The following is a 57,203-nucleotide window of genomic DNA, read 5'->3' as shown; positions in this document are numbered from 1 at the left end:
CCAGTTCGGGCGTCAGGTGGTTCTCGCGCAGGATCTCGAGCAGCGGCGCCGGCATGCTCTCGTGCGCGTTCTCGGCCGGGGCCAGCCCGATCTGCAGCGCGTTCGAGCGGATGCCCTGCTTGCCGTACTGCGCCGCCACCGAGCGCGCCAGCATCGCCAGCGCCGCCTTCGACGCCGCGTAGGCCGTCAGCGACAGGTCGCCCTGCGCGCCCAAGCCCGAGGTGACGAAGATCACCGAGCCGCGCCCATGCTTGAGCATTTCGCGGATCGCGTACTTGCTGCACAACATGGCGCCGCGCAGGTTGACCGCCATGGCGCGGTCCCAGGCGTCGACATCCATGTTGACGACGTCGCGGTCGCGCCGGCGCTGTTCCACGTTCAGCACGGCCGCGTTGTTGTGCAGGACGTCCACGCGCCCGAAGCGCGCCACCACCGCCTCGACCATCGCGCCGACCTCGGCCTCGCTCGCGATGTCGCACTGCAGCGCCAGCGCCTGTCCGCCCTGCGCGTCGATGCCGGCCGCGACCCGGCGCGCGCCCTCGCCGTCGATGTCGACGATGGCCACCCGCGCCCCGTGCGCCGCCAGCACGCGCGCCGCCTCGGCGCCCAGGCCGCCGGCGGCGCCGGTCACGATCGCGACCCGTCCGTCCAGCTTCCCTTTGTTTTCTTGTTCGTTCATACCCGGTCTCCGTCAGGTTGGGCCGCGTTCAGCGGCCGATGAAATTCGGCGGCCGCTTCTCGCTGAAGGCCAGCGCGGCTTCTCGTGCATCTTCGCTCGGCTTGAGCATGGCGAACAGGTCGAGTTCGAGGTCCAGTCCCTGCTTCAGCTCCAGGTCGAGGGCGCTGCGGGCCGCGCGCTTGACGAGCAAGGTGGCTGCCGGCGCACGCGCCGCAATGCGCGTGGCGAACGCGCGCACCTCGTCGACCAGTGCGTCCGACGCGCTCGCGACGCGCGTGACCAGCCCGATGTCCTTCGCCGCGGCCGCGTCGAGGCGCTCGCCGGTCAGCAACAGGTCCATCGCCCGGCCGGGGCCCACCACGCGCGCCAGGCGCTGCGTGCCGCCGCCGCCGGGAATAAGGCCGAGCGCCGTTTCCGGCAGGCTGAAGACGGCATCCGGCGTGGCGTAGCGGATGTCGCAGGCCAGCGCCAGTTCCAGGCCGCCGCCCATGCAATAGCCGTGCACCGCGGCGATCACCGGCTTCTGGACGGTGTCGACCGCTTCGATCCAGCGCGCGCCCTGCATCCGGCTGCGCACCTCGATTGCGGTTTCCGGGCCGCGCTTTTCCTTGATGTCGGCGCCGGCGCAGAAGCCGCGCAGGCCAGCGCCGCGGATCGCGATCACGCGGATCGCCGGGTCGGCGTCGAGTTCGCGCAGCGCATGCGGCACGCCGTTGCGGACGTCGTCGTTGATCGCGTTGATCTGGCCTGGGCGCGTCAGCACCACCCAACCCAGGCTGCCTTCGCGCTCGATGGTGACGGCCTCGTTGACGGCGCGCGCTGCCACGCCGCCGTTGTGCTTCAGGTCGGTGTCGCCCATGTCACGCTTCCTCGAACTCGATGACCTGGCCGCGCAGTTCCGACGGCTCGATGCGGATCAGCGGGCGCCCGCCGGCGGACTCCGATTCCTCGACCCAGGTAAAGCGCGTGCCGCGTGCACGCAGGTCGTCGGCCTTGGCCTCTAGCCCGTTCACGGCAATGCGGATGTAGTACAGGCCCGGTCCCCAGTTGTTGAGGTAGTGCGCGGCCGGGGTGTTCCACGCGGTCGGCTGGATCACGTGCAAGGCCGCGCTGTTGGCGACCGTGAACGGCATCACGGCGCGGCGCTGGCCTTCGCGGGCCAGCAGTTCGACGCCGCCGCGCGGTTCCCAGTCGAGGTTCGTCGAGCAGCAGCGCAGCGTGTGGTCGAGATCGCGCACGATGAAGGCGCGCGCGCTGATCCGCACCATGTCGCCCGGCTTCGGGTCGCGCGGCTGGGCCGGCGGGCTGGCGAAGGTTTCCGGCGGCATCTGCAGCGGCTCGGTCGGCATCACTTCGATGCACAGGCCGCCGTCGACGGCGGGCGTGTAGCGCGGGCGTTCCGGCGTCGCGCCCAGCCACAGGCGGTCGAACGGCATCTCGGGCGTGCGCTGGGCCATGCGGAAGGCGAGACCGCGGCGCATCAGCTTGTCCACGAAGACGTCGAACTTCGGGCCCTGCAGCGCCAGCACCACCGAGTGCGTGAGCATCGGGCGGTGGCGGCCCTGGTAGTCCTTCAGGCTCTCGAGAAACTCGTGGAACATCGGGTCGCCCGGGTTGTCGTAGTCCAGGTGCCACTGCGGCTCAAGGCGCGTCGGCGCGACGGCCAGCGATTTATGCACGCGCAGGAAATGGGCGATGTACGGATGGTTGTCGAAGGCCTGGCGCCAGTTCGGGTGGCTGTGCACCCCCAGTTTGCTCACGAGCAGGTCGGTCATGCCGTCCGGGTCGGGCAGCATCATGTCGGCTGACAGCAGCAGGTCAAACATAGTTTTTCTCCAAGGTAGGGCTGACGCACGCATCGTCCTGTGCGCGGCGGGGATTGAGCAGGAAATACGACAGTGCCGGCGTGAGCACGAGTGCGCCGAGCATATTCCAGAGGAACATGAAGGTCAGCAGGATGCCCATGTCGGCCTGAAACTTGATGGGCGACCAGGCCCACGTGACGACGCCGGCGGCCATCGTCATGCCGACCAGGGCCACGACCTTGCCGGTGAAGTCGAGCGAACGGCGGTAGGCGGCGCGCAGGCTGTCGCCGCGCCGCTGGCAGGCCAGCTGCACCGACAGCAGGTACAGCGCGTAGTCGACCCCGACCCCCACCCCGACCGCGATCACCGGCAGGGTCGCCACTTTCAGCCCGATGCCCAGCCAGACCATCAGCGCCTTGCACAGGACGGTCGTGATCACCAGCGGGATCAGCGCGACGATGGTGGCACGCACGCTGCGGAACGTGATCAGGCACAGCAGGGCGGTCGAGCCGTAGACGGCCAGATACATCATGACGATGCTCTTGCCAACCTCGATGTTGGTGGCGGCCTCAATGCCGGCGTTGCCGGCCGCCAGCAGGAAGGTCACGGGCTCCTTGGCGCCGGCCGGGGTGTTGTTGGCCTGGGCGTACTGGCTCGACGTCTTGAGGATGCGCGCCACGGTGTCGGCCTTGTGGTCGCGCAGGTAGACCACGAGCGGCGACACCGAGCAGCTCTGGTTGGTGATGTCGGGCGTGGCGATCGCCGCCGCCGTCATGGCGCCGTCGGTGATCGCCTGGTTGCGGCTGATCGTCATCCACTTGCCGCTCCCTTCCGACATCGCGGCGGTGGTGAAGCGCACGGCCTCGGCGAGCGACGTCGTGGTCTGCACAGCCGGGTCCGCGCGCAGCAGCTGCGCCAGGCCGTCCATTTTCGTCAGCGCCGAATACAGGCGGCAGCCTTCGTCCGCGGTCTTCATGATCACCACGAACTGGTCGCTCGACAGGCCGTAGTTGCGCGTGATGTAGGCGTTGTCGCGGTTGTAGCGCGAATCGGGCCGCAGTTCCGGCGCGCCGGCGTCGAGGTCGCCGATGCGCAGGCCCTGCATCACGAGCGCCGACGCCACGGTGACGAGCAGCGCCAGGATGCTCACGCCGAACGCCCAGCGGCGCCCGGTCAGCGCGTCGAGCCGCCCCCACACCCGGCCCAGCAGCGACTGTCCCTGGGCCATGTCGCGGTCGGCTTCCAGTGCGCGCTGCGCCGCCTTCTTGCCGATGCCGATGTAGGACAGCGCCACCGGGATCAGGAACAGCTTCGTGAAGACCAGTACCGACACGCCGATGCTGGTGGTGATAGCGAGGTCGCGGATGACCGGGATGTCGATGATGATCAGCACGGCGAAGCCGACGATGTTGGCCAGCAGCGCCGTCACGCCGGCCACGAACAGGCGCCGGAAGGTATAGCGCGCGGCCACGTACTTGTGGGTGCCGCGCCCGATGTCCTGGATGATGCCGTTCATTTTCTGGGCGCCGTGCGAGAGGCCGATCGCGAAGATCAGGAACGGGACCAGGATCGAGTACGGGTCGAGCTCGTAGCCCAGCAGCTGCATCAGGCCGAGCAGCCACACCACGCCGATCACCGCGGCCGACACCAGCAGCACGGTGCTGCGCACGCAGCGCGTGTACAGGTAGACGAACACGGTGGCGACGGCCACCGAGACGGCGAAGAACATCATCACTGCCTTCAGGCCGTCGATCAGGTCGCCGACGATCTTGGCGAAGCCGACGATGTGGATGCCGACCTTCGCGCTCTCGTAGGTGCGGATCTTGTCTTCCAGCTTGCGCGAGAACGCGCCGTAGTCGAGCGGCTCGCCGGTCTTGGGGTCGCGGTCGAGCAGCGGCGCGACGATCATGCTCGATTTCATGTCGAGCGCGACGAGGCGTCCGACGATGCCGGCCTTGGCCACGTTGGCGCGCAGCCTGGCCAGTTCGGCGGGGCTGCCGTCGAACTGGGGCGGCATCACGGGGCCGCCCGTGATGCCGTCCTCCGTTACCTCGCGCCAGCGCACGATCGGCATCCAGATCGACTTCATCCACGAGCGGTCGACGCCGTCGATCATGTACAGGTCGTCGTTCACCTTACGCATGACGTCGAGGTAGGCCGGGTCGTAGATGTCGCCGGTCTTGTTCTCGACGACGATCCGCACCGTGTTGCCGAGGCCCGGCAGCTGCGCCTTGTTCGCGAGGTAGTTCTGGATATACGGACTGCCGAGCGGGATCATGCGCTCGAAGTTGGCATTGACCTTGATCCGGGTGGCCGAATAGCCGAGGAACAGCGTGGCCAGCAGGCATGCCAGCAGCACGACCAGGCGATGGTTGAAGATCACGCGTTCGAGCAGGTTACCCGAAGCGCGATCGAAGTCTTGCACGTCCCGTACCACGGGCATGCGGGGTTGATTGCCGTGCGCTGCCATGTCAGTTCTTCCCGATTCTTGCGTTATCCGTGCCGCAGCCTTGGATGCGGACCTGTCTTGTGCCGGCGCTGCCGGCCAGCACCAGCAGGCCCGACCCGGTCTGGGCCGCGCCGGCCACCTCGCCACCGCGCGCCGCGCCGGCGTCGGTCGCCCTGGCGCCATGGCCGAGCAGGACCCGCCCGTCCTGCGTCACGAACGCCATTTCGCCCGGCGCGCAGGCCACGGCGTCGACCACGGTGGCCTCGGTGCCGAGCGCAAGCTGCTTCCAGCTGTTCCCGCCGTCGGCGCTGACGAAGGCGCTGCCGCGCAGGCCGAACGCGGCCAGCCCCGCCTCGCCGGCTTTCAGCCCGAAAAACGTGCCCGCATAAGGCGACTCGAGCTTCGTGAAACGGCCCGCCGCCCGGTCGTAGCGGCGCAGCAGGCCCTGCTCGCCCGCCAGGTAAAACACGCCGTCCGACGCCCGTTCGAGCGCATACAGGTGCATGCGGCGGTCGTTGTCGGCGCGTTCGAGCCACGGTTCCCAGCTCTTGCCCCCGTCGCCGGTGTGCAGCAGCAGGCCGAACGCGCCCGCCAGGAACCCTTCGCCGCCCGCGTCGATGCTGATGTCGAGGAAGGGATAGGACAGCACATCCGGCGTGGCCGATTGCGCGGCGGCGCGCTTGACCTCGTCCAGCACCGCCACCGCGCCGGCATCGCCGCGCGCGGCCAGGTCGCGGTAATGGTTGTTCAGGAGGGCCAGCAGGGCGCGCCCGTCGAGCACCCTGCTCCAGGTCGCGCCGCGGTCGGCGCTGCGCAGCGCCACGCCGTCATGGCCGAGCGCCCAGGCGATGCCCGGCCCGGTGAAGCGCACCGTGGTCAGGTCGGCGGCCACGGGAACCGCGGCCTGCTTCCAGGTCGCGCCGGCGTCTTCCGACCGCAGGATCGTGCCGTGCGCGCCGACGGCGACGACGGTACTGCCCTGCGCGGCGATGCCGGACAGCGGACGCTTGAGCGCCACCGCCGACTGGGCCGCCGCCGCGTCGATCGGATCCGGGCTGCCCGCCGCGGCCGCGGCCAGGGTGGCGATGGCGAGCACCGCCGCCGCCATATGTCGCACGACGCCGGCCAGCCGGCCGGGTCGGGCGTTAAGCGTATTCAAATTGTTCACAACTGACTCCATCGCGATGCACGAATCCGTGCGCGCGGGTACCGCTCCACGGGAACGCCCGCCACAGGGCCGGACAGGCCGCACGGGTCCTGTCCGGCAAGAACCGGATTAGCGTGCGGTTTCCTTGGCCACGATGGATTCCGGATTCAGTTCGCGGTTCGGACGCGGCTTGGTGACCACGCCGTAGCCACCGACCAGGCCATCGTTGACGAGCGCGTACATGCCCTTGTTGAAGTCGAAGACCACGTTCTTGACCATGTATGGCGCATTGACGTCGTAAAGCTGGACCATCGAATTGAAGATCGAGCGATACAGCTGGCCGCTGCGGTCATACGCGTCGTACAGCATGGCGCCGTAGGTATCCTCGTCGATGTAGTAGGTCCGCTTCGCGTAGACATGGCGGAAGCCCGGCTTGAGCGTCGCCTCGACGACCCACATGCGATGCAGTTCCCAGCGCCAGCACGCCGGATTCGGGTACTTTTCCTTGAACTGCTCCTCGACGCCGCAGCTGAAGTAGAGCTTGTACTCGTTGTAGGGCACGTACATTTCCTTCTTGCCCACCAGCTTGAAGTCGAAACGGTCCATCTGTCCCGAGAACACGAACAGTTCGTCGAACAGGGTCACGCCGCCCATGCTGGCGACCGGCGTGTCGTACGAGAATTCGGGCGCGAGCTTGATGCGGCGCTGCCCCGGCGCATAGCTCCAGGCGCGGCGCGGCTTCTCGGTCGGGTCGAGGAAGTCCATCAGGCCGGTCACTTCGCCCGCCTTGCGGATCGGCGCGCTGGTGACGGAATAGGTGCGCCAGTACATCTCGGGGTCGCGGCCGTCGAGTTCATCGTGGTAGTACGGCGTTTCCTCGAACGTCTGCTGCTGCGCCGTCATCACTGCCTTGCCACTGGAATCGACGACCCACGAGCGCGACTGCTTGGTCGTCGTGTCGGCCTTGTAGCGCAACTGGTGGTTCCACATCATCTCGTAGCCGGTCTTGGCGATCGGGAACGGGATGCCGCCGCGGCATTCCGGCTCGACCGCCAGGCCGTTCTTGATGGTCTTGCAGCTCGTGGCATTGCGCACGGTCCTGGCGAGCACCCCTTCCGGCTGCGCGGCGGTACGGTGGCTCGGGTAGACATCCATGTAGAAGCCCGGATTCTTCTTGAACAATTCCTTCTGCCCGTCCGACAGCTTGTCTGCGTACTGCTGCCAGTTCTTGGCGTCGATGCGGAAGCTCGGCGCCTCGTCCTTGAAGGGGTCGGCCCAGAACCCGCTGCCGGCCTTGAACCCGGCCGGCGCCTTGGTCAGCCCGCCGGTGTAGGCCGGGATCGTGCCTTCCTTGTTACCGGCCTTGATGGCGCCCACCTGGGTCAGCGTGCTGCCCAGCTGCTTGGCTTCCTCGGCCGTTACCGCGCCCTGGGCGACGCCGGCGAAGCCGGCCAGCAATGCCAGTGCAAGTCGATGCTTGTTCATGATTTGTCTCCTGTGTGCGGCGCTTTAGAATGCCGTCTTGAAGGTGAATGACAGCCAGCCGCGGTCGATGACCCCGACCGACGAGTTGCTATGTGCCGCGCCGCCGGTGATTTTTCCGTTCAGCTCACGGACCGGCAGGTTGCGGTCGGCGTAGCTGAGTGCGAATTCGTACCTGGACGCATAGGTCATGGTCGCGCCCACGGACCAGCGCACTTCGCCCTGCGTGCCGCCGCCGGCCGTCGGCGCATTGCCCGACAGGCCGTAGGTGACGCTGACCGGGATCGTCAGGTCCCAGGACGGCAGCACGTTCAGGTACTGGGGCGAGAATTTCAGCGCCATGATCCAGGCATCCCGGGTGGAGCAGCCGTCGTCCCTGGTGCCCGAGCCGGCCTTGCCGGTACGCGAGTCGACGCACGCCGCCGAACCCACCGAGCGGTACAACGCCGGGTTGGCGGTGACCTTGTCCAGCCGGTTGTACGCCAGTTCGGCGACCAGGGTGCCGGTCTGCCAGACCGGCGTCGCCGGCAGCATGTAGATACCGTTCAGGACGGCGTGCCAGGTGTCGCCGCGCGCGCCCGTGTCGGTGACCACGGACGACGGCGTGTTCAACGCGCCGTTCTTGCGGTACGACAGTTCGGCGCCGACGGCGACGCTATGGATCACCCGCCCGAAGCTCAGGCTGATCTGCTCGACGTCCTGCGGGTACAGGAAACGCGCGCGGGTCGGCAGCGGCCCCTTGAAATCGAGCAGCTGGACACCGAGTTCTGGCGAATAATCGTCGAAGCGGCGGTAGTAGGCGCCGAACGTCGATTCGATCGCCTCGACGTTCAGGCGCGCTCCGACGCCCCAGTTCCCGTGCTGGCCCGGCTTGCGCGCCTCGATGATCTGGGCCGCGACGCCCGGGATCGGGAACGCGAGGAAGTCGGACGACGGTGCCGTGTCCGCGCCCATCAGGTAGGTGCCGGCATGCGGGATGCGGGTCGGCTTCCATTCGTAGTAATACTGGCCGACCAGGGTCAGGTTGTCGGTGACCTGGGCGCTAGCGTGGATCTGCCCGACCGGCAAGAAGACTTCCTTGGTCTCGACGCCCGGGTTGATCGCCGCCTTGACGCCGTCGACGGGCGACTGGCCGTACGAGATCGCGTGGGCGCCGAGCAGCAGCCCCTCGCCCCAGACGTTGGTCTGGCGGCCCACCTTCACGTTGACCGGCACCTGGCCCAGGTCGACGTTGGCCCACACGAAGGCGTCGAGGATCTCGCCCGACGGCCCGTTCACGTAGCGCGCCACCTCGTTGTTGTACCGGTTGTTGCGGTAGGCGGTGACGAAACCCGCCGGCGACTTGACCGTGTGATCGTCGTAGGCCTGGTCGTACCAGGCCGCGCCCGAGACCCGCGCGCCGATCTTGTTCTTGTAGCTGACGTCGAATTCGGTCAGCAGGTCGACACGGTTGGTGACCATGTCGCCGCGGTCGAACTTCGAATCGCCCTCGTCGTAGATGTAGTTGTTCAGCAGCCGGCTGTCCGGCTTTTCGGTGCGCACGCCGCCGGTGTAGCGCACCGTCGCGTCGAGACGCATCTTGACGTCGGGATTGCTCACCTCGATTTCGCCGGCCAGCGCGTGGCTGGCGCAAACGACGGCTGCCGCCGCCGCGATGCCGCGCAGCGCGTGGCTGGCGAGAATGGAATTACCGCTTGCCTGGTACATGGGCCTGTCTCCTGTCGTTATCGTTATGGCTGATTTTTGAAAAATCGCTCAGTACTGCTCAGTCCTTTCCATGAACCGTGCTGCTCGACTGTCTTCGGCCCACCGGAAACGAGACTCTTGACGCATCCTGATTGTAGCAAGATTATTCGCGTTATTCTACTGTTCGATTCGTATTCTATATTCAGAATATCCAAGTCGATGCGGCGGCGTCAGGCGGCGCCGCCGCCGGCGTTGCGTTCACGGACCATCTCGGTGAATTCGCGCTTCAGCGTCGGGTAATACGCGATCTGTCCCTGCAGCCCGCCGGCGATGTCGATCGACGCCGCGCTGATGAAACCCGCATAGTCGCTGGCCAGGAACAGCGCCATGCCGACCACGTCCTCGGGCTTGCCGAAGCGTCCCAGCGGCACGACTTTCAGCACCATCCGGTCGAACTCCTCGCGGCTGACGCCGGGGCCCACTTCGCGGAAATGGCGGTCCCACTGGCCGGTATCGATCCATCCCATGTTGAGCGAATTGACGAGGATGTTGTCCTTGGCGAGCGACATGCCGAGCGACTTGGACAGTGCCAGGCAGGCGGCGCGGTTGATCACCGAGGGAATGCCGTCGGGCGTCGGGATCGCGCCGGCCAGCGCGTTGATCTCGACGATGCGTCCCCAGCGCTGCCGGCGCATGTGCGGCACCACCGCCTGCACGAAGCGGAAATGCCCCATCTGCAGGATGTTGGCGTGCTCGAGGATCTGTTCGGGCGTGAGGGTGTCGAGGTTGCCGCCGCGGCCCTGGCCCGCATTGTTGACGAGGACGTCGACGCCGCCCCAGCTTGCGGCGACCTCCTCGACGAAGGCCTTGACGCCGGGGCTGTCGGTCACGTCCACTGCGCGCGCGATCACCGCCTGCGCCTGGCCCGCCAGTTCCCGGCCCGTCGCCTCCACCGCCTCCGCCGTGCGCGCGCAGATGGCGACGCGGGCGCCCTCCGCCGCGAAGGCCCGCGCGATGGCCAGGCCGATGCCGCGCGAGGCACCGGTCACGATGACGCGCTTGCCGCTCAAGTCGATATGCATTGCTGTCTCCTGTTGTTGGTCTAGAGTCGCTCGATCAGGGTCGCGGTGCCCATGCCGCCGGCGCAGCAGATCGCCTGCAGGCCATAGCGCGCATCGCGCCGCTCCAGTTCATGCAGCAGCGACGTCATGATCCGGGCGCCGCTGGCGCCGAGCGGATGGCCCAGTGCGATCGCACCGCCGTTGACGTTCAGCCGTTCGAGAGGCACGTCGAGTTCGCGCGCCCACATCAACGGCACCGGCGCGAAGGCCTCGTTCACCTCGAACAGATCGACGTCGCCGGCCGCCAGCCCGGCCATGTCCAGCACCTTGCGCGTCGCGGTCACCGGCCCGGTCAGCATCAGGGTCGGGTCGGAGCCGACCGTGGTGAACGCGCGGATGCGGGCGCGCGGCTTGAGGCCCAGGCGATCGACCGCGTCGCCCGACATCAGGAGCAGCACCGCAGCGCCGTCCGAGATCTGCGAGGAGTTACCGGCACTGAGCTTGCCGTCGGGGCGGAAGCTCGACTTCAGCGTGGCCAGCTTGTCGGCGTTGGTGCCGGGACGGATGGTCTCGTCCGCATCGAGGCTGTCCGGCGCGGGTTCGGCCCAGTCGCGTTCCTTCAGCACCGCCACCGGCACCGCGGCGATCTCGCGTTCGAAATACCCGGCCTGCGCGGCGGCGGCGGCGCGCCGGTGGCTTTCGACGGCATAGGCGTCCAGCTCGGCGCGGCTCAGGTTCCATTTGTCGGCGATGCGTTCCGCGGCCTCGCCCTGGCTGGTCAGCTCGTAGCGGTCGGCCGCCATCCAGCCGAAGGCTTCGCCGTAGATCTCGCGGTTGCCGCCCATGCGCACGCGGCTCATGTTCTCCGCGCCGCCCGCCACGACCACCTGGGCGGAACCGGCGGCGATCAGGCCGGCCGCCAGGTGCACGGCGACCTCGCCGGAGCCGCACTTGCGGTCGATCGTGAGGCCGGGAATCGCGTTTGGCCAGCCTGCGCCGAGCAGCGCCGTGCGCGCGATGTTGGCCGACTGTTCGCCGACCTGGGTCACGCAGCCGAAAATGACGTCGTCGACGGCGCCGGCGTCGATCCCGGCGCGATCCATGAGGACGTTCAGCAGGTGCGCCGCCAGATGGTCGGCGCGCACGCCGGCCAGGCTGCCCTTGTACTTGCCGACCGGCGTGCGCACCGCCTCGACGATGTAGACGTCCTTCATAGCGCGCTCGCCTTCAGGCCCGAACCCGGCACGCGCTGCCCGGCCTCGTCGTAGCGGTACACGCCGTGGCCCGTCTTGCGCCCGTGGCGGCCGGCCGCGACCATCTTGATGATCAGCGGGCACGGGCGGAACTTCTCGCCCAGCGTCGCGTGCAGGTAGCGCAGCACCGACAGGCGCGTGTCCCAGCCGGTCAGGTCGCCCAGCTCCAGCGGGCCCATCGGGTGGTTGAAACCCATGCGCAGCGCGGTGTCGATGTCCTCGGCGCTGGCGGTACCCTCCTGCAGCATCCACATCGCCTCGTTGCCCAGCATGGCCGACATGCGGCTGGTCGTCAGCCCCGGCGACTCGTTGACGAGGATCGAGGTCTTGCCGATCGCGTCGCACCAGGCGCGGCTGCGCGCGACGGTGGCTTCGTCGGTGGCGATGCCGAGCACCAGCTCCACCAGCTTCATCTTGTGCACCGGATTAAAGAAATGCATGCCGATCACGCGTTCCGGCTGCGGCACCGCGGTGGCGATCTCGGTCACCGACAGCGCCGACGTGTTGGTCGCCACGACCGCGCCCGCGGCCAGCAGCGGCACGGCCTCGGCCAGGACCGCCTTCTTCACGGCCAGGTTCTCGGATACCGTCTCGACCAGCAGGCTGGCGCCGGCGGCGCCGGTGGCCAGGCCGGTGTGAACGCTCAGGCGTTCCTTGGCCGCGGCCGCCGCTTCCGGCGCCAGCTTGCCGAGCTTGACGCCCGCGTCGACGATGGCGTGGATGTTCTGGAGCGCCTTGTCGAGCGCCTGGCCATTGCTGTCGACCAGCCGCGTCACGAAGCCGCTGCTGGCGAATGCGTGCGCGATGCCGGTGCCCATCAATCCGGCGCCGACCACGACGACGATCTCGTTCTTGTCGATCATTATTCCTGTCTCCTCATGCGCCGGGCCGGGGCCCGACGATATTCCTGATGGCGCCGATACCTTCGACGCTCGCTTCGACCACGTCCCCAGGCTGCAGGAACAGGCCCGTTCCCTGGCCAACGCCCGCGGGCGAGCCGGTGAACATGATGTCGCCGGGCGCGAAGCTGGAACGCGCCTCGACGAAGTTCAGCAACTGCCCGACGTCCCACGTCATCTCGCCGGTATTGCTGTCCTGCCGTACCTGGCCGTTGACGGTCAATGTCAAGCCGAGGCGCGGGCTGCCGGCCGGGAACTCGTCGCGCGTCACGATCCAGGGTCCGACACCGGTGCTGCGGTCCTGGCTCTTGGCCGCAAACAGGTCCATGCCGATGCCGGCCGGGCCGCTGCGCTGCAGGTCGCGCGCCGACACGTCGTTGCCGACCGTGTAGCCGAGCACGCTGGCGAGCGGCTGCGCGGGATCGACCGGCGCGTCGCCGACCACCACCACCAGTTCGACCTCGTGGTCCAGTTCGCTGGTCAGCGGCGGATAGCGGATCGGGTCGCTGGCCCCGATCAGCGCGCCGTACGCCTTCAGGAAGGCGATCGGCTGTTGCGGCGACGTCAGGCCGAAGTCGGCGGCAAGGTGCTTGGCATAGTTGGCGCCGGCCACGACCACGCGGTTAACCGGCTCGATAGGGGGCAGCAGGCGGACGTCCGCCAGCGGCAGGGCCGGTCCGAACACGGGCAAGGCTTCCCTGCCCTCGTCCGCGCGGCCGGCGGCGATCGCGCGGGTCAGTGCCGGCGCCCAGTCGGCGAACGCGCCGGCGAGCGGACGCAAGGTCTGCGCGGCGGCATCCACCAGTGCCCAGAACGGCGTCCCGCCATCGGTGCAGCGGGCGATCTTCATGCCACCAGCGCCGCCGGCTTGGCCACCTCGACCAGCGTGGACGGATCGATGTGCAGCAGCTCGCAGGCGTTCTTCCAGCGGATCTTCTGCAGGTCCTCGTCGGACAGGCGCAGTCCGTCGGTGAGGTCGTGGCGGACGGCGTCGCTGCCGCCGAAGTTCGAGCCGTACAGCACGCGGTCGGCGCCGATGACGTCGATCATCGCCTGGCGCATCGGCAGCTCGTGCAGTTCGACGTCGAAATAGAAGTTCTTCAGGTACTCGAGCACGGGCTTCTTGTTGTGCGCCACGTCGAGGTTCGGATTGGTCTGCGCCAGGCGGCCCAGCTGGTACGGCACGAAGCCACCGCCGTGGGTGATGTAGACCTTCAGTTTCGGGAAGCGGTCGAACACGCCGCCGTTGATCATGTTCCAGAAACACTTCGTCTCGTCGTAGTTCATGCCGACGATGGCGGTGGTCTCGTAGTTGTCGCTGTTGGCGTTCTCGCCCCACGTCACCGACTGGTTGTAGCCGTGCACGAACATCGGCAGGTCGAGGTCGCACAGCGCTTCCCACACCGGGTCCATCTCGGGCGAATCGAATTCCAGGCCGCCGAAGTTGGCGCCGCCCGCCACCAGGCCCTTGGCGCCCAGCGTGGTGCAGGCGCGGCGGATTTCCTTGGCGGCTTCGACCGGCACGTTCAGCGGCGCGTGGGCCCAGGCCATCAGGCGGTTCGGCGCTGCCGAGCAGTACTCGGCCAGCACGTCGTTGACCTTGCGGGCGAACGGCACGCCGAACTCCGGTTCGGCCCAGTACATGTAGCAGTGCGACGGCACCGACACGACCTGGGCACTCTGCCCCGCCGCGTCCATGCCGGCCAGGCGCGTCTTCGGGTCGGCCCAGCGGTCCAGGTACTGGTTGATGTCGAGCGTCTTGCCCTCGGCCCGCGCCTTCTGCAGGGCTGCGCGGCGTTCCGGCGAACCGAGCGACAGGATCCAGTGGCCCACGCGCAGTTTGATGTCGCCGTCCGGACGTTGTTCGAAGAAGGGACCCCAGTGCGGGTGCTGGTTGTAGTAACCCGGATGCGGGGCGTGGGCGTGAAGGTCGATGAGCATGTGGTGTCTCCCTGTGACGATTGATTTTCCGACCACGGGCGCAATCGTCCGGACACAGCGCGGCCGCGACAGGGCCCGCCCGCAAGCGCTACGTTGTCTCCATCAGGCTGCACTCGGTCGGTGCTTTGCATCAGGACCCATCATGCCAAAAATAGACAGAAATGGCAAATGTGTTTAATTTTATTTTTTCAGCGTTGCGCGCGCCTCGCATTCGACGAGCGAATACAGGAACGCGACGATGCGGCGGATGCCGTCCTCCGGCTGCTTGTTCGGCACCACGAGTTCGCTCAGCACGCAGCGGATCAGCAGTTCGCAGATCAGTTCGCGGTCGGTCCGGATGCCCAGGCGCTGGTCCCAGGAATCGAACACCGCGCGCATCAGTTCCTCGATGCGCACCAGCGACTCGTGGAACAGGCGCCCGAACAGGCGCAGCGTGTATTCCGGCGCGGCGCGCAGCAGCAGGCGCGCCTGGCCGTGTGCCGCATAGTTGTCCAGGTAGCGCACCAGCGCGTGGAAGCGCGCGTCAGGCTCCACGTGAGGCCCCACCGCGTCCGCCATGGCCTTCTGGAACGACGACCGTTTATGGCGTGCGAACGCGTCCAGCAGCTCGTCCTGCGACGAGAAGTAGCGGTAGAACGTGCCGCGCGACACCTGGGCGAGCGCGCATACGTCGAGTACGGAAATGCGATCCGACCCTTCGCGCAGGACGATCGCCTCGGTTGCCGCGAGGATGGCCTCGATGGTCGCCTCGGCGCGCCGGTTGCGCTTGTCGGTCGCGGGTTGCTCGGCTCTTGCGGCGGGTGGGGTGTACATCGTTGCGGCATCCAGTCAAAAAAGATAGATCAGTATTCCCTGACCGGCACGTGCGCCGGCCTCGAGTTGTAGCCAGGGAGGTGCAGCCCGCCGTCTACGTGGAACGATTCGCCTGTGACGTAGCGCGACATGTCGCTGGCCAGGAACACGGCCACGGGGCCAATGTCATCCTCCGGGTCGCCGCAGCGCCCCAGCGGGCGCATGGCCGCCGAACGCTCCGCGAATCCGGGGTTCTCGGCCGCCAGCTTGTGGAACGTGGCGCCCATCGCCGTCGGCGCGATCGCGTTCACGGTGATGTTGAAGCGGCCCCACTCGGCCGCCGCGCTGCGCGTCAGGCCGACGATGCCGGCCTTGGCGGTGTTGTAGTCGGCATGTAGCCAGGCGCCGATGTCGACGTCGATCGAATAGAAGTTCACGACCTTGCCGCCGCCCCGGGCGCGCATGTGGGGCAGCGCCGCGCGCATCGCCCACCAGCAGGCCTTCACGGTCGACGTCAGCGTCTGTTCCAGCATCTCGTCGGTCTTGTCCTCCAGCAAGACGTTTGGCGTCGGCACGAACGCGTTGTTCACCAGGATGTCGAGCCCGCCGAACCGCTCGGCCGCCGCCGCCACCGCGGCCTCCACCGATGCCTTCTGCAGGACATCGGTATGCACGAACAGCGCCCTGCCGCCGAGTTCCTCGACCTCGCGCGCCACCCGGGCGCCGCTCGCGCGGTCGATCTCGGCGATCACCACCGCCGCGCCCTCGCGCGCGAAACGGCGCGCCACGCCACGGCCGATGCCGCCGCCAGCGCCCGTCACCAGCGCCACCTTGTCCTTCAGAAGATCCATGTCACCCCTCCTCACTTTTAAACAGATTTTCTGTTATTGTACACATTCATCTCAACAACTCATATCAGGAAATACTCCATGCAACGCTTTCGCAGACGCATCGAGCTGGCCGGGCACGGGGACGACCAGGGTGGACAGGTGCGTGCCGTGCTCGAGGATGACTTTCATCATTTCCGCGTCGCGCTCGAGCATTGCGCCGGCGTCGTGACCGCGGTGCGCGGGGAAACGCCGCGCCATCCGTTCAGCGCCTGCCCGGGCGCGGCGCCCGAGCTGAACCGCCTGGCCGGGATGCGCCTGGACGGCATTGCCAACTCGGTCACGCTGTACACCGACGCGACCCAGCAGTGCACCCACATGTTCGACCTGGCCGGCCTGGCGATCGCCCTCGCCGCGCGCGGCAACGCCTATCGGCGCTACGACATCGAGGTGCCGCGCCACGTCGACGGCCGCTCGCACGCACGCCTGTGGCGCGACGGCGCTCCGCTCCTCGATTGGGAGGTCGACGGCAGTACGATCGTGGGCCCGGCGCCGTATGCCGGCGTCGACATGCGCAAGGGCATGGCGCGCTGGGCGCTGGGCACCTTGCCGGCCGAGGAAGCGGAAGCGGCCCTCGTGCTGCGCCGCTGCGCCCTGATCTCGCTCGGCCGCCTGAAGGACATCGACCGGGAGCCGCACGCCCACCTCACCGGCCGCTGCTACGCCCAGCAGCCCGAGCGCGCGCCGCAGGCCATCCGGATCGTCGGCTCGACCTGGGACTTCAGCGCCCGCCCGCAGGCGCTCTGCCTGGACGACCAGGCCTGGCTGCGCGACTTCAGCGATTCGCCGCTTCCCACGCCTTGAGGTCGAAGCCGGGCGCCGCCGCCACCGCAGGCGTCAGCGCCGGCGGACGCGCGAGGATCTTGCGCGCCGCCATGTGGTCGCCGACCCGCCCGCACGACTCCACCGCCAGCAGCTGTTCGCCGCGGAAGCACAGCACCGACACCTGCTGCGCCGCCGGATCGCCGAGCACGACGTGGTTGTCGGCGCCGCTGGACAGTCCCGCGATCTGCAGCTTGAGGTTGCCCTGGTCGGTCCAGAACCAGGGCAGCGCCGTGTACGGGGCCGGCTTGCCGGTCAGGCGCGCGGCGATCAGCCGGCCCTGGTCGACGGCGTTCTGGACCGATTCCAGGCGCGTCAACCGTTCGCCGTTCTGTAGGCACGGGAACGAGGCGACGTCGCCCAGCGCGGAAATGTGCGGGTCGGACGTCAGCAGGTTGGCGTCCACGCGGATGCCGTTGTCGATCGACAGGCCGGCTTCGAGCGCGAGCGCGACGTTGGGGATGACGCCGATCCCGTACACGACCAGGTCGGCCGCGAGGCGTGCGCCATCGGCCGCCAGCACGGCTACGGCCTTGCCGTTGTCGCCTTCGAGCGCCGACACTGCAGTGCGGAAGCGGAAGTTCACGCCCCAGGACGCGTGCGCCGCCCGGAACAGCTCGGACATCTGCGGCGACACCGCGCGCGCCATCGGACGCTCGCCCAGCTCCAGCACCTCGACCGCGGCACCGGCTGCCGCCGCGACCGCCGCGAATTCCAGGCCGATGAAACCGGCGCCGATGACGACCACGCGCCGGGCCGCGGCGAGCAGCGGCGCCAGCGCCTCGGCATCGGCACGGGTCTTGACGCCGTACACGCCCGCCAGTGCGGCGCCGGGTACGTTCAGGGGCCGGTTATGGGCGCCGGTGGCGAGCACCAGGTGGTCGTAGTCGAGCGCCGCGCCGGAGGCCAGCAGCAGCCTGCGATTCTGGCGGTCGATGGCGGCGCCGCGGTCCGCCACGAGGTCGATGCGCTGCTCGGCATAGAATTCCGCCGGGCGGAACTGCATCGCCGTGGCGTCGATCTTCCCCAGCAGATAGGCTTTCGACAACGGCGGGCGCTGGTACGGCAGCCAGGGTTCGTCGTTGACCAGGGAAATACGGCCGGCAAAGCCGTCCTGGCGCAGGGACAAGGCCACCTGCACGCCGGCATGTCCGGCGCCGGCGATCACTACGGAATTGAGCGACATGTTTATGTTCCTCGGTAAATAAAAATCTCAGGCCGCGGCCCGTGCCTGCACGGCCGCCTGCGGGACGCGTCCCAGCGTCAGCAGCAGCAGCGATCCGGCCAGCGTGCTGGCCGCGCAATACACCAGCATCGTCGTGTAGCTGCCGGTTGCGCTGAACATGGCTGCGAACATCAGGGGCGCGCCGGCCGAAGCCACGGTGATCAGGCCTTGGTGCAGCCCGAAGATGCGGCCGTAGTCCTTCAGGCCGAAATAGCGCGCCATGAGGAAGGCGGCGATGTCAAATTCGGCGCCGGCGCCGAGGCCCGCCAGCGCGGCCGCGAGACTGAGCAGCGCCAGGTCGGCGCTGCCCGACAGGAAGATGGCCGCCCCGGCGGCCGGCAACGCCAGGCTGAAGGCGGCGACGCCCGGCGGCCATAGCCTGTCGAGCAGGTAGCCGACCACCAGGCGCCCGCCGATCAGCGCGACGCCGAACCAGGCGAACACCTGGGTGGCGCTGGCCAGCGCCAGGCCGCGGTCGCGCAGCATCGGCACGGTACTCGTGACCATGCCCATGACCGCCGACACCACCAGGCACAGCGCCATGTTGCAGATCCAGTACTTGGGCGAGGCCAGGCTGGCGCGGAAGCTCATGCCGGACAGCGCCGGCGCCGGCTGCGCAGCTTCCGCCGCTGCGTGCGCCTGCGGCAGGCGGAACCAGGCCAGCGTCAGCGGCATGCCGACGAGCACATTGACCAGCGCCAGGATCACGAACGGCGCCTGCCAGCCCCAGTGCGCCACGCCCCAGGCGAACAGCGGCGGCGTGACCGCGGCCGTGATCCCGGTGCCCGACAGGCCCAGCGCCAGCGCCAGGCCGCGGTTGCGCACGTACCAGAGGTTCAGCAACTGGGTCCAGGTGACGGCCAGCGCGCCCATGCCGACGATGGGCAGCAGGAAGAAGGCGGCGTACAGCGACCAGACCGGACCCCGGATCTGCGTGGTGGCCAGGTAGCCCAGCGCCATCGTGAACAGCGATGCCAGCGTGACACGCTTGATGCCGAAGCGCAGGTTGAGCCAGCCGACCAGCTGCAGCCCGATCACGGCGCCGCCGAACAGGAAACTGATCGCCGCCTGCAGGGCCGGGCGCGGCCAGCCGAACTCCTGCTGCAGCGGGATCACGAGTACCCCGAAGCCGTACAGCAGGGTGGCGTTAATGCTGATCATGACGCCGGCGATCGCCAGCAGCAGGACACGCCAGCCCTGCCTGAATTCGGCGAAGTCGATCGCCGCGCCGTTCTTGGTTCCGACCATGGTTGTCTCCTGTAAGGTCGTGGAATCGGCGCCCCGGACTCTGCGGCCGGTGGCGCCGGGAAGCGTTGCGTGACGCTGCTCAGGGCTGCACGATGCGGCTGCGCAGGATGCCGATGCCCTCGACCTCGAGCTCGATCACGTCGTCCGGCTTCAGGTAGCGCAGCTGCTCGAGTCCGCAGCCGTTGCCGACCGTGCCCGAGCCCAGCACCTCGCCCGGGTACAAGGTCTCGGAGCGCGAAATGTGCTCGATCACGTCCTCGAAGCGCCAGCGCATGTCGCGCGTGCTGCCCCTGCCCCACTCCTCGCCGTTGACCCGCGCGACCATGGTGAGATCGTAGGGGTCGGGAAGCTCGTCGGCGGTGACCAGGCACGGGCCCATCACGTTGCCGGTGTCGAAGTCCTTGCTCTTGGCGGGGCCCAGCATGCCGCCCATCTCCACCGACTGCATGTCGCGCGCGCTCATGTCGTTGAAGATCGTGTAGCCGACGATGTGCCCGCGCGCCTTCTCGCGCGGGATGTCCTTGCCCTTGCGCCCGATGTAGCAGGCGAATTCGAGTTCGAAGTCCATCGCCTTGCTGTACGCGGGCCAGATCACGTCGTCGTCCGGCCCGACCACGGCGAACCGGTTGCACTTGTAGTAGATCGGCTGGCGGTTGAAGGTGGCGATGACCCGCTCGTCGGCGCGCGTGTTCATCTGCGCCAGCGCTTCCTCGGGATTTGGCAGGTGGGCCACGCGCGCGCGGCGCGCCGCCGCAAAGCTCTGTTTCAGGTGCAGTTCGAAGCAGGAACAGTCGCGCATCTGCGGCGGCGGCTGGATCGGCGCGCACAGCTTGACCGCGGCGCGCTCGACGACCGCGCCCTCCGGTGCGCGGGCGACCAGGCGCCGCGCCTCGGCCAGGGCCTCGTCGCCCGCCTCGACCAGCGCCAGGATGCTGCCGAACGCGGGCCAGCCGCCCAGCCCCGTCGCGCTGGCGGCTTGGCTCAGGTCGACGATCGCGGTGTCGGATTCGATCAACGCCCCCGGGCGCATGGCGCCGGACGCGTCGCGGTAAGTAACCAGTCTCATTTTGTGTCTCCCGTTCTTGTTGTGGTTGCCAGCGCCGACGGCGCAGGATGCTAGACGCGGCCGTTGACCGGGATACACGCGCCGGTCAGCGCCGACGCCTCGTCCGAGAGCAGAAAGGCGATGACCGCCGCCAGCTTGTCGGGCGCGACCCAGCGGGTGGCATCGGCACCCGGCATGTCGGCGCGGTTGGCCGGCGTGTCGATGATGCTCGGCAGGACCGCGTTGACCGTGACGCCGCGGTCCTTCAGTTCTTCCGCCAGCGCTTCGGTCAGCCGCGCCACGCCGGCCTTCGAAGCGGCATAGGCGCCCATGCCCATGCCGGCTTTCTGCGCCGCGGCGGCGCCGACGTTGACGATGCTCCCGCCGCTCGCCAGCAGGTACGGCAGCGCCGCGCGGCAGCTGACGACGGCGGTACGCACATTGGTCTCGTACATGCGGTCCCAGGATGCCAGGGTGCCACCCTCGACCGTTTCCCAGGTAAAGCCGCCGGCCACGTTGACGACGCCATGCACCGCGCCGAGGGTCGCGCCGACCTGCGCGTACGCCGCCTGGCAACCGGCTTCCTGGCCCAGATCGACACTGCCGAGCGCCAGCGCCACGTCCGGCAAGTCGGCCTGCGCCACCGGCGCGCGGTCGAGCAGCGCGACGCGCGCGCCCGCGGCAACGAGCCGTGCGGCGACCGCGCGGCCCAGCGCGCCGAAGCCTCCGGTGATGACGATGACGCGGGAATCGAGTCGAGGGGACATCGTGTGACCTTTCTATGTTGTTCGGATAAAAAATGACGCTTTACGGAAAACTTTAAACATATTTTCAATTTGTGTCTACAAAGTTGTAGAATCTTCCCCGGAATAGTCCGCAATCGCTAGTCAAAGGCCAAGTCATGACAAGAAAACTTCCGGCACTCACTGCCGACAACCGGGCGTTCTGGCAAGGCGGCGCCACCGGCCAGCTGCAGATGCACCACTGCGCCGCATGCGCACGCTTTTTCCAGCCGCCGTCACCGATCTGCCCACGCTGCCTCAGCCTGGACGTCGGGCCGCGGCCGGTCTCCGGGCACGGAAAAGTCGTCACCTATACGGTCAACCACCAGCCGTGGCGCCCCGACCTCAAGGAACCCTATGTCATCGCCATCGTCGAGCTGGCCGAGCAGGAGGGATTGCAGTTCGTGACCAATGTCGTCGGGATCGACCCGGACCAGGTGGCCATCGACATGCCGGTACGCGTCCGCTTCGAGCAGGTCGAGGACGTCTGGATTCCCCTGTTCGAGAGGGCGGCATGATGATCGACCGGATCCATGAGAAGAACGTGGCGATCACCGGCATCGGCCAGTCGGAAGTGCGCCGGCCGTCCGACAAGTCGGCGATGCGGCTCACGCTCGATGCTTGCCTGGAAGCGATCGCCGACGCCGGTCTGACCCGCGACGACATTGACGGCATTTCCTGCTGGCCGGGGGACAACAACAATGGTGACGCATTTTCCCCGGTCGGGCCGAATGCGCTGATCGGCACGCTCGGACTGAAGGTCAACTGGTACGGCGGCGGGTATGAAGGCCCCGGGCCGCTGGCCGGCGTCATCAACGGCGCGATGGCGATCGCGGCCGGGTTGTGCCGCCACGTGCTGGTCTTCCGCACCATCACCGAAGCGACCCGGCGCCAGACCGACAAGGGCGCCAGTGCGCTGACCAACAAGACGGTCGGACGCGACAGCAGCGCCTCCTGGCAGTGGTACACGCCGTTCAACGTCCTGTCCGGGGTCAACCTGATGGCGATGTACGCGCAGCGCCATTTCCACGAGTACGGCACCACGTCCGAGCAGCTGGCGCAGATCGCCCTGACCTGCCGCGCCAACGCGGCGCTCAATCCGAAGGCGATCTACCGCACGCCGCTGACCATGGACGACTACATGGCCTCGCGCATGATCTCGACGCCGCTGCGCATGCTCGACTGCGACGTCCACTGCGACGCCTCGACCGCGATCATCCTGTCGCGCGCCGACGCCGCCAGGGACCTGCCCAACCCGCCGGTGCGGATCGAGGCGATCGGCGCGGCCCTGCACCAGCCCTGGTCCTGGGACCAGATCGACCTCACCGCGATGGCCACGCGCGATGCCGCCGACATGATGTGGTCGCGCACCGACGTCAAGCCGTCCGAGGTCGGGACCGCCCAGCTGTACGACGGCTTCTCGATCCTGACGATGATGTGGATGGAGGCGCTGCGCCTGTGTCCGCGCGGCGAGAGCGGCCGCTTCGTCGAAGGGGGACGCCGCATTGCCCTCGACGGCACCCTGCCGGTGAACACGAACGGCGGCCAGTTGTCGGGCGGCCGCACCCATGGACTCGGATATGTGCACGAAGCCTGCACCCAGCTGTGGCAGCGCGGCGGCGCGCGCCAGGTGGCGCCGCACCAGGTCTCGGTGGTCGCCTCGGGCGGCGGTCCGCTGGCCGGCAGCCTGCTGCTGGTACGCGACTAGGGATCAGGCGTTCCGCGCCCCGGCCTTGCTCCGCGACGATTCTAACCTTAGAATCAAATTTTAGACATGGATTCGCCCGCGGAGCCCCGCGGCATCCTGTCCGGAGCACACCATGGCAGGCAACACCAGCAGCGACGACCAGTCCGATTCCGCGACCGGCGTGACCGTCAAGCCCGTCGTCAACGCGGTCCGCATCCTGCGCTTCCTGACGGCCTCCGGTTCGCCCGAACGGGCGGCCGACATCGCGCGCGAGCTGGCGATCAATCCGAGCACCTGCTTCAACACCTTGCGCACCCTGGTGGCCGAGGAGATGCTCGACTTCGACCCGCTGTCGAAAACCTATACCACCGGACTGGGACTGGCCAAGCTCGTCGAGCACCTGGTCACGCAGGGCCAGCGCCTCGACGTCGTACGCCCGCTGATGCAGGAATTCGCGGCGGCGCACCACGTCACCGTCACCCTGTGGCGCCGCATGGGCAACGACCGCATCGTGCTCGTCAGTTCGGAAACGAGCCCGGGAGACCTGCGTATCGACATGGCGATCGGCCAGCGCCTGCCGGTGCTGATGGGCGCCAGCGGGCGCCTGTTCGCGGGCAAGCTCGGCCTCGACGAGGAACGCCTGCGCGCCGCGTTCGACAAGGTGCGCTGGGCCCGTCCGCTCGGCTTCGACGATTACCGGCGCCAGGTAGCGGATGCCGGCGCCAAGGGCTGGGCAGTCGACGACGGTTATTTCTCCGCGGGCATCCTCGCGATCGCGGCGCCCGTCAACGACCGTGCCGGCACGATGGCGTATGCGATGTCTGCGGTGACCTTCCGCGGCCAGCATGCCGAGGCCGAGATCGAGAAACTCGGCCAGGCGTTGCGCAAGGCGGCGACGAAGGTGGGCAACATCCTGTTCTAGGCTTCGCGTAAAACGTGACAGTTTTTTGATTTGTGTGCATAATCGTCTCACGACCACCACGGCCGGATAATTACCAAAGAGACGAATCATGAGCGATCAACTGCTTCACCGCGTAGTCATCGAACGCAGCCGCTGCTGCGGTTACGGCCTGTGCGCCGCCATCTGCCCCGAAATCTACAAGCTCGATGCCGGCGGCATCGTCTACGTCGACAGCGATGTCGTTCCCGACGAGCTGCTGGAGAGCGCACGCGAAGGCGCCGCCGCGTGCCCGGCCGAAGCCATCGCCGTCCAGGCCCCTGCATGAGCGTCCTGTTCCGGCAGAATTCCGTCATGAGGAAACAACCATGAACCGATTGGCTGGGAAGGTCGCCCTGATCACGGGCACCGGCGGCGGCCAGGGCCGGGTCGCGGCGCTGTATTTCGCGCGCGAAGGCGCTACCGTGGTTGGCTGCGACGTCGACCGCGCGGGGCACGAGGAAACGGCACGCCTGATGGCGGCGGAGGGCTACAAGCTGCACGGCAGCGCGCCGGTCGACCTCGGCGACCATGAACAGGCGCGGCGCTGGGTCGAAGCCGCGGCCGAGGAATGCGGCCGCATCGACATCCTGTACAACAACGCGTCGGCGGCGAAATTCGCCCCGGTCGGCGAGATGTCGGTCGAGGACTGGCACTACACCATCCGCAACGAGCTCGACCTCATCTTCTTCACGACCCGCATCGCGTGGAAGCACCTGGCGGCGCAAGGCGGCGTGGTGATCAATATCGCCTCGACCGCGGCCTGGGGCGGTTCCCGCGCGGCCGGGCTGAGCGCACACAGCGCGGCCAAAGGCGCGGTCGTGTCGTTCACGCGCCAGCTGGCGGTGGAAGGCGCGCCGCTGGGCATCCGCGCGGTCAGCATCAGCCCCGGCTTCGTGCGCACGCCCGGTACCGCCGCCTTCGTCGACAATCCGGCGACGCGCCGCATCATCCTCGACGGCGTGCTGCAGGACCGGCCCGGCGAGCCCGAGGAAGTCGTCTCGCTGGCGCTCTACGTCGCATCCGACGAGGCGCGCTTCATGACCGGCTCGGACCTCGTGGTCGACGGCGGCCTGCTGGCCGTCTAGCCGCGCGTACCAATCATAAAACGAATGGAGGAGACAATGGACATCATCGGCATCGGCTATCTCGGCTTCGAGACCGCCAACCTGGACGCCTGGCGCGAATACGGCCCGCAGGTCATGGGCTTCCAGACCGGCAGCGCGCCGGAGGACGACCAGGATTCGCTGTACTTCAGGATGGACGACCGGCGCCACCGGATCGCCTTCCACCCCGGGAAGATCGACCGGCTGGCCTACATCGGCTGGGAGGCGAAGGGCAAACTCGAGTTCCATGCCGCGGTGGAGCGCTTCCGCGAGCACGGCGTCGAAGTCACCTTCGCCGACGACGCCCTGCGCGAGCGCCGCGGCGTCAAGGAACTCATCCGCTTCCGCGATCCGGTGGGCTACCAGCACGAGCTGTTCTACGCGCAGAAATGGATGCCCCGCTCGTTCCAGCCGGGTCGCCCGCACGGCGGCTTCACCTGCGGCGAGCGCGGCGTCGGCCACGTGGTCGTCATCACGCCGGAATTCGGGCCCGAGCTCGAGCACTTTCTGACCGTCGTCATGGGCATGCGCTACTACGGCGCCGGTGCCGGCAAGGGCAAGACGGGCTTCTTCGGCGCCAAGCTCAATACCCATACCAGCCACGACATCGCCTACGGCTTCGGCCCCGGCAAGGCCGGCGTGCAGCACGTGGGCATCACCGTCAATTCGGTGCGCGATGTCGGCGAGACGTATGACCTCGTGCGCAAGAAGGGCTTGCAGATGATGATGACCCTGGGCCAGCATACCCAGGATCCGCACATGTCCTTCTATCACTTCACGCCGTCGGGCTTCGCCATCGAGTGCATCGCCGAGCTCGAACCGTGGCATGACGATGGCTTCGAACTCAACCCGGAAAAGCTGTCGACCTGGGGCCACGAGGTGGTCGGTCCGATCCTCGGGCCGAGCGTGCGCACGCCGCAGGAAGTATTCGATCCGGAAGTGGTGGCGGGCCGCTACTGACATCGACAGGGGCGCCAGCCCCTGTTCTTCATTCCGGCGCGCGAAAGAGCGCGCCGCTCAACCCAGTGCCTCGACCAGGGCCGGCACGACTTCGAACAGGTCGCCGACGATGCCGTAGTCGGCCACCGAGAAGATCGGCGCTTCCGGATCCTTGTTGATGGCGACGATGGTCTTCGAATCCTTCATACCGGCCAGGTGCTGGATCGCGCCCGAGATACCGACGGCGATGTACAGCTGCGGCGCGACGATCTTGCCGGTCTGGCCCACCTGCCAGTCGTTCGGCACGTAGCCCGCGTCGACGGCGGCGCGCGATGCGCCCATCGCGGCGCCCAGCTTGTCGGCCAGCGGTTCCAGGATCTTGAAGTTGTCGCCCGAACCCATGCCACGGCCGCCGGAGACGACGACCTTGGCGCCGGTCAGTTCCGGACGGTCCGACTTGGCCAGTTCGCGGCCCACGAAGCTCGACTTGCCCGAGTCCGCGACGGCCGCGACGGTTTCGACGGCGGCCGAACCACCTTCGGCTGCAGCGGCGTCGAAGCCGGTGCCGCGCACGGTGATGACCTTCACGGCATCTAGCGACTGCACGGTGGCGATGGCGTTACCGGCGTAGATCGGACGCTCGAACGTGTCGGGCGCATCGACCTTGGTGATTTCCGAGATCTGGGCGACGTCCAGCTTGGCGGCGACGCGCGGCAGCACGTTCTTGCCGTGGGCGCTGGCCGGGGCCAGGATGTGCGAGTAGCTGCCGGCGACGGCCAGGACCTGCTCGGCGACGTTCTCGGCGAGGCCGTCGGCGAATTGCGGCGCGTCGGCGACCAGCACTTTCGAGACGCCCGCGATCTTGGCGGCGGCTTCCGCGACGGCGCCGCAACCGCTGCCGGCGACGAGGATGTGGACGTCACCGCCGCATTGCGCGGCTGCGGTGACGGTGTTCAGGGTGACGGCCTTCAGCGAGGCGTTGTCGTGTTCAGCAATGACGAGTGCGACCATGGATGTATTCCTTAACCTTGATTAGATGACTTTGGCTTCGGTGCGCAGTTTCTGCACCAGGGTCGCCACGTCGGGCACTTTGACGCCGGCGGAACGCTTGGCCGGCTCGGCGACCTTGACGGTCTTCAGGCGCGGCGTGACGTCGACACCGAGGTCTTCCGGCTTGACCGTCGTCAGCGGCTTTTTCTTGGCCTTCATGATGTTCGGCAGCGTGACGTAGCGCGGCTCGTTCAGGCGCAGGTCGGTGGTGACGATGGCCGGCAGGCTCAGGGCCACGGTTTCCAGGCCGCCGTCCACTTCGCGGGTCACGGTGACCTTGCCGTCTTCCAGCACGACCTTCGAGGCGAACGTCGCCTGCGGCCAGCCCAGCAGCGCAGCCAGCATCTGGCCGGTCTGGTTCGAATCGTCGTCGATCGCCTGCTTGCCCAGGATGATCAGTTGCGGCTGCTCTTCGACCGCCAGCGCCTTCAGCACCTTGGCCACGCCCAGCGGCTCGATCTCGGCACCGGTCTCGACCAGCACGCCGCGGTCGGCGCCGATCGCCATCGCGGTACGCAGGGTTTCCTGGGCCTGTGCCACGCCGCAGGTCACGGCAACGATCTCGGTGACCTTGCCGGCTTCCTTCAGGCGCGTGGCTTCTTCCACCGCGATCTCGTCGAACGGGTTCATCGACATTTTGACGTTGGCGATATCGACGCCACTGCCGTCGGACTTGGCACGAACCTTGACGTTGTAGTCGACCACGCGTTTGACGGGTACCAGTATTTTCATGCTATCTCCTTCATGTCTTGTTATGGTGAGCCAGGGCGCGGTAAAGCGCCATCAACTGGGCGCGCCGTTCGGAGGCCGCGTCCATGTTCTTTTCCTTCACGTGACCGTAGCCGCGTATCGTTTCGGGCACCCGCGCCAGCTCAAGGGCCGCGTCGAGACGTTCCGGGGCGAGGGTTTCGCAGAACAGCTGGACGAGATTAAAGTAATTCTCGACCAGCCGGCGCTCGCGGCGCCGTTCGGCGGTCTTGCCGAAGGGGTCGAGCAGGGTGCCGCGCAATCCCTTGAACCGGGCCAGCACGGAAAACGCACGCATCATCCATGGACCGTAGCGTCGCTTGACCAGCCGGCCGGCGGCGTCACGCGCCGCAGTCAGCGGCGGCGCAAGGTGGAAATGCACCTGGTAATCCTTGCCGGGTTCGCCCTCGAACTGGTTGCGCAGCTCGGCCAGGAACTCGGGGGCGCTGTGCAGGCGCGCGACTTCGTATTCGTCCTTGTACGCCATCAGCTTGGCCAGGTTGCGCGCCACCGCATCGGTCAGCGCCAGCCTGCCGCCGGAATCGACTTTCGACTCCACAGCACGAAGCCGTTCCACTGCGGAGCGGTAGCGCTCTGCATAGGCCGGATTCTGGTAGGCCGTCAGCAGCGCGACGCGCTCGTCGATGAGGCGGTCGAGCGTGACGGGAATCGGCAGCGGTCTGGCCTGCGCTGGCGCCGCCAGCGAGGCCGGGTCGTGCGCCGCGCGCCGGCCGGCTTCGAAGGCCTGCTGGTTCTTCTCGACCGACACGCCGTTCAACTCGATCGCACGCAGCAGCGCAGCGCGTCCCAGCGGCACCCAGCCCTTCTGCCATGCATAGCCGAGCAGCAGCGGATTGGCGTAGATCGTGTCGCCGAACAGGCGCAGCGCCAGCGCATTCGCATCGACGAACTCGCACGCGTCGCCGATGCTCGCGCGCAGGTCGGCTTCGGTGTCGGCGCCGGGGAACTTCCAGTCCGGATTCGACAGAAAGGCGGCGGCCGGCACCGAGGCGCTGTTGACGATGGCGCGGGTACGTCCGCGCCGCACGCGCGACAGCGCGTCGCTAGAGGCGGCCACCATGGCATCGCAGCCAATCAGCACATCCGCCTCGCCCGTCGGCACGCGCGTCGCATGGATGCTGTCCGGATGGGCCGCGATCTGCACGTGGCTGAGTACTGCTCCACCCTTTTGCGCGAGGCCGGTGATGTCGAGCACCTTGACCCCCTTGTTTTCCAGGTGTGCCGCCATCCCGAGCAGCGCCCCGATCGTCACGACGCCCGTCCCGCCCACGCCGGGCACGACGATGCCGCAGACGCCGTCGAGCGGTACCTGCACCGGCTCCGGCACCGGCGGGGCCTGGACGGCGGCCGGCGCGGCGGACCCGGGACGGCGCAGCTGGGCCCCCTCGGCGGTGATGAAGCTCGGACAGAATCCGTTCACGCAAGAGAAATCCTTGTTGCAGGAACTCTGGTTGATCCTGCGCTTGGTGCCCAACGGAGTCTCGAGCGGTTCGACCGACAGGCAGTTCGAGGCCACCGAGCAGTCGCCGCAGCCTTCGCAGACTGCCGGGTTGATGAAGGCGCGCCGTGCCGGGTCCGGATAGTCGCCGCGCTTGCGCCGGCGCCGCTTCTCGGTGGCGCAGGTCTGGTCGTAGATAATGACCGACACGCCGGCCAGCTCGCGCAGTTCGAGCTGCAGGGCGTCGAACTGGTCGCGATGGTGCACAGTGACGGCGTCCGGCAGGCCGGCCCGTTGCGCATATTTTTCCGGCTCGTCGCTCACCACCACGACCCGCACCGCGCCTTCGCTGACCACCTGCTGGGCAATCTGCGGCACGGTCAGCGTGCCGTCCACCGGCTGGCCGCCGGTCATCGCGACCGCGTCGTTGTAGAGGATCTTGTAGGTCAGCGTGGCCTTCGCCGCGATCGCCGCGCGGATCGCCAGCAGGCCGGAATGGAAATAGGTGCCGTCGCCGAGGTTCACGAACACGTGCTTGTCGCGCGTAAAATGCATCTGGCCGAGCCAGCTGACGCCCTCGCCGCCCATCTGGGCCACCGTCTCGGTGTTACGGTCCATCCACAACGCCATGTAGTGGCAACCGATACCCGCCAGCGCACGCGAACCCGCCGGAACCCTGGTCGAGGTATTGTGCGGACAGCCCGAGCAGAACCAGGGCTTGCGCTCTGCCGTGACGCGCGGCCGGGCGGCCTCGCGCTCCTTGGCCGCGATCACGGCGAGGCGTTCGTCGATCGCCACGCGCAACTGCGGCGGCAGGCCGGCCTCGCCGAGGCGGCGCGCGACCGCCTTGGCGATCAGCGCGGGCGACAGCTCGTAGCGCGCCGGCAGCAGCCACTGTCCGCGCGGCGAGGCCCACTCCCCGCCTTCCATGCCGCGCTCGTCGAACTTGCCGTACACGCGCGGACGCCGGTCGCTGGGCCAGTTGTACAACTGCTCCTTGATCGCATACTCGAGCACCTGGCGCTTTTCCTCGACGACCAGGATCTCGTCCAGCCCGGCGGCGAATTCGCGCACGTCGTCCGCGTGCAGGGGCCAAACGCAGCCGACTTTCAGAATGCGGATGCCGATGGCGCGGCAGGCCGCCTCGTCCAGCCCCAGGTCGACCAGCGCCTGGCGCAGGTCGAGATAGGCCTTGCCGGCGGCGACGATGCCGAAGCGCGCCTGCGGCGCATCGAGCACCACCTGGTTCAGCTTGTTGGCGCGGACATAGTCGAGGGCGGCGTACCATTTGTGCTCGACCAGGCGCGCCTCCTGCTCCAGCGGGCCGTCGGGCCAGCGGATGCCCAGCCCGCCCGTCGGCAACGGCGTGTCCGGCACCACGATGCGCAGGCGCTGCGGGTCCATTTCCACCGATGCCGACGACTCCACCACGTCGGTCACGCACTTCATCGCCACCCACAGCCCGGCATGGCGGCTCATCGCCCAGCCATGCAGGCCGTAGTCGTGGAACTCCTGCACGGTAGACGGATACAGGACGGGAATCCCGCACGCGACCAGCAAGTGCTCCGACTGGTGCGCCACGGTGGACGACTTGGCGGCATGGTCGTCGCCGACCAGCATCAACACGCCGCCCTTGGCCGACGTCCCGGCGGCGTTCGCGTGCTTGAGCACGTCGGCCGAGCGGTCCACGCCGGGTCCCTTGCCGTACCACATGCCGAAGACGCCGTCGCGGGTGGCGCTGTCGTACAGGTTGACCTGCTGCGTGCCCCACACCGCGGTGGCGGCCAGGTCCTCGTTCAGGCCGGGCTGGAACACGACGTCGTGGCTGTCGAGGTGCTTTTTCGCTTTCCACAGCGCGAGGTCCAGTCCGCCCAGCGGCGAGCCGCGGTAGCCGGACACGTAGCCGCCCGTGTTCAGGCCCGCGTCGCGGTCGCGTTCCTTCTGCAGCATCGGCAGGCGCGCGAGCATCTGCACGCCGCTCAGGTAGATGCGTCCCGTATCGACCGTGTATTTGTCGTCGAGCGCGACGGCGCGCAGCGCTGCCCCGGCGGCGGGCGTTAGCGGCGAATTCATGGATGGGTCTCCGTCAAAAATTTTTATGAACAGATTCTACAAACATGTTTAACTATCGTAAAATCAAGAATCATGAGCCCAGGTATCAGAAAAACGCATGTCCAGCACCGATAACGTCACCCTGCGCCAGCTGCGCTACTTCGTGGCCGCGGCCGAGACCGGCCGCTTCTCGATGGCCGCCACGCGCGCCCACGTGTCGCAGTCGGCGATCACCAATGCGGTGCTGATGCTGGAGCAGGAGCTTGGCGTGCGCCTGTTCGAGCGCAGGCCGCACGGGGTCGCCCTCACGGCCGACGGCCAGCGCTTCTATCACCGCACGCGCGGCATCCTCGACTCGCTGGCCGACTGCCTGCGCGAGCAGCACCTGCCGGCGCTGCAGCTGGCCGGCACGCTGCGGGTCGGGGCCTCGTACACGCTGCTCGGCTATTTCCTGCCGCCGCTGCTGGCGCGCTTCCGCGACCAGTATCCCGATGTCGAAATCGACCTGGCGGACATGCATCGCGAGGCCATCGAGGAGGAGGTCGCGTCGGGACGGCTGGATGTCGGCGTGGTGATCCTGTCGAACCTGCCGGAGCGGGAACGGTTCGGCCACCACGTGCTGGTACGGTCGCGCCGGCAGTTGTGGATGGCGGCCGACCATCCACTGCTCGGCAAGGACAATGCCGCGCTGTCCGACATCGCGGCCTATCCGTATATCCAGGTGACGGTGGACGAGAGCGAGGCGTCGACCCTGCGCTACTGGGCCGCACGCGGCGTGCAGCCGCACATCGCCTTCCGCACCAGTTCGATGGAAGCGCTGCGCGGGCTGATCGCCCATGGCTTCGGCGTGAGCATCCTGTCGGACATGGTGTACCGCCACTGGTCGCTCGAGGGCAAGAAGATCGAGACACGGCCGATCCTGGACGTCGTGCCGGACATGGAGGTGGGACTGATCTGGCACCGCGACCGGCCGCTGGCGCAGCCGGGCGAGGCGTTCCGCCAGTTCCTGATCAGGACCAGCGGAGGCTGAGGGGCTACAGCGAGCGGGCGATGATTTCCTTCATGATCTCGGACGTGCCGCCGTAGATGCGCGCGACGCGGGCGTCGACCCAGGCGCGGCTGATCTTGTACTCGCTCATGAACCCGTAGCCGCCGTGCAGCTGCAGCAGCTCGTCGAGCACCCTGCCCTGCATCTCCGATCCCATCAGCTTGCACATCGCGCCAACCTCGGCCGACAGCTCGCCGCGCATCGCCTTGCCCAGGCAGTCGTCGACGAACACGCGCAGCATCGTGGCCTGGGCCTTGCACTCGGCCAGTTTGAACTTGGTGTTCTGGAAGTCGAATACCGACTTGCCGAACACCTTGCGCTCGCGCACGTATTCCAGCGTGTCCTCGAGCAGCGCTTCGATGCTCGCGGCGGCCCGCAGGCCGATGATCGTGCGCTCCCACGCCAGCTGGTGCGTCAGGTACGAAAAACCTTTGTTTTCCTCGCCCAGGCGGTTTGATACCGGGACCCGCACGTCGTCGAAGAACAGCTCGGACGTATCCTGTCCCTTCAGGCCGATCTTTTCCAGCAGCTTGCCCTTCGAGAAGCCGGGCCGGTCGGCCTCGACGCAGATCAGGGTCAGTTCCTTTGCACCGGGATCCAGCTTGGTCGCGGTGACCATCAGGTCGGCGTTGCCGCCGTTCGTGATGAACGTCTTCTGGCCGTTCACGACGTAATCGTCGCCGTCGCGCCGCGCGCTGGTGCGCATCGAGCGCAGGTCGGAACCGATGCCCGGCTCGCTCATCGCGATCACGCCGATCATCTCGCCGCTGACCATCCGCGGCAGCCAGCGGTGCTTCTGCTCCTCGCTGCCGTACGCGACGATATAGGGCGCCACGATCTCGGAATGGGTCGTGAAGCCGATCGCGGTGGCATTCACGCGCGCCAGCTCCTCGATCATCACGGCCGAGTGGCCGAAGTCCCCGCCGGCCCCGCCGTACTCCTCCGGCACGGTGGAGCACAGCAGCCCGACCTCGCCGGCCTTGCGCCACACCGACTTCGGCACGATGCCCGCGTGCTCCCACTCCGCCAGGTGCGGCACGATCTCGTTTTCGATGAACCGCCGGGCCATCTCGCGGAACATCTGGTGGTCTTCACGGAACACACTGCGCATGCTGCTTCTCCTGGTGATAATGCGGGCCTAGCGGCCCTGGTATTGCGGTTCGCGCTTGCCGAGGAACGCGGAGACAGCCTCCGCATGGTCCTCGGTGTGATGGGCCAGCGCCTGGTAGGCGGCCGACATCTCGAGCAGCGAATCGAGCCGCATGTGCTGCCCCTCGCGCAGCAGGCGCTTGGTCAGGCGCAGGCCGTGCGAAGGATTGGCCGCCATGCGCCGCGCGAGCGCCAGCGCCGCGTCCTGCAACTGCGCCGCCGGCACCACCTCGGTCACCAGGCCCCACGCGAGCGCGGTGGCGGCGTCGATCGCGTCGCCGGTCAGCGCCATCAGGCTGGCCTTTGGCATGCCGACGATGCGCGGCAGCAGCCAGGCACCGCCGTCGCCCGGAACGATGCCCAGCTTGACGAAGCTCTCCGCGAACTTGGCGCCCTCGGCCGCGATCCGCACATCGCACATGCAGGCGAGATCGAGGCCAGCGCCGATCGCCGGTCCGTTCAGCGCCGCGATCACCGGCACGTCCAGGTTGTACAGGCAGGTCGGGATGCGCTGGATGCCGTTGCGGTAGCTCTCGCTGACCTCGTACGGCGAGCCGGCGAAGATACCGCCGCGCTCGGCCATGTCCTTGACGTTGCCGCCGGCGCAGAAGGCGGGGCCGTTCCCCGTCAGGATGATTACCTTGACGCTCCGGTCCAGCCGCACCGCCGCGCACAGGTCGACGAATTCCTGCATCTGCGCCGGCGTGCTCAGGGCGTTGCGTGTCTCGGGGCTGTCCATCCGCACGGTCAGGATCGCGCCCTCGCGTTCGATTGCCAGGAAGGGGCTCATGCGCTCTGCTCCTGCAGGGTGTCGAACCGGCCGTCGGTGACGCCGGGCCAGAAACCTTCCGGACCGGCGGCGCAGACCGCCCGCCCCAGCCGCTGCGACCAGGCGCTGGCCGAACCGAACTCGCTGCGCCAGGACCACAGGCGGCGCGTGCTCAGGTGCAGCGAGTGCTCGTGCGTAAAACCGATCGCGCCGTGCACCGCGTGGGCCACGCCGGCGCCGATGCCGGCCGCCTCGGAGGCACAGATCTTGGCGGCGATCGCCTGCAGCCGCACGATGCGCGTGTCGGCCGCCGCGAACGCCGCTTCGGACGCCATGACCGCCGCGGCGGCGTGCTCGGCCAGCACCGCGACCTGGTGCTGGATCGCCTGGAAGCTGCCGATCGGCTTGCCGAACTGGACCCGTTCGCCGGCATACGCGGTGGCCAGTGCCAGCACGCCTTCCAGCGCACCGGCGATCTGGGCCGCGCGCACCATGGCGCCGCCCAGCAGCAGCACATCGACCGGCCAGCCCGCCGGCAGCGGCGCCTGGGCGACCGGCGCCACGTCCTCGAACAGCAGTGTCGCGCGCGACTCGGCGGCGACGTTGGCGCCATCGCGGCGGCGGGCCGCGCCCGTCGGCAGCAGCACGACGGCGGGCTCGGCGCCCCCGGCCACCGCCACCACCAGCGGCACGGCGTCGCCCCAGGGCACGTCGAGCGCTTCGCCGCTCACCACGCCGTCCCGCAGGCGCAGCGCGCCGGCGCCGGCGACGCTGACCGCGCCGCTGGCCGGCGCCAGCCCCGCCGCCCCCAGCAGCCAGTTGGCGAGCATGGCTTCCGGCAGCGGCAACGGCAGGTTGAAGCGTCCGGCCAGGCGGATCACACCGCACACGTCGGCCCAGCTGGCGCCCGCCCCGCCCAGCGCCTCGGGTGCCAGCGCCAGCGGAAAGCCGGACTCCTCGACAGCCGTCCACATCGCTTGCGGCCAGGGGCCGTCCTCGCACGCCAGCACCGCAGCGGGGCTGGTCAGGTCGGCGAACAGGCGCTCGACCGTAGAATCGAACATTTGTCTCATGATTAACGCATTCCCAATCCGCGCGCGATGATCCCGCGGAGTATTTCGCGCGTACCGCCGCGCAGTGAAAATGAAGGAGCCTCCTGCATCAGGTAGGCCAGGACGCGGGCATGTTCGCCGCCGCCGCGCGTGGCGGGGGCAACGTCCAGCAGCGCCTCGGCCAGCTCCGGGATTTCCTGCTCGAAACTCGTGCCCAGTTCCTTGACGACCGACGCTTCCCAGGCCGGGTTGCGGCCGGCCGCCAGCTGAGCGGTGACCGCCAGCGACATCTGGCGCAAGGTGACCAGCCGCGCGGTCAGGCGGCCGATATCCCTGGCCTGCAGCGCGTCGGGGTCGGCGCCGATCGCCCCGAGCAGCGACTGCAGCAGGGTGATGGAACTCAGGAAGCGTTCCGGCCCGCTGCGTTCGAACGCCAGCTCGGCCGTGACCTGGGCCCAGCCCTGGCCCTCGGTGCCGACCAGGGCGCCGGCGTCGAGCGCCACGTCGTCGAAGAACACCTCGTTGAAATGGCTCGCGCCGGTCAGGTCCTTGATCGGGCGGATCGTGATGCCCGGCAGCGACAGGTCGACGATGAACTGCGACAGGCCTTCGTTGCGCCGGCTGTCCGGATCGGTGCGCAGCAGCGCGATCATGTAGTGCGAGCGGTGGGCGTTGGTCGTCCAGACTTTCTGGCCGTTGACGATCCACTTGTCGCCGGCGCGCCGGGCGCTGCTCTTGATCGAGGCCAGGTCGGAGCCGGAGTTCGGCTCGCTCATGCCGATGCAAAAGAACTGCTCGCCGCGGCAGATCGCGGGCAGATGGAAGTCCTTCTGGGCATCGCTGCCGTAGTGCAGGATCTGCGGACCGCTCTGGCGGTCGGCGAACCAGTGCGCCGACACGGGCGCGCCGGCCGCCAGCAGTTCCTCGATCACCACGTAGCGGGAGAATGCACTGGCCTCGGCGCCGCCGTAGCGTTTCGGCAAGGCCATGCCGATCCAGCCGCGCTCGCCCAGGCGACGGCTGAAGCGGGCATCGAATCCCATCCAGGACTCGGCGCGCCGGGTCGGCGGGACATCCGCCAGCGCATCGGCGAGGAAGCCGCGCACCTCGGCGCGGATCGCCTCGGCCTCGGGCGGAATGGGGCTGTAGGTGAACTGGTCAATGGACATGGTCGCTCATGCTTCGAATGGGCATTGGAACGATCGCTCCACGCGCGCCGGCGCGGAACGATCGCGGCAGTGAGGGGTCAGAGCGCGGTCTGCGCGTCGGCGGCGGCGAACATCTTGTTGATGTCGCCCGACGTCACCGGACGGTTCGGGTCACGTTCCGGCGCGGCGCCGCCCAGGCCCAGGGCGGGTTCGGTGCTGACGTGCGTAGCCTGGGCCTTGAGGGCGCCGACCGTGCAGTTTTCGCGGCCGAGGATGGCGAACGGGTCGTACGAAAACTCGCGCATCGCGTTCAGGTGGGTGATCTTGTTGATCACCTCGTCCGACAGGTGCTGCGCCTGCTTCCAGAACACGTCGGCCGAGTGCGGCCAGGTGCAGTCGGAGTGCGGGTAGTCGCATTCCCACGTGACCTTGTCGACATTGATCGAATCCAGGTTCTTCAGGCCGAACGCATCCTCGATGAAGCAGGTGATGATATGTTCGTTGAAGATCTCGCTGGGCTTCTTGCCGCCGAAGTTGGAATTGGTCCACTCGTGGTGATGGCTGTGAGTAAAATCCGCGCGCTCCAGCAGGTAAGGAATCCAGCCGATGCCGCCTTCCGACAACGCCATGCGCAGCTTCGGATACTTCTTCCACATCGGGGCCCAGATCCAGTCCGCGGCCGAATTCGAGATCGAGATCGGCATCGAGGTGATCCAGGCGTCGATCGGCGATTCGTCCGACGCGTGGGCGGCCTTGACGCCGGTGCCGATGTGGCAGCAGATGACGACGTCGTTGTCGGCACACGCCTTCCACAGCGGATCCCAGTGGTCGTTGTGGATCGACGGGTAGCCGTGCACGGTCGGGTTGTCGGACAGCGTCAGCGCGTGCACGCCCTGGGCCGCGAGGCGCTTGACTTCCGCCGCGGCGGCCTGCATGTCCCACCAGGGCACCATCATCAGCGGGATGAAACGGCCCGGCGCGGCGTTGCACCAGTCGTGCAGGTGCCAGTCGTTGTAGGCCTGGATCGCGGCGAGGCTGACTTCCTTGTCGTTCATCATCTGGAAGCGCTGGCCGGCGAAGCCCGGGAAGGTCGGAAAGCACAGCGAACCGAGCACGCCGTTGGCGTTCATGTCCTCGACGCGCGCCTTGATGTCCCAGGTGCCGCGGCGCATCTGCTCGTAGGAGAGCGGCTCCATGCCGTACTCCTCCTTCGGGCGGCCAACCACCGAGTTCAGTCCCATGTAGCCGGTCGCGCGGTCTTCGAACACCCAGACGTCGCGGCCCTTGATGTTCTCCACGCGCGGCTGGCGGCCCTTGAACCTGGCTGGCATGTGGCGGTCGAAAGCGCCGCGCGGTTCGATCGCATGGTCGTCCACGCTGACGAGGATCAGGTCTTCAAATTTCATGTTTGTCTCCAAGGAATGGAATACGCTCCAATGCGGAACGGCTTTCTTCTGCCGTCAATTCTAGAACAGAATCCGGATTTTTTTAAACACTTTTTTAGATTCTGTTCATAAAAATTTCGAAGCGTTCAATCCCAGACCACGTGGACGTGCTTCGGCCCGCGCAGCTGGGCGCCGGTGATGCGCGGCGGCGGCTGGTCCGGGTCGAGGCGCAGGTTGGGCATCAGGTCGAGCACGGCGTTGAGCGCGACCTGCAGTTCGGTCTTGGCGATGAACTGGCCGATGCACATGTGCGGGCCGAAGCCGAAGCCGAACGACGGCTTGAGCTTGCGGTCGATATCGAATTCCTCGCTGCGCTCGAAGGCCTCCTCGTCGCGGTTGGCGGACGTGACGATGCACTGGACCATGGCGCCTTTCGGGATCGCCATGCCGGCCAGTTCCAGGTCCTGCGCCGCCTGGCGCACCTTGAAGGTGGCGACCGGCTCGAAGCGAATCGCCTCGTCGATTGCCTTCGGCACCAGGCTGCGGTCGGCGCGTACGCGGGCCAGCAGTTCGGGCCGCTCCAGCAGCAAGGTCATCAGGGTGCCAAAGGTGCGCGTAGTCGTCTCCGCGGCGGCCGGCAGCAGCGAGCGCACGAACGTCGTGACCTCATGGTCGTCGAAGCGGCGGCCATCGCTTTCGGCGCGGATCAGGCGGCTGATGAGGTCGTCGCCCTCGGCACCGTTGCGGCGTACCTCCACCACCGCCTCGAGCGTGGCGTCGTACAGCGCCTTGGCTGCCTCCATGGCGGCCTTGCGCGCCTGTGCGGCCTTCTCGGCATCGACCTGGGGGCCGGCCAGGATCGCCAGCGCCCATGCCGCATATTGCTTGATCTTCTCGGGGTCGTTGCCGGGGAAGCCGATCAGCGCATAGATCAGGCGGATCGGGAACAGCAGGCCGAACTCCATCAAGTCGGCCTTCCTGGCCGCCGCCAGCGGCTGCAGGAATTCCGTGCGCACGATCGGGTCCATTTTGGTGTCGCGCCAGCTGTTCACGACCTCGGGCATGAAGATCGGCTGCAGCAGCGCGCGCGCCTTCTTGTGGGCCTCGCCATCCATGCCGGTGAGGATCAGGCCGTCGAAGAAGGACCCCAGGCCTTCGGCGATGAAGCCGCTGGTGTAGTTGGCCGCGTCGCGCAGGACCGCCATCACCTCCTTGTACTTGAACACCGTGAAGGTCGGGCGGTTCGGATCCAGCCCGGCGATGTTCGGCACCCCGAGCTTTCCCATGAAGTTCTCGGCGATGATCGGCGAGTTCCTGCGCATGTCGCGATAGATCGCGTGCAGGTCGACGTCCTCGCCGCGGTAGTTGTCGGCCACGCCCGAATAGGCGCTCTCCAGGCTCACTTTGCTTGCACTGCTCATTGTCATCCTCCATTGGTCTGGCCCGGACATCGCCCCGGCCTAATTTGAACACTTTTCGAGATAGTGCTCTATTTATGGAGAATTGCCAAGCAATATGCGCCGGCCTGCGCCGATTTCAGGGGATCATCAGCCCGCCGTCCACGGCCAGCGTCTGGCCGGTGATGAAGCGCGCGCCCTCCCCCATCATGAACACGACGAAGGGCGTCATGTCGCGGTCGGGATCGCCCAGCCTGCCGCCAAGCGGAATCAGGCCGGCCATCATGCGGTCGTGGTCGGCCAGCGCGGCGGCGTCCATGCGCGCGCGGTGCGCCTCGTACATCGGCGTCCACATGCCCGGCGCGGCGGCGTTGACGCTGATGCCGTGGCGCCCCCACTCCTTGGCCACGGTCCGGGTCCAGCCCAGCACGGCCGCCTTCGCCGCCGAGTAATGGGCGCAGCCGGGCAGTCCCATGACGCCCGCGGCCGAACCGAAGTTCAGGATGCGCCCGCCGCGCTCGCGCAGGTACGGGAAGGCGGCCTGGTTGGTGTTCAGGGTGCCGCGCGCATTCACGTCGAACATCAGGTCCCAGTCGGCGTCGGCGATCGATTCCGCCGGCGCCGCGCGCTCGATGCCGGCGATGTTGACCAGGCCGTCGAGACCGCCCAGCCACGCCATGGCCTCCCTGAACGCGCCCTCCACTTCGCCGCGCAACCGCACGTCGCAGTGGAAGTAGCTGGCCGCCCCCGGCCCCGCCGCGTCGGCACGTGCCGCCTGCTCCCGTCCCGCGGCGTCGTTCACGTCCATGGCGGCGACCCGCGCCCCGGCCGCGACTAGGCCGCGCAATACGCTGGCGCCGATGCCGCCGGCGGTGCCGGTGACGATCACGCGCTTGCCTTCGAGTGTCATGCTCTTTCCCCTGTCAAACCTCACGATGGAAACGGATGGCGCGCGCCTGCAGGCTGCCCAGCCCGAGGGCGCCCGCCATCAACCAGAACAGAACTGCCGCGCCGGCGCCGGTGCCGATCACGCCGAACACCAGCGGCATCACGGCCATCGACGCGTGCAAGGTCATCGAGCGCAGCGCCAGGGCCTCGCCCTGGCGTTCGGGCGGCGTCGCGTCGTGCAGGCTGGCCAGGATGGCCGGCTGCACCAGGCCCAGCCCGATGCCCAGGATGGCCGCGCAGGCCGCCATGGCCCAGGCACTGTGGAACAGCGGATAGGCCGCGAACACGGCGCAGGTGAGCAGCAGTGCGCCGCACAGCAGCGCGTGGCGCGACAGGCGCGCCGCGACCAGCGGCATCAGCAGGCGCACCGTCATCGACGCCACGGCGTAGGCCGCGAGCACGAGTCCCAGCGCGGACGCGTTCAGGCCGCGCTCGACGCCCAGCAGCGGCAGGGCGAAACCGTGCACGTCCCAGCTGACCGACACCACCCAGCTGATGAAGACAAGCCGGCGCACGGACGCCAGCCGCAGCAGGTGCCACGCCGAGGTCTTGCGCGCCCCGGGCGCGGGCGCCGGCCGCGGCGCCTCGCGCGGCACCGCCTGCGCCGCCAGCAGGGTGGCGACGGGCAGCAGCGCCAGCGCGAGGAAGGCGGCGGAAAATCCGGCGCGGTCGATCAGGAAGCCTGCCAGCATCGGCCCGAACAGGCCGGCCAGCGCCGGCGCGAGCGCGATCCAGCTGAACACGCGCAGGCGCTCGCCGTCGCTGCCGGCGAGCCGGCTGGCGCTGCGCTGGATCGCGATCATGCCGAAGCCCGCCCCGGCCCCACACAGCGCGGCGGCCGCGCACAGCGTGAAGCGGTTCTGCAGCGCGGCCGCCAGCAACGTGCCGCCGAGCGAACACAGGGCCGCGAGGCGCACCGGCAGGTGGTAGCCGCGGCGGTCCGCCAGGCGCCCGGCCGGCAGCGCCAGCAGCGCCGGGAACAGCGCGAACATCGCCATCACCAGGCCCACCGACCAGGCGGAATGCCCCAGCCGCAGCACGTTCAGCGGCGCCGCCAGGCGCACGCCCTGCACGCACGCATGCAGGCCGACCTGGCAGGCGACCATGGCGGCCAGCGCCGGCCGCATGCCGTGCGCCCGCTCCCGCGTGTCCACGACGGGACTATGCATGGCTGGTCCCGATCGCATCGCGCGCCTGTTCCAGCAGGCGCACGGCGGAGGCATGGTGGGCGTCGCCGGTGGCGCGCGGGGCGAGGCCGGCGCACGCGCGCGCATGGCTCGCCTCGAGCATGATGCCGAGCTTGAAACGGGCCAGCGCCACGTACCAGTCGATGGCACCCAGGTCGCGCCGGCTGCCGGCGCCGTAGCGCTGCACCAGTTCGACGGGCGCCGCCAACCCGGCCGCAGGGGCGATGCGGATCGTGCCCGCGCCGCGGCCCTGCGCGTCCGGCCAGGTGGCGACCAGCCAGCCCAGGTCCAGCAGCGGATCGCCGACGGTAGCCAGCTCCCAGTCGATGATGGCCGCCAGGCGCGGACTGTCGCGCCGGAACATGACGTTCCCGAGGTGATAATCGCCGTGCAGGATGCCCGGCGTGAACCCGGCCGGCACGTGCTCGCGCAACCACTGCGCCACGTCGTCCAGCCCGGGCAGCCCGTGCGGCCCCGGCCAGCCGGCATATTGGCGACACGCGTCGAGATGGCGCAGCCAGCGCGGCACCTGGCGCTCGAGGAAGCCGTCGGGCTTGCCGAAATCGGCCAGGCCGGCCTCGCGCGGATCGATCTCGCCCAGGCGCAGCAGGCCGTCGACCATCGACAGTCCCATCTGCCGGCGCCAGGCGGCGTCGCCGGCATACGGCGGCGGCAGCGGGTCGGGCGTGGCGGCGAACCCGTCCACCGGCATCATCAGGTAGAACGGCACGCCCAGCACCGCGTCGTCGTCGCAGCTGGCGATCAAACCGGCGTGCGGCACCGCGCTGCAGGCCAGCGCCCGCAGCACCCGCGCTTCGCGCAGGAAGCCGCGCCGCGCGTCCAGGCCGGCCCCCGGCCGCGGGCACCGCAGCACGTACTCGGCGCCGACGGTCCGGCGCAAGCGCAGCAGGATGTTCTGGGTGCCGCCGGTCAGCGGCGTGGGCGTCTCGATGGGTCCTTCGCCGAGGCCGAGCCGGTCCATCCAGCGCACGAGCGCGTGCAGGTCGAGCGCGGCGCTCACGCGGGCTCCGTGCCGAATTTAACTGCCGCGGCCGCGGCCGCGGTCGGGCGGTGATAGGCGGGGAACAGCGCGTCGCTCGGCGCGTAGTCGCGCAGCAGCTGGCGCGCCAGGGTCACCTTGTGCACCTCGGTCGGCCCGTCGGCCAGTCCCATCTGGTAGGCGCGCACGATCATCCCGACGAACGGCATCTCGTTCGAGACCCCGATCGACCCGTGCACCTGCAGCGCGCTCGAGGCGATGTCGTGCAGGACCTTCGGCATGGTCGCCTTGACCGCCGCGATATCCTTGCGGACCTTCTGGTAGTCGTGGTACTTGTCGATGCGCCAGGCCGTGCGCATCACGAGCAGGCGGAACTGCTCGAGCTGGATCCAGGCATCGGCGATCTTGTCCTGCACCATCTGCTTGTCCGACAACAGCGAGCCCTGGGTGCTGCGCGACAGCGCCCGCTCGCACAGCGCATCCAGCGCCTTCTGCGCCTGGCCGACGACCCGCATCGCGTGGTGCACGCGCCCGCCGCCCAGGCGCACCTGGGCGATCGCGAAGGCCTCCCCGGGCGCGCCCAGCATGCAGTCGGCGCCGACGCGGACCTGGCGGAAATCCAGGTAGGCGTGGGTCGCTTCGGGGTCGTCGGCGATGCCGACGTTGCGGACGATCTCGATGCCCGGCGTGTCGGCCGGCACCACGAACATGCTCATGCCCCGGTAGGGCGAAACCGCCGGATCGGTCACCGCCATCACGATATAAAAGGCGGCGTAGCACGCGTTCGAGGCGAACCACTTCTGGCCGTCGATCACCCAGCCGGCGCCGTCGCGCATGGCGCGCGAGGTGAACACCTTCGGATCGGCGCCGCCCTGCGGCTCGGTCATGGCGAAGCAGGAGACGACTTCGTTGGCCAGCAGCGGTTCGAGGAAGCGTTTTTTCTGGTCCGGCGTGCCGTACGCGGCCAGGATCTCGCAGTTGCCGGAATCCGGCGCATGGGCGCCGAACACGATCGGCGCGAACAGCGCGCGTCCGAGGATTTCGTTCATCAGGCCCAGCCTGACCTGGCCGTAGCCCGCGCCACCGAGTTCGGGACCGAGGTGGCAGGCCCACAGCCGGCGCTCCTTCACCTGGCGCTGCAGCGGGCGCACCAGCTGCCCGAAGCGCGGGTCGTGGATGTTCCACGGGCTGCCCAGCACATGTTCGAGCGGTTCCACCTCGTCGCGCACGAATTGCGCCATCCAGTCCAGCTCCGCCTGGAACGCCGGATCGGTCTCGAAATCCCATGCCATGTCGTGTCTCCTGATGTTTGCGTTCGTCGGGGCCCGCTCAGGCCAGCAGCAGGCCGCCGTCGACCAGCAGCGTCTGGCCCAGCATGTAGGCCGCCAGCGGCGACGCCAGGAACAGCGCGGCGCCGGCCATGTCGGCTGGCGTGCCGAGCCGCCCCAGCGGTATCTTGCGCAGCGCCGACTCGAGCCGGTCGGGGTGGTCGGTCGTGACGCGCGTGAGCTTGGTGGCGACCAGGCCGGGCGCGATGCCGTTGACCCGGATGCCGTCGCGCGCCCAGGCCTCGCCGAGCGTGCGCGTGAGGCCGAAGGCGCCGGTCTTGGACGCGTTGTAGGCCGGCGTCCCGACGGTCGAGTGGAAGGCGGCGGCCGAGCTGACGATGATCATCGTCCCCTGGGCCCGCGCCAGCATGCCGTGGAAACGGTCGCCGCAGGCCATCAGGCTCACCAGGTTGACGTTGACCACCTCGCGGAACGCCTCGACCTTGAATTCCTCGCGGCGGTAGCGCACGGTGCCCTGGGCGCATACCAGCACGTCGAGCCGGTCGAAGTCCGGCAACGCCGCCGCCACCTCCGCGGCGTTGCCGACGTCGACCCGGGCGTAGCGCAGGCCGGCCAGGTCGGAGCCGTCCGCCGCGTCATAGTCGGCGGCGCGGGCGCGGGTGCCCCACACGTGCACCTCGGCGCCGCGCGCGCGGAAAGCCTGGGCGATGCCGTTGCCGATGCCGCTGGAACCGCCGACGACCAACACGGTCTTGCCTGAAAAGTCGAGTTCGTTCATGGGTTATCCAATCGATGGGTTCGGGCTACTGCTCAGGCCCTGCCGTTCGAGCGCCGCGACCTGGGCCGCGTCCAGGCCGAGCAGGTCCCAGACTTGCCGGCTGTGTTCGCCGAGCGCCGGAGGCGGACGGTCCAGCGCCAGCGGCAGGTCGCCGAAGTCCCAGAATGCGCCGACCTGCTCGAGCTCCCCGTACACGGCGTGGCGATAGCGCGCATGCAGGCAGGCGGCGGCATGGCCGGGGTCGTCGTAAAACGTGTCGCCCTGGTGCTCCAGTGCCGGCTCGGCCGGCACGCCTGCGGCGCGCATCCGTCCCAGCGCTTCCACGCGCGGCAGCGCGGCGAACCAGGCCTCGCGTTTCTCGGGCGCCCCGGCCAGGCCGGCCAGGGCCCGCGCTTCGCCCTCGTCCAGCGCCGCCACCGCGAGCCAGCCGTCCAGGCAGCGGTACAGGCGATGGTCGGGCGAGACGCCGGTCTGCGCCGTGTCCAGGGGCGCGACCGGCGTCACCGCGCCGTCGGCCAGCATGACCGCTTCGGCGACGGTCGGCAGGGTCGCGCCGAGCAGCGACGCCGCGACCGACTGCCCTTCCCCGCCGTCGCCACGGCGGTACAACGCCAGCAGCACGGCGAACACCGAGGACAGGGCGGCAAGATAGTCGCCGACCCCGAAGCGCAGCCACAGAGGCGGATTGCCGGCGCCGCCGCATGCCGTCTCCCAGCCGCACGCCGCCTGCATCAGCTGGTCGAAGCCCGGCCAGTCCTTCTGTTCACCCGCCGGGCCGTACGAACTGATATGGCAGAACACCAGGGACGGCTTGATGTTCCTGAGGGCCGCGTCGTCCACGCCGAGCTTGCGCGCGGCCGGCAGGCGGATATTGTGGTGCACCACGTCGGCCCAGCGCACGAGGGCGGCCAGCGCCGGCGCCGCGTCGGGCGCGCCGAGCTTGAGCGTGACGCCCAGCTTGCCGCGTTGCGTGCCGGCGAAGACCCGCTCGAGGCGCCGCATCGCGTCGCCCGTCGGGGGCTCGACCTTGATCACGTCGGCGCCGAGATCGGCCAGCAGCATGGTGGCGAAGGGACCGGCGAGGTAGGCGCCCAGGTCGAGGACCTTGATGCCGGCCAGGGGCGGCAAGGCGGCGGCCGGCGCGGCCGGCGCAGGTTCGCGTCGGGGTCGATCCGACGGCGCCGGCGCCGGCTCGAGCTCGCGCAGCGGCCCGCGCACCCGCGGCGGCGGCGTGCTCAGGTAGGCCGGCCCCGGCTGCCACACCGTGCCGCGCCGCGGGTCGTCGAGCGCGACGGCATAGCCGTTGACCCGCGCCTGTTCGCTGGCATAGATGGCGCCGAACGGCGCCGCGACCTGGGCGGCGACGTCGTGCGCCCAGAAGTGCTCGACCCACTCCTGCGCGGGACGGGTCGCCATGATGGCCTTGTTGGCGCCGAAATTGGGCGCCACGTGGCTCGGCGGGTATTTCGCATTCTCGGCCGCCACCGCCGCCGGCCCCATAACCGCCAGCGCCTCCGCCATCCAGGGCGCTGCGTCGGGCGAATAATGGACGTGGACCCATTCCCCGTCCAGGCAGCGGTGCAGCGGGATCGGCGTGCTCTTCGACAGTCCGCGCGCAAACGCCGGCGTCGGCCGTTGCGCGCGTGACCAGTGCATGCCCATCGGCGCCAGCGCCGCCTGCGCCAGGCTCGTATGGGCGACGCCGCCGCGGCCGTCGTGGCGCCGCGCGAGCAGCCGCGCCATCACCCCGATGACGCAGAACCACGCGGCCAGCCAGCCGGCGAACGGCATGCGCACGAAGACCGGGCCGGCGCGGTGGCCGGGCTGCTCGTCGAGCAGGCCGAGGCGCGCCAGCACGAGGGTCTCGCGCGCCGGTGCCTCCGCCAGCGGGTGGTTGCGCGGCCAGCCGCCGATGGCGGAAACGACCAGGCCAGGGTAGGTCCGGCTCAGCGCCGCATCGTCCAGGCCGAGCGCCTGCGCCCGCGCGGGACCGAGGCTGTGCAGCAGCACGTCGGCGCCGTCCAGCAGTACCGCGAGGTGCGCGCGTCCGGCCGGGCTGTCGAGGTCGAGCGCCACGCGCCGCTTGCCGCGGTTGAGCACCGAGAACAGCACCGAGTCGGCGGCGGGCGCACCGCCCGGCGGCTCGATCCGGATCACTTCGGCGCCGGCTTCGGACATCTGCAGGCCGGCCGCCGGGCCGGCGATCGTCCCGGCCGGCTCGTTGCAGGCCAGCTCGATCACGCGGATGCCGTGCAGAATCGGCCGGCCGGTCACGGCGCGTCCTCGTAGGCCTGCTGCACATACGTCATGCGCCCGCCGGCCAGCATCAGCGCGCAGAACATGTTCAGTTCGACGATTTCAGGAACGGTGAAATGGCGCTTGAGCGACTCGAACAACACGTCGTCGATGGCCGTGTAGTCGGCCGCGAACAGCTCGGCGTAGCGCAGCGCGGCCTGTTCGGCCGGTGAAAAGCGGGCCGAGTCCGCGGCCAGGCAGGCCAGGTCGTCCGCGCCGACGCTGTCGTCCTTGCGCGCGAGCTGGCAGGCCTTGCAGTTCGTGATCGATGCGATCCGCAGCCGCACCAGCTCCTTCAGGCGCCCGGGCAGCACCCCGCGCAGGTGCATGGCTTCCAGGGTGGCGAGCCAGGACGCCGCCGCTTCCGGCCGGTGCGCCCAGACCTGGACCGGCAGCGTGGTGCTGAGCATGCGGCTGGCGCGCCCGCGCGCGACCGCCGTGGCCAGGTCCGGCGGTAACGCGTCCAGCGGCACCGGCGGCAGGCGGCTCATGGCGCCGCCCCTGCCACGTCGTACGGAAGTCCGGCCATGCTTGTCCCCATCCGGTTTTATTGAACAAAATGCTTATTTGTGTTCAATATAAACGCGTTTCTGGAAATTGTCGACGTTCTTGTGCATTCACCCGTGCCGGATGAAGTAGCGCACCAGTAGCCTGCCGTCCGGCTCGAAGCGATACAGCTCGATGGTGTCGATGACCGTGCCGTCGCGGCGCAACCTGTTGCGGTTGTGGCACGCCGCCTCGTCGCCGTTGACGATGAGCGTCACCTCCTCGATCTCGATGGCGGCGTTCTGCCGTTCCCACATCGCATCCAGCACCGGCCAACCGTCCGTGGCCGGGCGGCCGACGTACTCGATGGCCAGGCCGCCGGCCGCGGCCGCGCGGTACGCGGCGAGGAAGCCGTCGCGGTCACCGGCATTCCAGCAGGCGACCTGGGTGTGCAGGAAGTGGCGGATGGCGTCGGCGTCCATGCTCATGCCTGTTCTCCCGGGCCGGCCGGGCGCACGTCGCGCGCGCTGCCGTTGCGCCGGTCGGTCTCTCCCCAGCCGAGCGAGCGGTCCGGCGTGCGCGTGTCGCCGCGGCGCCGCCAGCGGCCTTCCTGCTGGGCCGTGATGGGGAACCCGCCAACGAAATCGATCATCTCGCCCTTGGGATCGGGCACGAATTCCCAGGTCTCGACGCCGCCGACGACGATGTGCGCGCGCTCGACGAAATAGCTGCCCGGCTTGTGTACGACCTCGCCCTCGATATCCGTGGTGCAGCGGACCTCGCCTTTCTCGTTCTGGAAGATGGCGTAACCGAGCCTGCCATGGCCGACCATGAAGGAGCCGAGGTCCCAGGTGCCGTCGGTATAGACGGTGGCGAAGGTCCACCAGATCACGTGCATGCCGTGGTTGACCACCAGGTCCTTCTTGAAATGGATGGCGCCGCCCTCCGCCATCCAGGCCTGGTCCAGCGTGATGAAGCCTTTCACGGCCCGGCCTTCGCACATGCCGGCGACGTCGTACAACTGCGAGACGTAGAACGTGCCCCAGTCGCGTCCCGGCAGGTACCACTGCATGCCCTGGCCGAGCAGGCGCCCTTCCAGTGCGAACAGCCCTTCTTCGCGCCAGCTGAAGTGCGTGCCGGACGCTGTGAGCCGCCACGGGTTGCCCGCTTCGTCCTCGTGGCTGGCCCAGCCGGCGGTGTCGCCGTCCAGCCAGCGCCGCGGGAACATGGTCGACGCCTGTGCGGCGCTGCGCGCCTGGTCGATGCGCAGGTGCGTGCCGTCGCCGGTGCGGGTCGACTGGTAGATGAACTTGGTCGGGTTCGGGCTGCTGCCCGGCGCGTTGAGCGCGCGCACCATCGCGTAGATCGCGCCTTCGGCGTCGCGCACGCAGCCGAAGGGCATGTGCTTGGTCAGCTTCAGGCCGAAGTGGTCGCGCAGGTCGGCCAGGCCGGCGCCGGTCACCTTCTGCGGTCCCACCAGGCACTGGTAATCGAAATCGGCGCGTTCGGGCACGGTCTTGTATGTATGCATGGCGTTCAGTCCCAGAGCACGTGGAGGTGGGCGGCGCCGCGCAGCTGGGCGCCTTCGATGACGGGCGCCGGCATGTCCGGATCGAGGCGCAGGCCGGGAAGCAGGTCGAGGATGGCGTTGACGGCGCAGGTCAGTTCCAGCTTCGCGACGAACTGGCCGATGCACATGTGCGGCCCGAAACCGAAGCCGAACGAGGGTTTGATCTTGCGGTCGATATCGAACTCGTCGGGCCGCTCGAACACGGCCTCGTCGCGGTTGGCGGAGGCGACCATGCACTGGACGAAGGAACCCTTGGGAATTGTCACGCCGTGGAATTCGACGTCCCTGGCGGTCTCGCGGACCTTGAACGTGGCGACCGGCTCGAAGCGCACCGCCTCGTCGATCAGCTTCGGCACCAGTGCCCGGTCGGCGCGTACCCGGTCCTGCAGGCCGGGGGTGGTCAGCAGCAGCGTCATCACGGAGCTGAACGTGCGCGTGGTGGTTTCGCCGGCCGCCGGCAGCAGGGAACGCACGAACGTGGTGACTTCGTGGTCGTCCAGCCTGCGCCCCTGGTGCTCGGCGCGCAGCAGGCGGCCGATCAGGTCGTCGCCCTGGCTGCCGTCGGCGCGCCGTTGCACCACCACTTCAAGGATCGCGTCGTACAGCAGTTTGACCGCGATCGCGGCGTTGCGGCGCGCCTCGCCGGCCTTGGCGGGATCGATCTGGTTACCGCCGACCATCGCCAGCGCCCAGCCGGCGTAGCGTCGATAGGCGTCCGGGTTATCGGTCGGGAAGCCCATCAGCGCATACATTTCGCGGATCGGGAATGCGAGGCCGAATTCCATCAGGTCGGCCTTCCCGCGCCCGGCTAACGGTTCGAGAAAGTCCTTGCGGATGACCGCGTCGATCTGGTCGCGCCACTTGTTCACCGTTTCCGGCATGAAGGCCGGCTGCAGCAGCGCGCGTACCTCGCGGTGCTGTTCGCCGTCCATGGCCAGGATGATCAGGCCGTCGAAGAACGCCCCCAGTCCCTCGGCGATGAAGCCGCTGGTATAGGAAGACGCGTCGCGCAGCACCGCCATCACGTCCTGGTGGCGGAACAGGGCGAAGGTCGGGCGCGTGCCCTGCTGCATGCCGGCATTCGTCGGCACGCCGAACTGGCGGATGAAATCGCCGACAAAGATCGGCGAGCGCGTCCGCGCTTCGCGGCAGGCGGCATGGATGTCGCCCGTGCCCTTGTAGGTGTCGGATACCGCCGAGTAGGCGCTCTCCAGGTCGATGGTGTCGGTACTCACGATGTCTCCTCGCGTCCATGGCCGCGCCCGGCGGACATGAACATGTTTTCGAATGGTGTGCACATCTTAGGCGGCGGCGGCGGGCGGCGCCACCGACTTTATTTGACGCCGGGTCAAGCGGCATGCGATAACATCGGCTGTCTCCATCGACTCCCCGACCATGGCCGACCTGCCGGATACCCGAAACAACCTTGCCCCCCGCTGCGCCGACACCGCCACCGCGAAGGCGCCGCCGAACAAGCGTGACACGCTCAGGCGCATCACAGGCGCCGCGCGGCGCGAGTTCGCCGCGCGCGGGCTGGCCGATGCGCGCGTGGACGACATCGCCCAGGCCGCGGGCGTGACCAAGCAGCTGGTGTACCACTATTTCCGCAGCAAGGAAGAGCTGTTCGGCTGCGTGCTGGACGAGTCGTCGGCGCAGGCCATGGCCACGCTGCTGGAACATGACCTGGACCACCTGTCGCCGCGCGAGGCCCTGCGCGCCCTGCTCGACAACATGCTGCGCCCCTACCACGACGGAGAATTGCGCGCGCTGGCGCAGGAAGGCATCCGCTACCACGAGAGCCATACCACGCCGCGCAACAGCTTCACGGGCATGGCGCCGCAATTGAACGAGAAGATGCGCACGACGCTGGCGCGCGGGGTCGCGAGCGGCGATTTCCGCGCCGACGTCGACGCCGACATGTTGCTGGCGATGGCCGCGCTGGCGACGACCAGCGCCTACGTCAACCGCTACACGGTGGCGACGCTGGCCGCGCTCGACGTGGCCGACGCGGCGGATGCCGAGACCTGGCGCCGTTTCGCGGTCGCGTTCGTGCTGGCGGCGGTCGAGCGCGAGCGCGGGACGCTCGATCCGCTGACGCGCGCCGCGCGCTAGCGCCGGCCCAGGAAGCGCTCGACGCGACGCGCCGCGATCCGCCCCGGCAGGCCGTTGATGCCTCCGCCCGGGTGCACGCCCGCGCCGCCGAGGAACAGGCCGGCGACCGGCAGCGTATCGCCGCCAAGTCCCGCCGCCGGGCGCATCAGCGCGCTGCGCGCCGGATTCGTATCGATGTGCACCACGCATCCGCGATGCACGTTCAGCCGCGCCGCGAGGTCGGGGGCGGCCTCGACGCGCCGGCCGATCTCGCCGTCCTTCAATCCATCCATGTACGCGGCCGCGTGGTCGATCGCCTGCTGGCCGACCCGGTCGCGGATCGCGTCCCAGCCCTCGCGCGGCTCGACCGGCATCGCCACCGGATACAGGTAGACGATGTCCTGGCCGGGCGGCGCCTGGCCAGGATCGACGGCGGACGGCGCCGTGATCCACAGGTAGGGCAGCGCGGACACTTCCCCGCGCGCGGCGCAGCGGAAGTTGTCCAGCACCGCCTCGGCGGTACCAACCAGCAGGACGCTCTTGCGCAGGCTGAGGCCGTCGGGACGCAACGCCTCGTGGCGCGCATAGGCGACCTGGCCCGACAAGGCGACGTCCACCTTGAGCGGCGACGCGCCATGGGCGTTGGCGGGCGCCAGCGCGACCCGGGTCAGCGTACGGCGGTCGAGCGCACCGGGCGTGACCATCTCGAGCGCCATTTTCGGGTGAATCGACGCGACCACCGCGCTCGCCTCCACGAACCTGCCGTCCGCCAGGCGCACGCCGCCGGCCCGGCCGCCGCGCGCGACGATCTCGGCGGCCGGCGCCGACAGCAGGATGTCGCCGCCCAGCTCGCGCAGCCGCGCCGCCAGCGCATCCGACAACGTCTGCATGCCGCCGACAGGACGACCCAGGCCGAAGCGGTGGATAAAGCCCAGCAGCGCAAAGTAGATGCCGGTCGTCTCGGCGGCGATCGGACCGGCCGCGCCCAGCAGGCAGCACAGGGCCGACTGCGTCACCGGGTGTTCGAAGCGTTCCATGATCGACGTGTAGGCCGGGCTGCCGATCAGCGCCATCAGTTCGGGTTTCAACTTGCGGTGCCTGAGCAGCGCCTGCAGCGACTGCCACTTGGCGCCGAGGTTGCGCCGCGCCGGATCGACGCGCATCATCGGGATCGCGATGTCGATGAACGCATCGACGAGCTTCATCAACGCCAGGAACTGGTCGGCGTCGCGTGCCGAGAACCGCCGGATCTCGGCCGCCGTCTGCGCGGCGCTGCGGCCGAACACCAGCGAACTGCCGTCGGGGTGGAGGTAAACGTAGCCCGGGTCCATGTCGACCTGGCGAAAACCGTGGCGCTCAAGCTGCAGTTCGCGCGGCATCATGGGATGCACGCGCAGCGACATCAGGTCGAGCGCGCACGGATGGACCAGGTGGCGCGGCGCCTCCGGGATCAGGTAGCCGCTGGAGGCCATGCCGCCAACCTTGTCGCGTGCCTCGATGACCACTACCTTGCGGCCGGCTTGTGCCAGGTAGCAGGCGGCCGCCAGGCCGTTGTGCCCGCCCCCGACGATCGCCGCGTCGTACTGCTTCGTTCCCGTCATGCTGTCTCCTCCCGCTCGCGCGGATCGTGTCGTTATCGGTATCCCGGTCGGGTCGTACCCGTCCGGGGCGATTGGAACACGGCGGAGCCGCTTTGCGACAGCGCAACGGTTTGACCGCGGGTCAAAGCATGGCTAGCGGCGTGCCACCCGTCCCGAGAGCAGCATGAGGACGAAGCGCTCGATACGCCGCATCAGGTTGCGGCGATCGGGTCCGGCCGGCACCAGCACGTCGCTCATGATGTAGCGAACCATCAATTCGCACACGAGTTCCCGGTCGATCACGATGCCGTGCCGCTCTTCCCACGCGTCGAACACGAGGCCCAGGATGTCCTGGAAGCGGTGCACCGAGTCGGCGAAGATGCGCTGCAGCCAGCGCGTCGCATAGTCCGGCGCCACCAGCAGCAGGCGTCGCGCGCGGCTGTTCTCGAGGTAGTCGTCGATGAATGCGAGCAGCGCCTGGAAGCGCTCGTCCGGGTCGTTCGAGGCCGCGGTCTTCTGCAGGGTGGCGTGGAACTGGTCGCGCTTGTGGCGCGAGAAGGCGTCCAGCAAGTCGTCCTGCGACGAGAAATAGCGATAGAAGGTGCCGCGCGAAATACCGACCTCGTCGCACACGTCGAGGATCGAGATGCGCTCCGCCCCCGAGCGCAGGATGATTTCCTCGGTGACGGCCAGGATCTTGGCGATCGTTTCGCTCGAACGCTTGTTCAGCTTGACCTTCGGCGCGGCTTTCACAGCCGCCTTGGCGGACGGCCTGGCTGCCGGCGCATCGGCCTGCGCGGCCGGCGGCTTGGCGCTGCTCTTGGCTGCGGGCCCCGCCACCCGCTTGACCGACTCCCTCGCCGGCACCGTCGCACGCGCCCCGGCCTTGACCGGCTTGCCGGACGCCGGATCGGCCGCGGGCGTGGCGCGCTTGGCTGCCACCCTGGCGCCGGTCACGGTCTTGACGACCGCTTTCGGCTTGGGCGCCGCCGTCTGTTTCGCTGCTTTGACTGGAGCGGTCATCGATTTTTTCTCAAACGTTTTTCGAATCGCGATTGTAGCGCAAGGCCACCGGTGCGGAAAGCGCACAGGCGACCGATCGAAACCATTTTCTTTGACACTTTTCGCATTTCTGTTTATATTCCGAACATAAATAATCGCAAAACTGGAGACGACATGGCAGGCATGGGCAATCTCGATACATGGTCGGTGGGGCCGCAGGACACCGTCATCGCCGCACTCGACAGGGCAGTGGCGGCGCACCCCGACCGCGTGCTGCTCGACTTTGGCGGCAAACTGACCACTTATGGCGAATTCGACCAATTGACGACGCGCCTGGCGCATTCACTGGCCGGACTGGGCGTGCGCGCGGGCGACACTGTCCTCACGATGCTGGACAATAATATCGACGCGGTAGCGGGATGGATTGCGGCGAACAAGCTGTGCGCGGTCAGCGTGCCCGTGAACACGGCACTGCGCGGCGAATTCCTGCGCCACCAGATCGCCGATTCGAAGGCGCGCATCCTGATCTGCGAGGCGGACTACGTCGAGCGCATCGCCCAGGTCGCCGACGGCCTGCCGGACGCCGCCCTGCTGCTCTATCGCGGTACGCTGGACAAGCTGCCGCCCTGCCCGATCCGGATCGCCGCGCTCGACGAGCACCGCGGCCACAGCGACGAACCGATCGCGACGAAGCCGGCACCGTCCGACCTGGCCTGCATCGTCTATACCTCCGGCACCACCGGCCCCTCGAAGGGCTGCATGTTGAGCTATAACTACATGTGCAACCTGGCGCGCCTGCAGTTGCGCGCGGGCCCGGCGACGGCCGACGACATCACGATCACCCCGCTGCCGCTGTTCCACATGAATGCCATGTGCGTTGGCGTGTTGTCGAACATCCTGGTGGGTGCGCGTGTCGCGATTGTCCCGCGCTTCTCGGTTTCGAATTTCTGGCCCGAGGTCGAGCGCAGCGGCGCCACCATCGCGTCGATCCTCGGCGGCATGGGCGGCCTGCTGGCGCAGGCGCCGGACAGCGAGGCGGCGCGGCGCTGCTTCGGCCAGATCCATACCGTGCGCGGCAACCCGTTCACCGAAGAGACGAAGAAGATCTGGCGCGAGCGCTTCGGTGCCAGGCAGGTCGGCGGCAACGGCTACGGACTGACCGAGGCCAGCGTCATCACCTCGCTGCCCGCCGGCGAATATGCGGCGCCCGGTTCCTCCGGCAAGCGCATTCCGGACTTCGACGTGCGCATCGTCGACGACCTCGATCGCGAACTGCCGGCCAATACGCCGGGCGAGATCGTGGTGCGGCCGCTGCGCCCCGACATCATGTTCATGGGCTACTGGGGCCGGCCGGCGGATACCATGAAGGTCATGCGCAACATGTGGTTCCACAGTGGCGACATCGGCAAGTTCGACGACGACGGCTTCTTCTACTTCGTCGACCGCAAGAAGGATTACCTGCGCCGGCGCGGCGAGAACATCTCCAGCTTCGAGATGGAAGCGGCATTCTCCGCGCATCCCGACCTCGAGGAGGTCGCGGTCCATGCGGTGCCGTCCGACAAGGGCGAGGACGACGTCAAGGTCACCGCGATCCTGAAGCCCGGTTGCGCCCTGACGCCGGAAGCCCTGTTCCACTGGGCGGTCGACGCCGTCCCCTATTACGCCCTGCCGCGCTACATCGAGTTCCGCACGGCGATGCCGAAAAACCCGCAGGGACGGGTGCTGAAGTACCAGTTGCGCGAGGAAGGCTGCACGCCGGCCACGTGGGACCTGGAACTCACCGACATCAAGATCAGCAAGCGCTGACCCACGCAAGGCAGCTCGACACACAACAACAGGAGACCGCGGCATGACCATCATCACCCACTCGACTCTCGGCACGCACGACCTGGCGCGCGCCAGGGCGTTCTACGATCACGTGCTGGCACCGCTCGGTTTCCGGCGCTTGCTGGACGTGGAAGGCCGCATCTGCGGCTGGGGCATAGAGACTGCCCAGTTCATGGTCGGCTATCCCCGCAACGGCGAGCCGGCCACGGCCAGCAACGGCCTGACCATCGGCCTGGCGGCGCCGACGCGGGCGGCGATCGACGAATTCCATCGCCGCGCGCTCGAGCTCGGGGCCACCGACGAAGGCGCACCGGGCCCGCGCCCGTTCGCGCCAGACGCCTACGCGGCCTATATCCGCGATCCGGACGGGCACAAGATCGCGGCGTCGTGCCGCAAGCCCGGGTAACACCCCGGGTCGCCCGCCGCGCGCGGGCGACCCGCCGCACAAGCATGGCCAACAATGCCCGCGGCCCGGCCACCCGATCCGGCCGGAACCGATAACAACGACCACGGAGACACGCATGACCCCATTCGCCTCACTGCGCGTGCTGGCGGGCAGCTGCGCCATGCCCATCCTCGGCGGCGCCGCGCTCGCCGCGCCGCCCGACGCGCCGCCGCCGCCGCAGGCGGAAGCCGACGCGACGCCGCCAGTACCCCGGATCATTGTCACCTCGCAACGGCGCGAACAGGCGCTGCAGGACGTGCCGGCGGCCGTCACCGCGATCGACGCCCGAGAGCTGGCCCGGCGCCAGATCGGCGACATCAAGGCGCTCAGCGCCAACGCGCCGTCGCTGCTCATCAGCGATACCCCGGTGGGCAAGAACAACATGATCATCGGCATGCGCGGCATCGTGCCCACCTCGATCTCGTCGAACAACGATCCGACCGTCGGCATCTACGTCAACGGCGTGTACTACGCCCGGACCGCCGGTGCCAACGCGGCCCTGGTCGACATGGACGCGGTGGAGGTCGTCCGCGGACCGCAGGGCACGCTGTTCGGCCGCAACACCATCGGCGGGGCACTGAACATGACCACCAAGGCACCGAAACAGGTGTTCGAAGGCAGCGTAGTCGCGGGCGTGGGCAACTACGACCAGCGCGCGCTGACCGGCATCCTCAACGTGCCGCTGGGCGCCGCCACGGCGCTGCGCCTCGTCGTCGACGGACTCAGGCACGACGGCTACGGGCGCAGCGCGCCGCTCGGCGAGCCGCTGGGCGACGAGAACCGGCGCTATGTGCGCGCCTCGCTGCGCACCCGGCCGTCGCGCGACCTGCTGGTCGACCTCACCTACGACAAGTTCCGCAGCGATGCCGCGTCCCAGGTCTGGATCGTCAACTACTTCGATCCCGCCATCGCCGCGCGCGCGCTGGCGCCGATCGGCCGGTATGTCCAGGACGGCGGCTACACCAGCCAGGCCGGCTTCAACCCGCGCAATACGACCGACGTCAACGACTCGACCGCCACGCTGCGCTGGAACACGGGGCCGGCCACGCTCAAGTCGATCAGCGCCTACCGCCATCTCGCCACCGTCAGCGGCTACGACCTCGACGCAACCCCGCTGTTCGTTAACCAGTTGCAGCGCTATGCCGTCGACGGCCACCAGTTCACGCAGGAGCTGCAGATGTACGGCAACGCGCTGGACGACCGCCTCGACTGGATCGCCGGCGCCTACTACCTCGGCGAGGCGCTGCGTGACAGCAGCCTCGTGACGACGCCGTCGGGAACCAACACCCTGGGCCGCCTGAACGCGTTCGATTCGCGCCAGACCTCCGTCAGCGTGTTCGGGCAGCTGACCTATACCGTGCTGCCGCGGCTGCGCGCCACCGCCGGCGCGCGCCTGGTGCGCGACGAACGCAGCGTCGACTACAACGCGCCGCGCTACCTGCTGCAGACCGGGGCCATGCTGGCCGGCAGCGCCGGCTGCGCCCTGGCTGCGGCCGGACTCGACCAGGGCGGCTGCCATTACGTGCCCCCATCGCTGCGCGCCAGGTACGTGCCGTGGACGCTGGGCCTGGACTACA

General features: G+C 68.6%; 51 protein-coding genes (2 of these 51 running past the window's edge). 12 read left to right on the top strand and 39 right to left on the bottom strand.

What is annotated here, in order from left to right:
* The 14 genes from BVG12_RS01160 to BVG12_RS01095 all read right to left on the bottom strand — a co-directional run.
* On the bottom strand, positions 1-679 hold the 5' portion of the coding sequence (locus tag BVG12_RS01160; protein ID WP_075790788.1) for an SDR family NAD(P)-dependent oxidoreductase. Its footprint begins 164 nt before the window's first position; the window shows 679 of its 843 coding nt (coding positions 1-679); its start codon is at positions 677-679; its stop codon lies beyond the left edge, outside the window.
* A 28-nt stretch (positions 680-707) separates the two neighbouring features.
* Positions 708-1,538, bottom strand: coding sequence for an enoyl-CoA hydratase/isomerase family protein (locus BVG12_RS01155; RefSeq protein ID WP_075790787.1), 831 nt, complete (start codon positions 1,536-1,538; stop codon positions 708-710).
* Position 1,539: 1 nt separating this feature from the next.
* On the bottom strand, positions 1,540-2,505 hold the full coding sequence (locus BVG12_RS01150; RefSeq protein WP_075790786.1) for a VOC family protein: 966 nt from the start codon (positions 2,503-2,505) through the stop codon (positions 1,540-1,542).
* Positions 2,498-4,954: an efflux RND transporter permease subunit gene (locus tag BVG12_RS01145; protein ID WP_075790785.1), complete on the bottom strand. Its 2,457-nt coding sequence runs from the start codon at positions 4,952-4,954 to the stop codon at positions 2,498-2,500. Before BVG12_RS01145 ends, BVG12_RS01150 begins: the two co-directional genes overlap by 8 nt.
* 1 nt (position 4,955) lies before the next feature.
* Positions 4,956-6,101: a WD40/YVTN/BNR-like repeat-containing protein gene (locus BVG12_RS01140; RefSeq protein WP_156895484.1), complete on the bottom strand. Its 1,146-nt coding sequence runs from the start codon at positions 6,099-6,101 to the stop codon at positions 4,956-4,958.
* 108 nt (positions 6,102-6,209) lie between these two features.
* Positions 6,210-7,565: a DUF1329 domain-containing protein gene (locus BVG12_RS01135; RefSeq protein ID WP_075790784.1), complete on the bottom strand. Its 1,356-nt coding sequence runs from the start codon at positions 7,563-7,565 to the stop codon at positions 6,210-6,212.
* A gap of 24 nt (positions 7,566-7,589) precedes the next feature.
* Complete coding sequence (locus BVG12_RS01130) at positions 7,590-9,269, bottom strand: DUF1302 domain-containing protein (protein WP_075790783.1); 1,680 nt, start codon at positions 9,267-9,269, stop codon at positions 7,590-7,592.
* Positions 9,270-9,478: 209 nt separating this feature from the next.
* Positions 9,479-10,330, bottom strand: a complete 852-nt coding sequence (locus BVG12_RS01125; protein ID WP_075790782.1) for an SDR family oxidoreductase — start codon at positions 10,328-10,330, stop codon at positions 9,479-9,481.
* 20 nt (positions 10,331-10,350) lie between these two features.
* Entirely contained in the window at positions 10,351-11,523 is a 1,173-nt protein-coding gene (locus BVG12_RS01120) for a thiolase family protein (protein WP_075790781.1), read from the bottom strand.
* Positions 11,520-12,425 carry a 3-hydroxyacyl-CoA dehydrogenase gene (locus BVG12_RS01115; protein WP_179966229.1) on the bottom strand — a complete coding sequence of 302 codons (906 nt, stop codon included), beginning with the start codon at positions 12,423-12,425 and terminating at the stop codon, positions 11,520-11,522. Before BVG12_RS01115 ends, BVG12_RS01120 begins: the two co-directional genes overlap by 4 nt.
* Positions 12,426-12,438: 13 nt before the next feature.
* Complete coding sequence (locus BVG12_RS01110) at positions 12,439-13,311, bottom strand: fumarylacetoacetate hydrolase family protein (RefSeq protein WP_075790780.1); 873 nt, start codon at positions 13,309-13,311, stop codon at positions 12,439-12,441.
* Positions 13,308-14,402 carry an amidohydrolase family protein gene (locus BVG12_RS01105; protein WP_075790779.1) on the bottom strand — a complete coding sequence of 365 codons (1,095 nt, stop codon included), beginning with the start codon at positions 14,400-14,402 and terminating at the stop codon, positions 13,308-13,310. Before BVG12_RS01105 ends, BVG12_RS01110 begins: the two co-directional genes overlap by 4 nt.
* Before the next feature lie 180 nt (positions 14,403-14,582).
* Positions 14,583-15,215 (bottom strand): TetR/AcrR family transcriptional regulator, encoded by a 633-nt coding sequence (locus tag BVG12_RS01100; protein WP_075790778.1) that lies wholly within the window; start codon positions 15,213-15,215, stop codon positions 14,583-14,585.
* Positions 15,216-15,244: 29 nt separating this feature from the next.
* Positions 15,245-16,045 carry an SDR family NAD(P)-dependent oxidoreductase gene (locus tag BVG12_RS01095; protein ID WP_075790777.1) on the bottom strand — a complete coding sequence of 267 codons (801 nt, stop codon included), beginning with the start codon at positions 16,043-16,045 and terminating at the stop codon, positions 15,245-15,247.
* A 78-nt stretch (positions 16,046-16,123) separates the two neighbouring features.
* Between BVG12_RS01095 and BVG12_RS01090 the strand changes: the two genes are divergently transcribed.
* Positions 16,124-16,885 carry a DUF2889 domain-containing protein gene (locus tag BVG12_RS01090; protein ID WP_075790776.1) on the top strand — a complete coding sequence of 254 codons (762 nt, stop codon included), beginning with the start codon at positions 16,124-16,126 and terminating at the stop codon, positions 16,883-16,885.
* Here BVG12_RS01090 and BVG12_RS01085 read toward each other — a convergent pair.
* The 4 genes from BVG12_RS01085 to BVG12_RS01070 all read right to left on the bottom strand — a co-directional run bounded on the left by BVG12_RS01085 (position 16,857) and on the right by BVG12_RS01070 (position 21,188).
* Positions 16,857-18,089: an NAD(P)/FAD-dependent oxidoreductase gene (locus tag BVG12_RS01085; protein ID WP_075790775.1), complete on the bottom strand. Its 1,233-nt coding sequence runs from the start codon at positions 18,087-18,089 to the stop codon at positions 16,857-16,859. The genes BVG12_RS01090 and BVG12_RS01085 overlap by 29 nt on opposite strands.
* A 27-nt stretch (positions 18,090-18,116) precedes the next feature.
* The gene (locus tag BVG12_RS01080) at positions 18,117-19,376 is read right to left on the bottom strand and encodes an MFS transporter (protein WP_075790774.1); all 1,260 of its coding nucleotides are present in this window, start codon (positions 19,374-19,376) and stop codon (positions 18,117-18,119) included.
* A gap of 79 nt (positions 19,377-19,455) precedes the next feature.
* Positions 19,456-20,442, bottom strand: coding sequence for a fumarylacetoacetate hydrolase family protein (locus BVG12_RS01075; RefSeq protein ID WP_075790773.1), 987 nt, complete (start codon positions 20,440-20,442; stop codon positions 19,456-19,458).
* A gap of 50 nt (positions 20,443-20,492) precedes the next feature.
* A complete protein-coding gene (locus BVG12_RS01070) occupies positions 20,493-21,188 on the bottom strand; it encodes an SDR family NAD(P)-dependent oxidoreductase (RefSeq protein WP_075790772.1) in 696 nt (231 codons plus the stop codon).
* Positions 21,189-21,322: 134 nt separating this feature from the next.
* On the opposite strand from BVG12_RS01070, the gene BVG12_RS01065 reads away from it, so the two are divergent.
* The 6 genes from BVG12_RS01065 (at position 21,323) to BVG12_RS01040 (ending at position 25,893) form a co-directional block, all read left to right on the top strand.
* Positions 21,323-21,721 (top strand): Zn-ribbon domain-containing OB-fold protein, encoded by a 399-nt coding sequence (locus BVG12_RS01065; protein WP_075790771.1) that lies wholly within the window; start codon positions 21,323-21,325, stop codon positions 21,719-21,721.
* Positions 21,721-22,911 (top strand): thiolase family protein, encoded by a 1,191-nt coding sequence (locus tag BVG12_RS01060; protein ID WP_075790996.1) that lies wholly within the window; start codon positions 21,721-21,723, stop codon positions 22,909-22,911. The genes BVG12_RS01065 and BVG12_RS01060 overlap by 1 nt, the downstream gene beginning before the upstream one ends.
* A 112-nt stretch (positions 22,912-23,023) precedes the next feature.
* A complete protein-coding gene (locus tag BVG12_RS01055; RefSeq protein WP_075790770.1) occupies positions 23,024-23,812 on the top strand; it encodes an IclR family transcriptional regulator in 789 nt (262 codons plus the stop codon).
* An 88-nt stretch (positions 23,813-23,900) separates the two neighbouring features.
* On the top strand, positions 23,901-24,116 hold the full coding sequence (locus tag BVG12_RS01050; protein ID WP_075790769.1) for a ferredoxin: 216 nt from the start codon (positions 23,901-23,903) through the stop codon (positions 24,114-24,116).
* 40 nt (positions 24,117-24,156) lie between these two features.
* Entirely contained in the window at positions 24,157-24,915 is a 759-nt protein-coding gene (locus BVG12_RS01045) for an SDR family NAD(P)-dependent oxidoreductase (RefSeq protein ID WP_075790768.1), read from the top strand.
* A 36-nt stretch (positions 24,916-24,951) separates the two neighbouring features.
* The gene (locus BVG12_RS01040) at positions 24,952-25,893 is read left to right on the top strand and encodes a VOC family protein (RefSeq protein ID WP_075790767.1); all 942 of its coding nucleotides are present in this window, start codon (positions 24,952-24,954) and stop codon (positions 25,891-25,893) included.
* A gap of 57 nt (positions 25,894-25,950) precedes the next feature.
* On the opposite strand, the gene BVG12_RS01035 is transcribed toward BVG12_RS01040, so the two are convergent.
* The 3 genes from BVG12_RS01035 to BVG12_RS01025 are packed head-to-tail and all read right to left on the bottom strand — an operon-like array spanning position 25,951 to position 31,201.
* A complete protein-coding gene (locus tag BVG12_RS01035; RefSeq protein ID WP_075790766.1) occupies positions 25,951-26,883 on the bottom strand; it encodes an electron transfer flavoprotein subunit alpha/FixB family protein in 933 nt (310 codons plus the stop codon).
* A gap of 21 nt (positions 26,884-26,904) precedes the next feature.
* Complete coding sequence (locus tag BVG12_RS01030; RefSeq protein WP_075790765.1) at positions 26,905-27,654, bottom strand: electron transfer flavoprotein subunit beta/FixA family protein; 750 nt, start codon at positions 27,652-27,654, stop codon at positions 26,905-26,907.
* Positions 27,655-27,664: 10 nt separating this feature from the next.
* On the bottom strand, positions 27,665-31,201 hold the full coding sequence (locus tag BVG12_RS01025; RefSeq protein WP_075790764.1) for an indolepyruvate ferredoxin oxidoreductase family protein: 3,537 nt from the start codon (positions 31,199-31,201) through the stop codon (positions 27,665-27,667).
* Between the two features lie 97 nt (positions 31,202-31,298).
* On the opposite strand from BVG12_RS01025, the gene BVG12_RS01020 reads away from it, so the two are divergent.
* Positions 31,299-32,210 (top strand): LysR family transcriptional regulator, encoded by a 912-nt coding sequence (locus BVG12_RS01020; protein WP_075790763.1) that lies wholly within the window; start codon positions 31,299-31,301, stop codon positions 32,208-32,210.
* Between the two features lie 4 nt (positions 32,211-32,214).
* Here the strand turns inward: BVG12_RS01020 and BVG12_RS01015 are convergent, their stop codons facing one another.
* The 16 genes from BVG12_RS01015 to BVG12_RS00940 all read right to left on the bottom strand — a co-directional run bounded on the left by BVG12_RS01015 (position 32,215) and on the right by BVG12_RS00940 (position 49,916).
* The gene (locus BVG12_RS01015) at positions 32,215-33,339 is read right to left on the bottom strand and encodes an acyl-CoA dehydrogenase family protein (RefSeq protein WP_075790762.1); all 1,125 of its coding nucleotides are present in this window, start codon (positions 33,337-33,339) and stop codon (positions 32,215-32,217) included.
* A gap of 27 nt (positions 33,340-33,366) precedes the next feature.
* A complete protein-coding gene (locus BVG12_RS01010) occupies positions 33,367-34,167 on the bottom strand; it encodes a crotonase/enoyl-CoA hydratase family protein (protein WP_075790761.1) in 801 nt (266 codons plus the stop codon).
* On the bottom strand, positions 34,164-35,219 hold the full coding sequence (locus BVG12_RS01005) for an acyl-CoA dehydrogenase family protein (protein WP_075790760.1): 1,056 nt from the start codon (positions 35,217-35,219) through the stop codon (positions 34,164-34,166). The genes BVG12_RS01010 and BVG12_RS01005 overlap by 4 nt, the downstream gene beginning before the upstream one ends.
* Before the next feature lie 2 nt (positions 35,220-35,221).
* A complete protein-coding gene (locus tag BVG12_RS01000) occupies positions 35,222-36,367 on the bottom strand; it encodes an acyl-CoA dehydrogenase family protein (RefSeq protein WP_075790759.1) in 1,146 nt (381 codons plus the stop codon).
* Positions 36,368-36,444: 77 nt separating this feature from the next.
* Positions 36,445-37,752, bottom strand: a complete 1,308-nt coding sequence (locus tag BVG12_RS00995) for an amidohydrolase family protein (RefSeq protein WP_075790758.1) — start codon at positions 37,750-37,752, stop codon at positions 36,445-36,447.
* A gap of 125 nt (positions 37,753-37,877) precedes the next feature.
* The gene (locus tag BVG12_RS00990) at positions 37,878-39,152 is read right to left on the bottom strand and encodes a cytochrome P450 (protein ID WP_075790757.1); all 1,275 of its coding nucleotides are present in this window, start codon (positions 39,150-39,152) and stop codon (positions 37,878-37,880) included.
* 115 nt (positions 39,153-39,267) lie between these two features.
* The gene (locus tag BVG12_RS00985; RefSeq protein ID WP_075790756.1) at positions 39,268-40,038 is read right to left on the bottom strand and encodes an SDR family NAD(P)-dependent oxidoreductase; all 771 of its coding nucleotides are present in this window, start codon (positions 40,036-40,038) and stop codon (positions 39,268-39,270) included.
* A 13-nt stretch (positions 40,039-40,051) separates the two neighbouring features.
* On the bottom strand, positions 40,052-41,245 hold the full coding sequence (locus tag BVG12_RS00980) for an MFS transporter (protein WP_229503632.1): 1,194 nt from the start codon (positions 41,243-41,245) through the stop codon (positions 40,052-40,054).
* On the bottom strand, positions 41,238-42,284 hold the full coding sequence (locus BVG12_RS00975) for a phosphotransferase family protein (RefSeq protein WP_075790755.1): 1,047 nt from the start codon (positions 42,282-42,284) through the stop codon (positions 41,238-41,240). Before BVG12_RS00975 ends, BVG12_RS00980 begins: the two co-directional genes overlap by 8 nt.
* Positions 42,281-43,555 (bottom strand): acyl-CoA dehydrogenase family protein, encoded by a 1,275-nt coding sequence (locus BVG12_RS00970; RefSeq protein WP_075790754.1) that lies wholly within the window; start codon positions 43,553-43,555, stop codon positions 42,281-42,283. The genes BVG12_RS00975 and BVG12_RS00970 overlap by 4 nt, the downstream gene beginning before the upstream one ends.
* Positions 43,556-43,592: 37 nt before the next feature.
* Positions 43,593-44,330 (bottom strand): SDR family NAD(P)-dependent oxidoreductase, encoded by a 738-nt coding sequence (locus BVG12_RS00965; RefSeq protein WP_075790753.1) that lies wholly within the window; start codon positions 44,328-44,330, stop codon positions 43,593-43,595.
* Positions 44,331-44,333: 3 nt separating this feature from the next.
* Complete coding sequence (locus BVG12_RS00960) at positions 44,334-46,604, bottom strand: CoA transferase (RefSeq protein WP_075790752.1); 2,271 nt, start codon at positions 46,602-46,604, stop codon at positions 44,334-44,336.
* Positions 46,601-47,116, bottom strand: coding sequence for a carboxymuconolactone decarboxylase family protein (locus tag BVG12_RS00955; protein ID WP_075790751.1), 516 nt, complete (start codon positions 47,114-47,116; stop codon positions 46,601-46,603). Before BVG12_RS00955 ends, BVG12_RS00960 begins: the two co-directional genes overlap by 4 nt.
* Positions 47,117-47,242: 126 nt before the next feature.
* Positions 47,243-47,599 carry a hypothetical protein gene (locus tag BVG12_RS00950; protein WP_075790750.1) on the bottom strand — a complete coding sequence of 119 codons (357 nt, stop codon included), beginning with the start codon at positions 47,597-47,599 and terminating at the stop codon, positions 47,243-47,245.
* Positions 47,596-48,642, bottom strand: coding sequence for a hypothetical protein (locus tag BVG12_RS00945; RefSeq protein ID WP_075790749.1), 1,047 nt, complete (start codon positions 48,640-48,642; stop codon positions 47,596-47,598). Before BVG12_RS00945 ends, BVG12_RS00950 begins: the two co-directional genes overlap by 4 nt.
* Before the next feature lie 5 nt (positions 48,643-48,647).
* Entirely contained in the window at positions 48,648-49,916 is a 1,269-nt protein-coding gene (locus tag BVG12_RS00940; RefSeq protein WP_075790748.1) for a cytochrome P450, read from the bottom strand.
* Positions 49,917-50,076: 160 nt separating this feature from the next.
* Here BVG12_RS00940 and BVG12_RS00935 point away from each other — a divergent pair, with 160 nt between their 5' ends.
* The gene (locus BVG12_RS00935) at positions 50,077-50,793 is read left to right on the top strand and encodes a TetR/AcrR family transcriptional regulator (RefSeq protein WP_083684326.1); all 717 of its coding nucleotides are present in this window, start codon (positions 50,077-50,079) and stop codon (positions 50,791-50,793) included.
* Here the strand turns inward: BVG12_RS00935 and BVG12_RS00930 are convergent.
* Both BVG12_RS00930 and BVG12_RS00925 read right to left on the bottom strand, forming a co-directional pair.
* Entirely contained in the window at positions 50,790-52,373 is a 1,584-nt protein-coding gene (locus BVG12_RS00930; RefSeq protein WP_075790747.1) for a phytoene desaturase family protein, read from the bottom strand. The genes BVG12_RS00935 and BVG12_RS00930 overlap by 4 nt on opposite strands.
* A 132-nt stretch (positions 52,374-52,505) precedes the next feature.
* Positions 52,506-53,375 carry a TetR/AcrR family transcriptional regulator gene (locus BVG12_RS00925; RefSeq protein WP_083684323.1) on the bottom strand — a complete coding sequence of 290 codons (870 nt, stop codon included), beginning with the start codon at positions 53,373-53,375 and terminating at the stop codon, positions 52,506-52,508.
* Positions 53,376-53,528: 153 nt separating this feature from the next.
* On the opposite strand from BVG12_RS00925, the gene BVG12_RS00920 reads away from it, so the two are divergent.
* The 3 genes from BVG12_RS00920 to BVG12_RS00910 form a co-directional block, all read left to right on the top strand.
* A complete protein-coding gene (locus tag BVG12_RS00920) occupies positions 53,529-55,160 on the top strand; it encodes an ATP-dependent acyl-CoA ligase (protein WP_075790746.1) in 1,632 nt (543 codons plus the stop codon).
* Positions 55,161-55,203: 43 nt separating this feature from the next.
* A complete protein-coding gene (locus BVG12_RS00915; protein ID WP_075790745.1) occupies positions 55,204-55,587 on the top strand; it encodes a VOC family protein in 384 nt (127 codons plus the stop codon).
* A 115-nt stretch (positions 55,588-55,702) separates the two neighbouring features.
* Positions 55,703-57,203 carry the 5' portion of a TonB-dependent receptor gene (locus BVG12_RS00910; protein ID WP_075790744.1) on the top strand. 776 nt of this gene lie beyond the right edge of the window, so 1,501 of the gene's 2,277 nt are visible here — the first part of the coding sequence; its start codon is at positions 55,703-55,705; its stop codon lies beyond the right edge, outside the window.

Source organism: Massilia putida, from assembly GCF_001941825.1.
GTDB classification, from domain to species: domain Bacteria; phylum Pseudomonadota; class Gammaproteobacteria; order Burkholderiales; family Burkholderiaceae_D; genus Telluria; species Telluria putida.
The sequence above is the reverse complement of the archived record's forward strand: the minus strand, read 5'-3'. Positions and strand labels throughout refer to the sequence as shown.

Coding starts and splice junctions, on each gene's coding strand:
- BVG12_RS01055 (WP_075790770.1), top strand. CDS start 23,024: ATGGCAGGCAACACCAGCAGCGACGACCAGTCCGATTCCGCGACCGGC.
- BVG12_RS00985 (WP_075790756.1), bottom strand. CDS start 40,038: ATGACACTCGAAGGCAAGCGCGTGATCGTCACCGGCACCGCCGGCGGC.
- BVG12_RS01025 (WP_075790764.1), bottom strand. CDS start 31,201: ATGAATTCGCCGCTAACGCCCGCCGCCGGGGCAGCGCTGCGCGCCGTC.
- BVG12_RS01020 (WP_075790763.1), top strand. CDS start 31,299: ATGTCCAGCACCGATAACGTCACCCTGCGCCAGCTGCGCTACTTCGTG.
- BVG12_RS01035 (WP_075790766.1), bottom strand. CDS start 26,883: ATGGTCGCACTCGTCATTGCTGAACACGACAACGCCTCGCTGAAGGCC.
- BVG12_RS01150 (WP_075790786.1), bottom strand. CDS start 2,505: ATGTTTGACCTGCTGCTGTCAGCCGACATGATGCTGCCCGACCCGGAC.
- BVG12_RS01100 (WP_075790778.1), bottom strand. CDS start 15,215: ATGTACACCCCACCCGCCGCAAGAGCCGAGCAACCCGCGACCGACAAG.
- BVG12_RS01115 (WP_179966229.1), bottom strand. CDS start 12,425: ATGATCGACAAGAACGAGATCGTCGTCGTGGTCGGCGCCGGATTGATG.
- BVG12_RS00990 (WP_075790757.1), bottom strand. CDS start 39,152: ATGAGCAGTGCAAGCAAAGTGAGCCTGGAGAGCGCCTATTCGGGCGTG.
- BVG12_RS00950 (WP_075790750.1), bottom strand. CDS start 47,599: ATGAGCATGGACGCCGACGCCATCCGCCACTTCCTGCACACCCAGGTC.
- BVG12_RS01110 (WP_075790780.1), bottom strand. CDS start 13,311: ATGAAGATCGCCCGCTGCACCGATGGCGGGACGCCGTTCTGGGCACTG.
- BVG12_RS01065 (WP_075790771.1), top strand. CDS start 21,323: ATGACAAGAAAACTTCCGGCACTCACTGCCGACAACCGGGCGTTCTGG.
- BVG12_RS01030 (WP_075790765.1), bottom strand. CDS start 27,654: ATGAAAATACTGGTACCCGTCAAACGCGTGGTCGACTACAACGTCAAG.
- BVG12_RS00995 (WP_075790758.1), bottom strand. CDS start 37,752: ATGAAATTTGAAGACCTGATCCTCGTCAGCGTGGACGACCATGCGATC.
- BVG12_RS00965 (WP_075790753.1), bottom strand. CDS start 44,330: ATGAACGAACTCGACTTTTCAGGCAAGACCGTGTTGGTCGTCGGCGGT.
- BVG12_RS00925 (WP_083684323.1), bottom strand. CDS start 53,375: ATGACCGCTCCAGTCAAAGCAGCGAAACAGACGGCGGCGCCCAAGCCG.
- BVG12_RS01105 (WP_075790779.1), bottom strand. CDS start 14,402: ATGCTCATCGACCTTCACGCCCACGCCCCGCATCCGGGTTACTACAAC.
- BVG12_RS00980 (WP_229503632.1), bottom strand. CDS start 41,245: ATGCATAGTCCCGTCGTGGACACGCGGGAGCGGGCGCACGGCATGCGG.
- BVG12_RS01155 (WP_075790787.1), bottom strand. CDS start 1,538: ATGGGCGACACCGACCTGAAGCACAACGGCGGCGTGGCAGCGCGCGCC.
- BVG12_RS01010 (WP_075790761.1), bottom strand. CDS start 34,167: ATGAGCCCCTTCCTGGCAATCGAACGCGAGGGCGCGATCCTGACCGTG.
- BVG12_RS01005 (WP_075790760.1), bottom strand. CDS start 35,219: ATGAGACAAATGTTCGATTCTACGGTCGAGCGCCTGTTCGCCGACCTG.
- BVG12_RS01000 (WP_075790759.1), bottom strand. CDS start 36,367: ATGTCCATTGACCAGTTCACCTACAGCCCCATTCCGCCCGAGGCCGAG.
- BVG12_RS00935 (WP_083684326.1), top strand. CDS start 50,077: ATGGCCGACCTGCCGGATACCCGAAACAACCTTGCCCCCCGCTGCGCC.
- BVG12_RS01070 (WP_075790772.1), bottom strand. CDS start 21,188: ATGTCCCCTCGACTCGATTCCCGCGTCATCGTCATCACCGGAGGCTTC.
- BVG12_RS01085 (WP_075790775.1), bottom strand. CDS start 18,089: ATGTCGCTCAATTCCGTAGTGATCGCCGGCGCCGGACATGCCGGCGTG.
- BVG12_RS00930 (WP_075790747.1), bottom strand. CDS start 52,373: ATGACGGGAACGAAGCAGTACGACGCGGCGATCGTCGGGGGCGGGCAC.
- BVG12_RS00970 (WP_075790754.1), bottom strand. CDS start 43,555: ATGGCATGGGATTTCGAGACCGATCCGGCGTTCCAGGCGGAGCTGGAC.
- BVG12_RS01050 (WP_075790769.1), top strand. CDS start 23,901: ATGAGCGATCAACTGCTTCACCGCGTAGTCATCGAACGCAGCCGCTGC.
- BVG12_RS01135 (WP_075790784.1), bottom strand. CDS start 7,565: ATGAACAAGCATCGACTTGCACTGGCATTGCTGGCCGGCTTCGCCGGC.
- BVG12_RS01045 (WP_075790768.1), top strand. CDS start 24,157: ATGAACCGATTGGCTGGGAAGGTCGCCCTGATCACGGGCACCGGCGGC.
- BVG12_RS01130 (WP_075790783.1), bottom strand. CDS start 9,269: ATGTACCAGGCAAGCGGTAATTCCATTCTCGCCAGCCACGCGCTGCGC.
- BVG12_RS01120 (WP_075790781.1), bottom strand. CDS start 11,523: ATGAAGGACGTCTACATCGTCGAGGCGGTGCGCACGCCGGTCGGCAAG.
- BVG12_RS00945 (WP_075790749.1), bottom strand. CDS start 48,642: ATGCATACATACAAGACCGTGCCCGAACGCGCCGATTTCGATTACCAG.
- BVG12_RS01040 (WP_075790767.1), top strand. CDS start 24,952: ATGGACATCATCGGCATCGGCTATCTCGGCTTCGAGACCGCCAACCTG.
- BVG12_RS01060 (WP_075790996.1), top strand. CDS start 21,721: ATGATCGACCGGATCCATGAGAAGAACGTGGCGATCACCGGCATCGGC.
- BVG12_RS01090 (WP_075790776.1), top strand. CDS start 16,124: ATGCAACGCTTTCGCAGACGCATCGAGCTGGCCGGGCACGGGGACGAC.
- BVG12_RS00920 (WP_075790746.1), top strand. CDS start 53,529: ATGGCAGGCATGGGCAATCTCGATACATGGTCGGTGGGGCCGCAGGAC.
- BVG12_RS01095 (WP_075790777.1), bottom strand. CDS start 16,045: ATGGATCTTCTGAAGGACAAGGTGGCGCTGGTGACGGGCGCTGGCGGC.
- BVG12_RS01145 (WP_075790785.1), bottom strand. CDS start 4,954: ATGGCAGCGCACGGCAATCAACCCCGCATGCCCGTGGTACGGGACGTG.
- BVG12_RS01080 (WP_075790774.1), bottom strand. CDS start 19,376: ATGGTCGGAACCAAGAACGGCGCGGCGATCGACTTCGCCGAATTCAGG.
- BVG12_RS00915 (WP_075790745.1), top strand. CDS start 55,204: ATGACCATCATCACCCACTCGACTCTCGGCACGCACGACCTGGCGCGC.
- BVG12_RS01125 (WP_075790782.1), bottom strand. CDS start 10,330: ATGCATATCGACTTGAGCGGCAAGCGCGTCATCGTGACCGGTGCCTCG.
- BVG12_RS01015 (WP_075790762.1), bottom strand. CDS start 33,339: ATGCGCAGTGTGTTCCGTGAAGACCACCAGATGTTCCGCGAGATGGCC.
- BVG12_RS00955 (WP_075790751.1), bottom strand. CDS start 47,116: ATGAGCCGCCTGCCGCCGGTGCCGCTGGACGCGTTACCGCCGGACCTG.
- BVG12_RS01075 (WP_075790773.1), bottom strand. CDS start 20,442: ATGAGACTGGTTACTTACCGCGACGCGTCCGGCGCCATGCGCCCGGGG.